50 protein-coding genes (2 of these 50 running past the window's edge) are annotated in these 57,671 nt (G+C 40.5%); 2 read left to right on the forward strand and 48 right to left on the reverse strand.

The window, feature by feature from the left end; translation table 11 throughout:
* Positions 1 to 830, forward strand: partial view of a YeiH family protein gene (locus tag ACFQWC_RS07260; RefSeq protein ID WP_299741009.1) — the 3' portion only. It extends 160 nt beyond the left edge of the window; the window shows 830 of its 990 coding nt (coding positions 161–990); its start codon lies off the left edge, out of view; its stop codon occupies positions 828 to 830.
* Positions 831 to 980: 150 nt separating this feature from the next.
* Here ACFQWC_RS07260 and ACFQWC_RS07265 read toward each other — a convergent pair whose 3' ends face one another.
* The 3 genes from ACFQWC_RS07265 to miaB form a co-directional block, all read right to left on the reverse strand.
* Complete coding sequence (locus ACFQWC_RS07265; protein ID WP_113968133.1) at positions 981 to 1,517, reverse strand: outer spore coat protein CotE; 537 nt, start codon at positions 1,515 to 1,517, stop codon at positions 981 to 983.
* Between the two features lie 286 nt (positions 1,518 to 1,803).
* Entirely contained in the window at positions 1,804 to 2,235 is a 432-nt protein-coding gene (locus ACFQWC_RS07270) for a YlbF/YmcA family competence regulator (RefSeq protein WP_044337324.1), read from the reverse strand.
* A 1-nt stretch (position 2,236) separates the two neighbouring features.
* Complete coding sequence (gene miaB, locus ACFQWC_RS07275) at positions 2,237 to 3,802, reverse strand: tRNA (N6-isopentenyl adenosine(37)-C2)-methylthiotransferase MiaB (RefSeq protein ID WP_377106733.1); 1,566 nt, start codon at positions 3,800 to 3,802, stop codon at positions 2,237 to 2,239.
* A gap of 264 nt (positions 3,803 to 4,066) precedes the next feature.
* Between miaB and ACFQWC_RS07280 the strand changes: the two genes are divergently transcribed.
* Positions 4,067 to 5,179 (forward strand): coiled-coil domain-containing protein, encoded by a 1,113-nt coding sequence (locus ACFQWC_RS07280; RefSeq protein ID WP_377106735.1) that lies wholly within the window; start codon positions 4,067 to 4,069, stop codon positions 5,177 to 5,179.
* A gap of 75 nt (positions 5,180 to 5,254) precedes the next feature.
* Here the strand turns inward: ACFQWC_RS07280 and ACFQWC_RS07285 are convergent, their stop codons facing one another.
* From ACFQWC_RS07285 to ACFQWC_RS07505, 45 genes are all read right to left on the reverse strand, one after another.
* Complete coding sequence (locus ACFQWC_RS07285) at positions 5,255 to 6,121, reverse strand: 2-oxoacid:ferredoxin oxidoreductase subunit beta (protein WP_299741003.1); 867 nt, start codon at positions 6,119 to 6,121, stop codon at positions 5,255 to 5,257.
* A gap of 3 nt (positions 6,122 to 6,124) precedes the next feature.
* Positions 6,125 to 7,867 carry a 2-oxoacid:acceptor oxidoreductase subunit alpha gene (locus ACFQWC_RS07290; RefSeq protein WP_377106737.1) on the reverse strand — a complete coding sequence of 581 codons (1,743 nt, stop codon included), beginning with the start codon at positions 7,865 to 7,867 and terminating at the stop codon, positions 6,125 to 6,127.
* Positions 7,868 to 8,100: 233 nt separating this feature from the next.
* The gene (locus ACFQWC_RS07295; protein ID WP_377106739.1) at positions 8,101 to 9,024 is read right to left on the reverse strand and encodes a dipeptidase; all 924 of its coding nucleotides are present in this window, start codon (positions 9,022 to 9,024) and stop codon (positions 8,101 to 8,103) included.
* Between the two features lie 101 nt (positions 9,025 to 9,125).
* Positions 9,126 to 9,386: a stage V sporulation protein SpoVS gene (spoVS, locus tag ACFQWC_RS07300; RefSeq protein WP_034760060.1), complete on the reverse strand. Its 261-nt coding sequence runs from the start codon at positions 9,384 to 9,386 to the stop codon at positions 9,126 to 9,128.
* A 137-nt stretch (positions 9,387 to 9,523) separates the two neighbouring features.
* Positions 9,524 to 10,327, reverse strand: a complete 804-nt coding sequence (locus ACFQWC_RS07305; RefSeq protein ID WP_299740994.1) for a TIGR00282 family metallophosphoesterase — start codon at positions 10,325 to 10,327, stop codon at positions 9,524 to 9,526.
* Between the two features lie 166 nt (positions 10,328 to 10,493).
* Positions 10,494 to 12,053, reverse strand: coding sequence for a ribonuclease Y (gene rny / locus ACFQWC_RS07310; protein ID WP_377106742.1), 1,560 nt, complete (start codon positions 12,051 to 12,053; stop codon positions 10,494 to 10,496).
* Positions 12,054 to 12,501: 448 nt separating this feature from the next.
* A complete protein-coding gene (gene recA / locus ACFQWC_RS07315; RefSeq protein ID WP_044337332.1) occupies positions 12,502 to 13,539 on the reverse strand; it encodes a recombinase RecA in 1,038 nt (345 codons plus the stop codon).
* A gap of 299 nt (positions 13,540 to 13,838) precedes the next feature.
* A complete protein-coding gene (locus ACFQWC_RS07320; RefSeq protein ID WP_299740990.1) occupies positions 13,839 to 15,074 on the reverse strand; it encodes a competence/damage-inducible protein A in 1,236 nt (411 codons plus the stop codon).
* 71 nt (positions 15,075 to 15,145) lie between these two features.
* On the reverse strand, positions 15,146 to 15,724 hold the full coding sequence (gene pgsA, locus ACFQWC_RS07325) for a CDP-diacylglycerol--glycerol-3-phosphate 3-phosphatidyltransferase (RefSeq protein ID WP_149155565.1): 579 nt from the start codon (positions 15,722 to 15,724) through the stop codon (positions 15,146 to 15,148).
* Between the two features lie 82 nt (positions 15,725 to 15,806).
* Complete coding sequence (locus ACFQWC_RS07330; RefSeq protein WP_299740986.1) at positions 15,807 to 16,703, reverse strand: helix-turn-helix domain-containing protein; 897 nt, start codon at positions 16,701 to 16,703, stop codon at positions 15,807 to 15,809.
* A gap of 16 nt (positions 16,704 to 16,719) precedes the next feature.
* Positions 16,720 to 17,511, reverse strand: coding sequence for a DUF3388 domain-containing protein (locus tag ACFQWC_RS07335; protein ID WP_113968160.1), 792 nt, complete (start codon positions 17,509 to 17,511; stop codon positions 16,720 to 16,722).
* Positions 17,512 to 17,774: 263 nt separating this feature from the next.
* A complete protein-coding gene (locus tag ACFQWC_RS07340; RefSeq protein WP_044337337.1) occupies positions 17,775 to 18,032 on the reverse strand; it encodes a DUF3243 domain-containing protein in 258 nt (85 codons plus the stop codon).
* Positions 18,033 to 18,121: 89 nt separating this feature from the next.
* Complete coding sequence (ymfI, locus tag ACFQWC_RS07345) at positions 18,122 to 18,838, reverse strand: elongation factor P 5-aminopentanone reductase (RefSeq protein ID WP_299740980.1); 717 nt, start codon at positions 18,836 to 18,838, stop codon at positions 18,122 to 18,124.
* A 61-nt stretch (positions 18,839 to 18,899) separates the two neighbouring features.
* Positions 18,900 to 20,189: an EF-P 5-aminopentanol modification-associated protein YfmH gene (gene yfmH, locus ACFQWC_RS07350; protein ID WP_299740978.1), complete on the reverse strand. Its 1,290-nt coding sequence runs from the start codon at positions 20,187 to 20,189 to the stop codon at positions 18,900 to 18,902.
* Between the two features lie 2 nt (positions 20,190 to 20,191).
* Positions 20,192 to 21,466 (reverse strand): EF-P 5-aminopentanol modification-associated protein YfmF, encoded by a 1,275-nt coding sequence (gene yfmF, locus ACFQWC_RS07355; protein WP_299740976.1) that lies wholly within the window; start codon positions 21,464 to 21,466, stop codon positions 20,192 to 20,194.
* 257 nt (positions 21,467 to 21,723) lie between these two features.
* Positions 21,724 to 22,683 carry an ABC transporter permease gene (locus ACFQWC_RS07360; protein ID WP_299740974.1) on the reverse strand — a complete coding sequence of 320 codons (960 nt, stop codon included), beginning with the start codon at positions 22,681 to 22,683 and terminating at the stop codon, positions 21,724 to 21,726.
* Positions 22,684 to 23,733 carry an ABC transporter permease gene (locus ACFQWC_RS07365; RefSeq protein ID WP_299740972.1) on the reverse strand — a complete coding sequence of 350 codons (1,050 nt, stop codon included), beginning with the start codon at positions 23,731 to 23,733 and terminating at the stop codon, positions 22,684 to 22,686. It abuts the gene before it with no gap.
* Entirely contained in the window at positions 23,726 to 25,261 is a 1,536-nt protein-coding gene (locus tag ACFQWC_RS07370; RefSeq protein ID WP_377106748.1) for an ABC transporter ATP-binding protein, read from the reverse strand. The genes ACFQWC_RS07365 and ACFQWC_RS07370 overlap by 8 nt, the downstream gene beginning before the upstream one ends.
* Positions 25,262 to 25,476: 215 nt before the next feature.
* Positions 25,477 to 26,574, reverse strand: a complete 1,098-nt coding sequence (locus ACFQWC_RS07375; protein ID WP_299740968.1) for a BMP family lipoprotein — start codon at positions 26,572 to 26,574, stop codon at positions 25,477 to 25,479.
* A 49-nt stretch (positions 26,575 to 26,623) separates the two neighbouring features.
* A complete protein-coding gene (locus tag ACFQWC_RS07380; RefSeq protein WP_299740966.1) occupies positions 26,624 to 27,349 on the reverse strand; it encodes a GntR family transcriptional regulator in 726 nt (241 codons plus the stop codon).
* A 424-nt stretch (positions 27,350 to 27,773) separates the two neighbouring features.
* Complete coding sequence (locus ACFQWC_RS07385) at positions 27,774 to 30,137, reverse strand: DNA translocase FtsK (protein ID WP_377106751.1); 2,364 nt, start codon at positions 30,135 to 30,137, stop codon at positions 27,774 to 27,776.
* 190 nt (positions 30,138 to 30,327) lie between these two features.
* Positions 30,328 to 30,534: a YlzJ-like family protein gene (locus tag ACFQWC_RS07390; protein ID WP_299740963.1), complete on the reverse strand. Its 207-nt coding sequence runs from the start codon at positions 30,532 to 30,534 to the stop codon at positions 30,328 to 30,330.
* On the reverse strand, positions 30,531 to 31,286 hold the full coding sequence (locus ACFQWC_RS07395) for a ClpP family protease (RefSeq protein ID WP_377106753.1): 756 nt from the start codon (positions 31,284 to 31,286) through the stop codon (positions 30,531 to 30,533). The genes ACFQWC_RS07390 and ACFQWC_RS07395 overlap by 4 nt, the downstream gene beginning before the upstream one ends.
* A 134-nt stretch (positions 31,287 to 31,420) precedes the next feature.
* Positions 31,421 to 33,088, reverse strand: a complete 1,668-nt coding sequence (locus ACFQWC_RS07400; RefSeq protein WP_299740961.1) for a ribonuclease J — start codon at positions 33,086 to 33,088, stop codon at positions 31,421 to 31,423.
* A 376-nt stretch (positions 33,089 to 33,464) separates the two neighbouring features.
* Complete coding sequence (gene dapA / locus ACFQWC_RS07405) at positions 33,465 to 34,337, reverse strand: 4-hydroxy-tetrahydrodipicolinate synthase (RefSeq protein ID WP_299740959.1); 873 nt, start codon at positions 34,335 to 34,337, stop codon at positions 33,465 to 33,467.
* A gap of 22 nt (positions 34,338 to 34,359) precedes the next feature.
* The gene (gene dapG, locus ACFQWC_RS07410; RefSeq protein WP_299740957.1) at positions 34,360 to 35,598 is read right to left on the reverse strand and encodes an aspartate kinase; all 1,239 of its coding nucleotides are present in this window, start codon (positions 35,596 to 35,598) and stop codon (positions 34,360 to 34,362) included.
* 88 nt (positions 35,599 to 35,686) lie between these two features.
* Complete coding sequence (gene asd, locus ACFQWC_RS07415) at positions 35,687 to 36,733, reverse strand: aspartate-semialdehyde dehydrogenase (protein WP_299740955.1); 1,047 nt, start codon at positions 36,731 to 36,733, stop codon at positions 35,687 to 35,689.
* A gap of 215 nt (positions 36,734 to 36,948) precedes the next feature.
* Entirely contained in the window at positions 36,949 to 37,542 is a 594-nt protein-coding gene (gene dpaB, locus ACFQWC_RS07420; protein WP_299740953.1) for a dipicolinate synthase subunit B, read from the reverse strand.
* Positions 37,539 to 38,441 carry a dipicolinic acid synthetase subunit A gene (dpaA, locus tag ACFQWC_RS07425; RefSeq protein WP_299740951.1) on the reverse strand — a complete coding sequence of 301 codons (903 nt, stop codon included), beginning with the start codon at positions 38,439 to 38,441 and terminating at the stop codon, positions 37,539 to 37,541. The genes dpaB and dpaA overlap by 4 nt, the downstream gene beginning before the upstream one ends.
* A gap of 229 nt (positions 38,442 to 38,670) precedes the next feature.
* On the reverse strand, positions 38,671 to 38,904 hold the full coding sequence (locus ACFQWC_RS07430; protein ID WP_299740949.1) for a YlmC/YmxH family sporulation protein: 234 nt from the start codon (positions 38,902 to 38,904) through the stop codon (positions 38,671 to 38,673).
* Positions 38,905 to 39,040: 136 nt separating this feature from the next.
* Positions 39,041 to 40,282 (reverse strand): M16 family metallopeptidase, encoded by a 1,242-nt coding sequence (locus tag ACFQWC_RS07435; protein WP_299740947.1) that lies wholly within the window; start codon positions 40,280 to 40,282, stop codon positions 39,041 to 39,043.
* A 45-nt stretch (positions 40,283 to 40,327) separates the two neighbouring features.
* Positions 40,328 to 41,317 (reverse strand): polysaccharide deacetylase family protein, encoded by a 990-nt coding sequence (locus ACFQWC_RS07440; protein WP_299740945.1) that lies wholly within the window; start codon positions 41,315 to 41,317, stop codon positions 40,328 to 40,330.
* A 262-nt stretch (positions 41,318 to 41,579) separates the two neighbouring features.
* Positions 41,580 to 43,703 (reverse strand): polyribonucleotide nucleotidyltransferase, encoded by a 2,124-nt coding sequence (pnp, locus tag ACFQWC_RS07445; protein WP_299740943.1) that lies wholly within the window; start codon positions 43,701 to 43,703, stop codon positions 41,580 to 41,582.
* A gap of 339 nt (positions 43,704 to 44,042) precedes the next feature.
* Entirely contained in the window at positions 44,043 to 44,312 is a 270-nt protein-coding gene (rpsO, locus tag ACFQWC_RS07450) for a 30S ribosomal protein S15 (protein WP_034760125.1), read from the reverse strand.
* A 135-nt stretch (positions 44,313 to 44,447) separates the two neighbouring features.
* The gene (ribF, locus tag ACFQWC_RS07455; RefSeq protein ID WP_299740938.1) at positions 44,448 to 45,392 is read right to left on the reverse strand and encodes a bifunctional riboflavin kinase/FAD synthetase; all 945 of its coding nucleotides are present in this window, start codon (positions 45,390 to 45,392) and stop codon (positions 44,448 to 44,450) included.
* An 18-nt stretch (positions 45,393 to 45,410) separates the two neighbouring features.
* On the reverse strand, positions 45,411 to 46,319 hold the full coding sequence (truB, locus tag ACFQWC_RS07460) for a tRNA pseudouridine(55) synthase TruB (RefSeq protein WP_341357872.1): 909 nt from the start codon (positions 46,317 to 46,319) through the stop codon (positions 45,411 to 45,413).
* Positions 46,320 to 46,418: 99 nt separating this feature from the next.
* Positions 46,419 to 46,787 carry a 30S ribosome-binding factor RbfA gene (gene rbfA / locus ACFQWC_RS07465; protein ID WP_044337361.1) on the reverse strand — a complete coding sequence of 123 codons (369 nt, stop codon included), beginning with the start codon at positions 46,785 to 46,787 and terminating at the stop codon, positions 46,419 to 46,421.
* A gap of 55 nt (positions 46,788 to 46,842) precedes the next feature.
* A complete protein-coding gene (locus tag ACFQWC_RS07470; RefSeq protein ID WP_299740933.1) occupies positions 46,843 to 47,121 on the reverse strand; it encodes a DUF503 domain-containing protein in 279 nt (92 codons plus the stop codon).
* A complete protein-coding gene (infB, locus tag ACFQWC_RS07475; protein WP_299740931.1) occupies positions 47,118 to 49,289 on the reverse strand; it encodes a translation initiation factor IF-2 in 2,172 nt (723 codons plus the stop codon). Before infB ends, ACFQWC_RS07470 begins: the two co-directional genes overlap by 4 nt.
* Before the next feature lie 4 nt (positions 49,290 to 49,293).
* Entirely contained in the window at positions 49,294 to 49,611 is a 318-nt protein-coding gene (locus tag ACFQWC_RS07480; RefSeq protein ID WP_299740929.1) for a YlxQ family RNA-binding protein, read from the reverse strand.
* A gap of 10 nt (positions 49,612 to 49,621) precedes the next feature.
* Positions 49,622 to 49,891 (reverse strand): RNase P modulator RnpM, encoded by a 270-nt coding sequence (gene rnpM, locus ACFQWC_RS07485; protein ID WP_299740927.1) that lies wholly within the window; start codon positions 49,889 to 49,891, stop codon positions 49,622 to 49,624.
* A 12-nt stretch (positions 49,892 to 49,903) separates the two neighbouring features.
* Complete coding sequence (gene nusA, locus ACFQWC_RS07490) at positions 49,904 to 51,037, reverse strand: transcription termination factor NusA (protein WP_299740924.1); 1,134 nt, start codon at positions 51,035 to 51,037, stop codon at positions 49,904 to 49,906.
* A gap of 35 nt (positions 51,038 to 51,072) precedes the next feature.
* A complete protein-coding gene (gene rimP, locus ACFQWC_RS07495) occupies positions 51,073 to 51,543 on the reverse strand; it encodes a ribosome maturation factor RimP (protein ID WP_113968189.1) in 471 nt (156 codons plus the stop codon).
* A 186-nt stretch (positions 51,544 to 51,729) separates the two neighbouring features.
* Positions 51,730 to 56,049, reverse strand: coding sequence for a PolC-type DNA polymerase III (locus ACFQWC_RS07500; protein WP_299740919.1), 4,320 nt, complete (start codon positions 56,047 to 56,049; stop codon positions 51,730 to 51,732).
* 93 nt (positions 56,050 to 56,142) lie between these two features.
* Positions 56,143 to 57,671, reverse strand: the 3' portion of a protein-coding gene (locus tag ACFQWC_RS07505; RefSeq protein ID WP_299740917.1) for a proline--tRNA ligase. 181 nt of this gene lie beyond the right edge of the window; only the last 1,529 of its 1,710 coding nucleotides appear in the window; its start codon lies off the right edge, out of view; its stop codon occupies positions 56,143 to 56,145.

Below are 57,671 nucleotides of genomic sequence, written 5' to 3' on the forward strand. Positions count from 1 at the left end.
CAACCAGGCTTCCTTCATCATTCGATTCAGGTATACAATTTACCCTGAAGACAGTATTGAAAGTGGCCATCGTATTTCTTGGTGTCGGCTTGAGCCTGTACGATATCCTTGATATTGGACAGAGAGCTTTATGGGTTATATTTCTTTCGGTTTCCATTGGTATTACTGTGACATATTTCATTGGCAAATGGCTTCGTATCGACAAACGGTTAAGCTTGTTAATAGGAATCGGTACAAGTATTTGCGGGGCAACGGCCATTTCAGCCGTAAAAGGAATTATCGGCGCGAAAGAAAATGAAACCGCCTATGCTTTATCGACGATTGTATTCTTTAATTTAATTGCTTTTATTACCTATCCTATCATTGGCTACCTCCTTCATATGTCCGAATTATCGTTTGGCATTTGGGCAGGAACCGCTGTACATGACACATCTTCAGCAATTGCTGTGGGATATGCATTTGGGGATGAAGCGGGAGAGGTTGCAACAACAGTAAAGCTTGCCCGTACATTATTCTTGATTCCCGTCATGTTTTGCTTACCTTTTATTTTGAGAAAGAAAAATGAAGGTGAACCTTCATACAATAAGGTATTCCCTTGGTTTGTTTTCTTATTTTTGGGGGTATCTTTACTTCATACATTTGGTTTAATTCCAGTAACCATCGAATCATACCTTGAGATTTCGTCAAAATTCATGATTATCATGGTAATGGCAGCGGTGGGTCTTCAAGTCAGAATAAAGGATATCACCCAATTAGGATTCAAACCCCTCCTTACTGGTTTCATTGCTTCTATTACATGCGCTGTCATCAGTTTATTCCTTATTCTATAACCAATCACTCTTACATGTGATTGGTTTTCTCATGAAAAAAAGAGCATCTAGTGAGATGCCCCCTGTACTGTTTTACCATCCCTTATGCGATAAATTCCTTTAAACTCTGAAGAAGAAAAAACTAGGAAGAGGCCGTCTTCCTAGTAAATGCTATTCTTCGTCTCCTTCTAAGAAGTCTGGATCTAACTCTTCAAATTCTTCATCATCTAAGTCACAATCCCAGTCTTCATCGTCACAACCTTCAGGATTTACAAGGACACATACTTTCGTTTCTCCTATAACTTCCACTAAGAATTCACGTTCGACGTGAACAATGATTTTGTTTCCATTTGGTGAAATAACCGCTTCGCAGCAATTCGGCTGTTGCAGTACTCGAGCACATACTTCAATATCATCTAAGCAATCAGGATCACGGTATTTCAGCTTAATGCAATCTGTATACTGTACTCTCTCTGTTACAACGGATGTCTTTGTGTTGTCACTGTGGGAGTACCATACGTTGATATCGTATGAACCGTGAATTTCAACCTTCTTGCCTACTTTGTGTGCTTCATACTGATGATTAATGATCCAGCAGCCTAAAATGCTCGATGGATTATGCGGCGGGCTAATCGTATGATGAGACTGTGTGAATTTACGTCCCTTCGCTACGACCGCTTTAGTAATAATCTCTCTATATTCTGCCATTCGAGCGAACCTCCTCATTCATTTTCAATTCATCTTATGCGACTATCTAGGTGTTTGTGCGAGTAAATTTAATTACATAATGGGATTGTTGCGAGATAATGTATTGTATGCGAATACCCATTGAATGTTCCGGAATGCACTTTCTCCCTCATAGAAAAAACGATGAACTCAACGAATACGAAAAAGGAAGCATTATCAAAAAGAGCATGCAAAAAAAACGATCTCTGCATGAAAGGGAAATTCCCTTAAGCAGAGATCGTTTTTTATAATGTCATTGTTTTTTCTATTAAGAACAGCTGCCAGGCGTTGAGTTTTTCACTTGTGATCCAGTTTCTCCACGAAGTAAGTCTCCCCCGGTGGTTTCGATGATATGATCTGTCACATTATTTGAAATAACGGACGCAACAATTTGAAGTAAATCATTTACATCTGTTTGTGACTCTTTGAATTGTTGTACTACTGGAATGGCATCGATTTCCTTTTCCAGGTTTTCGATTTTTGCTTCAACCATTTTTAGAGCTTCTATTTTTCCATAATGCTGAAAGTTCACAGCCTGTTTTTGTAAACTCTTAATACTTGCGATCATTTCTCGTACTTTTTGATTTTCATGAATCTGTGCCTCTGCTCGTTTAAAGAAATCCACTTCTTCTGTTTCAGCAATCATTGTTGCAAGCTCTTCCGCTCGTTTCATGATATCGTCTTTAGTATACTTTGCCATATTAATTCACCTCTACCGGTTCTTGAAATTCTGATCCAATTAGGCCTTCTTCGACCATTTCCCCATCCAGTGACCAAGATTTAGCATCTGTGATCTTAACTTTCACGATTTTTCCAATGGCTGTTTTAGGAGCCTTGAAGTTCACAAGCTTACTGCGTCGAGTATAACCGGCAAGAATGTCAGGATTTTTCTTACTCTCCCCGTCTACCAGCACCTCAACGATCTGTCCTTTATAGTTCTTCATCGCTTCAGCCGAGTACTCTTTCACAAGTGCATTTAATCGTTGAAGTCGCTCTTTTTTCACTTCCATCGGTACATTGTCATTCATCTTCGCCGCAGGGGTACCTTCCCTTGGAGAATAGATGTACGTGAAAGCAGATTCAAACCCGACTTCTCTGTATAGTGAAAGTGTTTCTTCAAACTGTTCGTTGGTCTCATTCGGATATCCAACGATGATGTCAGTTGTAAGAGCCACGTCTGGCATCGCTGTTTTTATTTTCCGTACTAATTCTAAGAATTGCTCCCTCGAATATTTACGGGCCATAATCTTCAGAACATCTGTCGAACCGGATTGAACCGGTAAATGAATATGCTCAACCAGATTCCCTTTTTTCGCAAGTACTTCGATTAAATGATCATCAAAATCTCTAGGGTGACTAGTCGTAAAACGAATACGTGGAATGTCCACTTTACGAAGGTCATCCATTAAATCACCTAGGCCATATTCAAGATCCTCAATATCTTTACCATATGCATTTACGTTCTGACCAAGAAGAGTGATCTCTTGGTAACCCTGGGCGGCCAGATGACGTACCTCGTGAATGATTTCTTCAGGACGGCGGCTCCGTTCCTTACCACGTGTGTATGGAACAATACAGTAGGTACAGAACTTGTCACAGCCGTACATGATGTTAACCCATGCTTTTATGTTGCCACGACGAACCTTCGGAAGGTTCTCTATGACGTCCCCTTCTTTAGACCAAACTTCTACGACCATCGCTTTAGACATATAAGCATCAGAAAGGATTTTAGGAAGGCGATGGATATTATGCGTTCCAAAAATCATATCAACTTGTTGATATGTTTTCAGGATTTTATTTACAACTGATTCTTCCTGGGACATACATCCGCAGACACCTATTAAAAGCTCTGGCTTTTCACGTTTTAGATGTTTCAAGTGTCCTAATTCGCCGAACACCTTATTCTCAGCATTTTCACGAATGGCACATGTATTTAAAAGGATAACATCTGCGTCATCTGTCGAATTCGTCGCTTCATAGCCTAGTGCCATGAAAATCCCTGCCATTACTTCCGTATCATGTTCATTCATTTGACAACCATACGTACGGATATAGAACTTCTTGCCTTCCCCGAGTCCCCTGTATTGATCATCAATCGTAAAATCGTTATGATATTTAATTTCTTCTTTCCCACGCTTTTTTGCATCTTTCAACGAAGGCGGGATATAGACACTTTCGAAGTATTTACTGTAATCCTTTACGGATTTTTGGTCCGATGGAGTAACAGACTTCGATTGTTGTCCATGTTTTCGTTGTTCTTCGTTCATGAAAAATCCCCTTTCTACCTCTAAAACCAAACCGCTTATCTTCTATAATAAGATCTAACAAGAGATACATTCTTGCACATTATAATAGTATAAAGGTTTTCTGGTCTACATACAATAGAGGCGCTTAAGTGTTGAAAAATGGATACATCTTTCTTTCAGCAGCCTTATAAGTCTAAATGGGTGCTTGTAACAATCGTCGATACTTATACATAGACTAATGTATCAGAAACTGACCAGGAGGAGATTACAATCAATGAGGAAAAAGTGGTTTACCCACTATATAACATTTCTAATCAAGAAAGCTTCTTTTTACTATCGGAGATTAATAACCTAAAACAGACTATAAAAAAGTTAAAAGACGGATACCTTTACGCTGAGAATGAACATTTAAGAGAAGAGATAAGTCATAAGAATCATGAATTAGAGCTTGCGTATGAACAAATTAAAGTAAATGATTTGCACGAAATAGAACTGTTGAAGGATAGAAACACATTAACAGAAGCTAATGAAAAAGTAGAATCCGAGTTAAAAAATGCAAACCAGATAATCATCAATAATGGGGCTCATATTCAAACACTTGAATCTGAAAAAAAAGAATTAGAGCAATCTCTTTTAAAAGAAAAATATAAATTCAATGAAGTTAGAAAACAGCTGGAGGAAATACAAGCAGAAAGAATTTCATTAAAAGAGTCTAATAATGTTTTACTACGCGAAATAGATACTTTACATTCTGGTTTAGTTGAAAGAGATAGGATGATCTATTCCTTTGAAAATGAAATAGCTATTAAGGATACTCATCTACAAGAATTAAACCAAGCACTCTCACAATCGGAAGAAACAAAAAAAGACCTCTTCCAGGAGTTATTGACAAAAGCCGAGAAATTAGAAGGGCTTTCAGTTGAAAGAGATCAATTAATGCTTCGATTTGAAGAATCCAAACAAAAATTAATGGAGTCTGAAAAAATGAAAGTGGATTATTTCGAAAAAATGATTGTAACCGTTCAACAGCAGATCGAGGAGAATGAATGGTGGCTGACAAATCAATTCGCTGACATTGATCGGTCATCTAAGAAGCAGGAAGAAAAAATGGACTCACTTGAATCTGTTATGAATGATTCATTTGAAAGAGTGCTAAGTAAAAAAGACAATATGTTGAACGAACTTGAAAAATTCGATTCCCAGCTTTCACATATTATCCAGCAGATGAACACACTTTATCAAACCGAGTCGTCTATATTCCACGGAATTGATTCTCTAAGAACAATGATCGATTCTAGTAAAACTCAAGACTTGAATAAACTTGTGACGACCAAAAAAGGCGTTTATAGAATTGAAGCAAGAGAAAGCACGCCTATAATCAGCGATAAAACAAGATAGAAAATTGCGATGCAAATACAACAAAGATAGAAAGGACTTCCAAATTGGAAGTCCTTTCTACAATCAGAATTACAATTACATGAATTCTTTCACTAATTCATCAAATTTACTTTCATCCAACCTTAAATCATGAGTGCTTAGAGGTTCATCAGAATAACCTGCTACAAGCTCTTGGTACGATGGCTGTTCTTTGTTTTGATAAATCAAACCAGTAACCAGTCCATCCTTTTCCATGAGCATATTCATTGCTTGTTCGCGATTTGATGGATCATAGTCTTCAAGATCTGAAAGCTTTGTCAGGTTCTCTTTAAACCAGTCGTACGTATTAATCTTGTTATATGTTACGCAAGGACTAAATACGTTGATCAATGAGAAGCCTTTATGATTAAGGCCTGCTTCAATTATCGCCGTCAGCTCTTTCAAGTCAGAAGAGAAGCTTTGGGCAACGAATGTTGCACCGGCTGTCAATGCCATTTCCATAGGTGCCAGTGCCGGTTCGATACTTCCCTGAGGCGTAGACTTTGTCTTAAAACCAGATGATGAGCGGGGTGAAGTTTGGCCCTTTGTCAGCCCATAAATCTGGTTATCCATAACGATGTAAGTGACATCAACATTGCGACGGATAGCATGGATCGTATGGCCAAGTCCGATGGCAAATCCATCTCCATCCCCACCTGAAGCGATAACGGTTAAGTCCTTATTCGCCATTTTTAATCCTTGAGCGATAGGAAGGGAACGCCCATGAATGCCATGAAAACCGTATGAGTTAATGTAACCTGAAATACGTCCGGAACAACCGATTCCGGAAACGACAGCTAATTGTTCAGGGTCCAGTCCCACATTCGCCGATGCCCGTTGAATCGCTGCTTGTACAGAGAAGTCGCCACACCCAGGACACCAGTTGGGTTTAACATTATTTCTGAAATCTTTAAAGGTAGCCATGGATCAGATCAACTCCTTACATCTAGAATGAATTTCATTTGGTAAATATGGTGTTCCATCATACTTTGTCATTTTCGTGATTTTATTCCCATACCCTACATTCATTTTTATTATATTTGCCAGTTGTCCAGTAGCATTATGTTCAATCACGACCACTTTCTTCGCTGATTGCATAAGTGGTTCCAGTTCATCTGCCGGGAACGGATGGATTAAGCGAACATGCGCGTGGTTCACTTTCAGCCCATCGGCATCAAGTCGTTCCATTGCTTCTTCAATTACTCCACGCGTCGAGTTAAAACCAATTAATAGTAAATCGGCTTCTTCATGTGGTGCATGAGTGTGGATTGGATTAGTAAAGCGGATACTTTCCACCTTTCGCATACGTTTATCCATCTGCGCCTGCCTGTTTACTGGGGATTCAGAAGGCTTCCCTGTTTCATCATGTTCTACTCCTGTTACATGATGAATCCCATTCTTCATTCCAGGAATGACACGTGGTGATACCCCATCTTCAGTCACTTCAAAACGTTTAAAGTATTTTTTCGGTTCTAATTCATTTAGTTCTGATTCATTTCCAACAAGCTTTCCTCTACGAATTTCCACTTTGCTGTAATCAAGAGGTTCAACAGTTTGTTTCCCTAATGAAAGTTGGAGATCTGAAAGAATGATGACTGGACATTGATACTCTTCGGCCAAGTTAAATGCCTCGACTGTGTCATAGAATGCTTCCTGTACTGTACTTGGAGCCAGGACGATTTTTGGAATCTCACCGTGCGTACCATAAATCATGGCCATTAAATCAGACTGCTCCTGTTTTGTTGGAAGTCCTGTGGACGGCCCTCCACGTTGAGTATCTACTACAACTAATGGCTGTTCAGTCATTCCAGATAAACCGATTGCTTCCATCATAAGTGAAAGACCTGGTCCGGCCGATGCAGTAAATGAACGGATTCCTCCGTAGTTAGCTCCGATTGCCATCGTTGCGGCTGCAATTTCATCCTCTGTTTGAATAACGGTTCCTCCAACCATCGGGAGCTTTTTAATAAGGTATTCCATAATTTCAGAGGCTGGAGTGATTGGGTATGCGGCCATTAAACGAACGCCACCTGCTAGTGCGCCAAGAGCAATTGCGTCATTTCCGATCATAAACATACGTTTATTCCCGTCAGCTTCTTTCAGCTGTAAGGAACCAACATTGCTTCCAAGTTCTTCTTTCATCGTTTGGAATCCCTGTTTAACCGCTTCCATGTTTTTCTCTACTACCGTTTCACCTTTACGGCCGAAGATTTCTTCCACAACTTCCTTAAAAACTTCTGGATCAAGATTAAGAACGGCACATGTGGCACCTACCGCTACCATGTTCTTCATTAATGACGTTCCAAGTTCCGTGGCTAACTGAGTGAATGGAATGATATAGAGAGAAGCATCTGTATCTTCAGGCTTCTCAGGCTTAAACTTCGCATCAGCTATAATGACACCATTGCTATGTAATTCTTTATAATTCACATCAATCGTTTCTTGGTCAAATGCAACTAAAATATCTAAGTCATCAGCAATCGCACGCACTTGTGTAGTGCTTACCCGAATTTTGTTATTTGTATGGCCTCCCTTAATACGAGAGGAGAAATGACGGTAACCGTATAAGTAATATCCAAGGCGATTGAGAGCCATAGAAAAGATTTCACCCGTACTCTCTATTCCTTCACCTTGCTGGCCACCAACTTTCCATGAAAGTTGTTCCTTCATTTATTACACCCCTTCAATCAATTTTTTGTAACATCTATTAGAGAAGCACATTCTCTTCATTTCGTTCAAACAATCTATTATTACATAGGATTGTTGCAACTTGCGTTCACTCTATCAGTTTATCACTTTTCTATTTAATTCACTACTGTATTGAAGAAATTATGAATGTAAACACGTTCATACTAGCCAAAAAAAACCACTAAAGGTTATACCTTTAATGGCTGGTTTAATGATCAATCTGGTAATCTGACAAAAAAGTTTTCATATAAGAATTTCTTCACTTGCTTTTCACTATAGTATCGTTGAAGCGTATTGATTAAGTTATCATATTGTTCGAATGAGGATAATCCTTGTACCGTTTCAGATATACCATCAAAATCGGATCCAAAGCCAATATGACTCTCACCACCCAAACTGCATATATGCTCGATATGTCTTATCACATCTGAAATTATCGCTGATCCTTTTTTATTTAAAAAAGGAGGAACAAAAGTGATTCCCATGACACTATCTCTTTTTATCAGCGCTTCAATTTGATCGTTTTTTAAATTACGGGGGTTGGGACATATAGAATAAGCGTTTGAGTGAGAAGCAATCGGGTGATCAGCCATTTCGATTGTATCCCAGAATGCTTTCTCGCATAGATGGGAGACATCCGTCCAAAGTCTTTTCTCGTTTAAGAATGATACTAGCTCACGTCCAAAATTGGTTAATCCCCCACCCCTCGGCTCCAGTGCACCATCCGCTGCAGCATTGGCCCAATTCCACGTCAATCCTACAGAACGTACCCCAAGCCGGTAAAGAATTTCAAGCTTCGTGATGTCCTCTTCTATAGCCTCAGCACCTTCCAGTGTCAGCATCGCACCAATTTCATCATCGGCCAGTCTTTCTACTTCCTGCTTTGAAGTCACAAATTTAAGTTTTGGGTTGGGTTTTAAAATTTCATTATGAAACAAGTTGACCATTTCTAACGCAGCTTGGAATCTTTGACCAGGTTTCAAGTATGAAGGAATGTAGATCGCAAACAATTGTACCTTACTTCTGCTTTCAAGAAGCTGGGGGTAGGTAATATGCAATGTATGTTTGGATTGAAATGCTCCCTTCCCTGGTTCCAGGTATAACTTCATTAACACATCACAGTGTGCATCAAATAACATAATACTTCATCCTTTCAGGGCATCTATCTTATATGTATTTCGATTAATAGTATAAAGGCTGTCCACTAAAGAATCCTCTTTAATGAACAGCCTATTGATTATTATCTTGGTTCTACGATTAACTTTATCGCCGTACGTTCTTCTCCATCAATCAAAATATCTGTAAATGCCGGGATACATATTAAATCTAAACCACTAGGAGCCACAAAGCCTCTGGCAATGGCTACTGCTTTAACTGCTTGATTTAAAGCTCCTGCACCAATTGCTTGAATCTCAGCTCCTCCTCTCTCACGAAGAACACCGGCGAGTGCACCAGCTACAGAATTAGGATTAGATTTTGCTGAAACTTTTAATATTTCCATTCCTTTTCCTCCTTGTCATTTCCCCCATACCGTATGTCCGTGGTAAAGAACAAACTTGGTATAAATGATTCCACTGATACTATATTCAGGAAATGGACAAATCATTCCGGTAACACCGAAAAAAGGAAAGAAAACATTTAATATTCTGCCATAAATGGATGGTCTTCGTTGATTAAAATACGATCGATTTTTTTCGCTTTACCAGTTCTTTGATCAACTTCAATTAAACAGGCACTCAAAATTTTGCGTCCTGTCTTCGGGACTTCAAAACGAACTGGTAAACTAGTCTGGAATCTCTTGAGAACAGAATCCTTGCTCATTCCCAATACTTCATCATATGGTCCCGTCATACCGACATCGCACATAAATGCGGTTCCATTAGGAAGGATGCGATTATCTGCCGTTTGAACATGTGTATGGGTTCCTATTACGGCAGACACACGGCCATCTAAAAACCAGCCAACCGCCTGCTTTTCACTTGTTGCTTCTGCGTGAAAGTCTACGAAGATAATGGACGTTCTTTTCTTTGCTTCGTATACGAGTTCATCAAGTGCCTTAAACGGATCATCAAGGGGAGGCATAAAGGTTCTTCCTTGAGCATTGATGACGGCAACTTCTTTTCCGTACACTTCAGCGAACACTAGACCGCTTCCCGGTGTCCCTTCCGGGAAATTCGCCGGTCTAACCATTTGTTTAGATGAGTCGATAAAATTGAAGATATCTTTATTATCCCATGTATGATTTCCTAAGGTCACCATATTGGCGCCATCCTGTAAGAATTGTTTATAAATCTTCTCCGTTATCCCTCTGCCTGATGCAGCATTCTCCCCATTAACGATCGTAAAATCCGGTGAATGCTTCTTCTTTAACTTCGGCAGGTATTCTGTGATCATTTCCCGGCCCATTGAACCGACAACGTCTCCAACAAATAATATTTTCATGAAAAATCCCTTCTCTATATGTATTGAGTCCTGTAGTTATTGTATCACAAAATCCTTTGGGTCTATTCATCAATGAGGGTTCTCCCGAATGATTCCATGGCACTGATGGGAGAAATGATAAAAAAAGCTGACTCAAAAAGGGGATATCCCTTTTCGAGTCAACCTCTTATTTAGCGTATTCGACAGCCCTTGTTTCACGGATGACCGTTACTTTAATATGGCCTGGATAATCAAGTTCATCTTCGATTCGTTTACGGATATCTCTAGCCAAACGGTGAGATTCCAAATCGTCAATGGCTTCCGGTCTTACCATAATACGTACTTCACGTCCCGCTTGAATGGCAAAGGATTTCTCAACGCCTTCATAAGACTCTGAGATTTCTTCCAGCTTCTCCAATCGACGGATATAGTTCTCTAACGTCTCGCTTCTTGCTCCGGGTCTTGCAGCAGATAAAGCATCAGCTGCAGCTACCAGAACAGCAATGATTGACGTAGGCTCTGTATCTCCGTGGTGTGAAGCAATACTGTTAATGACCACAGGGTGTTCTTTATACTTCGTTGCAAGTTCTACACCAATTTCTACGTGACTTCCTTCTACTTCATGGTCAATCGCTTTTCCGATATCGTGAAGTAATCCGGCACGTTTAGCGAGTCTTTCGTCTTCACCAAGCTCAGCTGCCAGTAGTCCAGAAAGATACGCCACTTCCATTGAGTGTTTTAAAACGTTTTGACCATAACTAGTACGATACTTCAAACGTCCCAGGATTTTAATTAAATCCGGGTGAAGTCCGTGAACGCCAACTTCAAACGTTGTTTGTTCACCAATTTCACGAATGTATTCGTCCACTTCACGTCGAGATTTATCTACCATCTCTTCAATTCGTGCAGGGTGGATACGTCCATCCTGTACTAATTTCTCTAATGCAATTCGAGCCGTTTCTCTACGAATCGGATCAAAACCAGAAAGAATAACTGCTTCAGGAGTATCATCAATAATCAGATCAATTCCTGTTAAAGTTTCCAGCGTACGAATGTTACGTCCTTCTCGCCCAATAATTCGACCTTTCATCTCATCATTCGGTAGGTTCACAACACTAACCGTTGTTTCAGCCACATGTTCTGCAGCACAACGTTGTATAGCCAGTGAAAGGACTTCTTTCGCTTTCTTATCTGCCTCTTCTTTCGCACGTGTTTCATGCTCTCTGACCATAATGGCGATATCATGGGAGAGTTCATTCTCAACGCGGTCAAGAATAATTCCTTTCGCTTCGTCACGAGTCAAGCTCGAGATACGTTCTAGCTCAGTTTGCTGTGATCGTACCATCTCGTCCACTTTGCTTTCCATCTCTTCAATATGTTGTTGTCTCTCGTTAAGAGTTCCCTCTTTTCTTTCAAGTAAAGCTTCACGCTTATCAAGCGTTTCATCTTTCCGATCGAGGTTTTCCTCTTTTTGCATCAAACGATTTTCTTGTTTTTGCAATTCATTTCTTCGTTCACGAAGGTCATTTTCCATTTCAGTGCGAAGTTTATGATTTTCATCCTTTGCTTCCAAAAGTGCTTCTTTCTTCAGAGCATCTGCCTCGCGCTTCGCATCTTCTAAAATCTGCTCCGCTGAACCTTTAGCACCAGCAATCTTTGCTTCAGCAATGGACTTACGAATTAGGTATCCAACAACTACACCGACGATTAGGCCAAGCAAAATGAAGATGATTGTAATAGGTTGCATTATTTCACCTCCTCTTGCTATGAACTGTCATCATGTCTTTTACATGTCGGCTTGTACATTGCTCACTAGAACAAAATATACAGCGCTAGGCTTTCAAATATTCATTCGAAAAATTTGTAAAATATACATGTTAATTTTAAATCTCTGAAAATTTATTGTCAAGGGGTAGAGCCCTCTATCACTAGATTTCTCAAGGGATTTTTTCCAATCGACATGAATTGACACTGTCGCTCTGGGGTTATGAATGATTTTCAAGCAAAACCATCTTTTTCAATTTTTTTGTTTGGTTGTAAGTACTACTCCAAAAACCTGGATTCGCATTGGTTCATTAATACCAATCAAAAATAGTCTTTGTGAAAAGGGATAGTCACTATTTTCTACAAATAAGTTGTTTGACATACATAATAAAGAGAAGCAAACCAAAGTGGCTGCTTCTCTTATTTGTGGATCAGTCCTCTAAAAGACTTAATTCACTTTGATCATCCGTTTCGGCACGACCTGTGTCCAAACCGTAATGTTCACGGATTTTCAACATGATTTCACTGCGGATCTCAGGATTTTCTTTAAGGAAAATCTTCGCGTTCTCGCGACCTTGACCCAGACGCTCTTCGTTATAAGAGTACCAGGCACCACTCTTTTGAACAATGTCCAGCTCAGACCCAAGATCGACGATTTCACCTTCTTTAGAAATCCCCTCTCCGTACATGATATCTACTTCAGCTACACGGAATGGTGGAGCTACTTTATTTTTAACGACTTTGATCTTCGTTTTATTCCCTACCATTTCATTCCCTTGCTTAAGTGTTTCAGCGCGACGGACTTCTAAACGTACAGATGAATAGAATTTCAGTGCGCGTCCACCAGGAGTCGTCTCAGGATTTCCAAACATGACTCCAACCTTTTCACGAATTTGGTTAATGAAAATCGCGATGGTTTTCGATTTGTTAATTGCACCTGAAAGCTTACGAAGAGCCTGTGACATTAAACGGGCTTGAAGACCTACGTGAGCATCTCCCATCTCTCCTTCAATTTCTGCTTTCGGTACAAGCGCCGCAACCGAGTCAATAACGATTGCGTCTACCGCTCCACTACGTACTAAAGCTTCAGCAATTTCCAGTGCCTGCTCACCTGTATCCGGTTGAGAAAGTAATAATTCATCTATGTTTACCCCAAGCTTTTGAGCATATTCAGGATCAAGTGCGTGCTCTGCATCGATAAATGCAGCCTGACCGCCTTGAGCTTGAACTTCTGCAATGGCATGAAGTGCTACTGTTGTTTTACCAGACGATTCCGGACCATATACCTCTATAATTCTTCCTCGAGGATATCCGCCAACTCCCAAAGCTGCGTCCAACGCTAATGAACCACTTGGGCATGTTACTACTTTTCTATCAGTTTGCTCCCCCAGTTTCATTATAGAGCCTTTACCAAACTGTTTTTCTATTTGTTTTAACGCCATATCTAAGGCTGCTTTACGATCGCTCACAAATCTTCCTCCTTTGAATATATAACTTGAGATAGACAACTTATCAGCTTGTCTCAAATCCAACCTATCTATACTATAAACGTTTTTTTAATAGAAAACAAGAAAAAAATCGAACATTCATTCGGTTTTTTTCAAGGGTCTATTCAATTGAATTGAGAGTGATTTCACTAGAGTAATTGAAGGTGAATGGAGGTGGTCGGTATATGTTAAGCTTTGATATCCTATCCCGGGATATCAAAACTTTTCTCCACCCATAAAAAAACTGCCTTCCCTATGCTTGAAGACAGCCTGTCTTGCACCTAACTCAATTCCTTGATCAAATAATGCCACCCGTATTTCGCCGTTCTCTTTCGATTAGCATTCCTTCCACCGCCGAGATTTAATAGAAACGCTTTAGTTGGTTGATCTTTTATAGACAATCCAATCCACACGGTTCCTGCAGGCTGACCTTCGTGTGGTCCCGGGCCGGCTACTCCTGTAAAGCTGATTCCAATATCTGATGAGAATAGCGCCCTTACATTTTCAGCAAGTTCACGTGCACACTGTTCACTTACTGTTGTATGTTCGTTCAATGTACTCTCTTTCACGGATAAAATCGTCGTCTTAACTTCATCCTGGTAACAAACCACCCCTCCATTCAGGATAGAGGAAGCTCCAGGTAACGATGCTAATTGAGCTTGAAAGAGTCCACCGGTTAAGCTTTCTGCACAGGATAAGGTGAGACCTTTCTCTTTTAGCAACTTGAATCCTACCTCAACGAGAGAATCCTGATTATAGCCGTAGAAGTAATCTCCTGCAATAACCATAATTTTTTTTTCTACTGTATCCAAAAGGGAGGTGGCAATATCCTTTGACTCGTGCTTCGCCGTCAACCTCAGGGTCACTTCCCCATCGGCCGCCAATGGCGCGATGGTCGGATTGGTTTGTTTGTCAATCAAGTCTTCCAGTTCTGTTTCCAACTGAGCTTCCCCAATGCCGAAAAAGCGCAGTACCCGGGAATGGATGATTTCTCTCTTCTTTAATAAAGTAAAAATCGCTTGCTTGCCGTATTTACTAAACATAGGTTTCATTTCAGATGGGGGACCGGGTAAAAGCATGTATGCTTTACCATCCTTTTTCAATAACATGCCAGGAGCCATACCGTGTTCGTTCTTCAATACTCTGGAACCCGCTAAAATGAGAGCCTGCTTTTCATTGTTGGGGGTCATCTCCCGATTTACTTTGTTAAAGTAGCTTTTTATTGATTCCAACGCATCTTCGTCCATGGTCAATGTTGTACCTAATGACTTCGCTATTGTTTCTTTCGTTAAATCATCCTTCGTCGGTCCAAGTCCACCCGTGAAAATTAACAGGTCTGCTCTTTCTTGAGCTACTGTAATCGCATGATGCAACCGCTCTGGGTTGTCTCCCACACTAGTGTGGTAATAGACATTCACACCCATTTCAGCTAGTTGCTCTGATATGTATTGAGCATTAGAATTGACGATTTGACCTAATAGTAGTTCAGATCCGACCGCTATGATTTCTGCATTCATCCTTATTCCCCCTGTTGGTGATGTGAAGAAGGGAATGATTCTAGTTGAATCATTCCCCTTGTTAAAACGCCTTATTTCGAATTTACAAATGCTTTTTTGTTATGTTTGAAATAATCCCAGCCTGACCAAATAGTAAAGAACATGGCTACCCATAGGGCAATGGTCGCAAATGGGAGGTTGATCAGTTCAAAAATGGCATTATGCAGAAGCAATGCTGAAATAGCGATAATCTGTGCCCATGTTTTGATTTTCCCTAGTTGGCCCGCAGCAACCACTTCCCCTTCACCGGCTAATACAAGGCGAAGGCCGGTTACAGCAAACTCCCGGCTGATAATGATAATAACAATCCATGAAGGAGCAAGACCGAGCTCAACAAGCACAATCAAGGCAGCGGATACAAGCAATTTGTCCGCTAATGGATCTAAGAATTTCCCAAGGTTAGTCACAAGGTCAAGCTTTCGGGCATAATAACCGTCGATCCAATCAGTTGTTGCTGCAATAATGAATATTAAAGCTCCTACAAAATGTTTGACTGGCATTTCTGCCCCAAGAAACATCATGTCACCCCAATTTAATGGAGCAAGCATAATGATTAAAAACAATGGAATTAAAAATATCCTTGAAACTGTAATCTTATTAGGTAAGTTCACCTTTCTACCTCCAATACTTAAAAAACACGTTCTACCTATAGTATGTAAGAAAAAGGAGTTATTAAAACTCCCTCCATCTTAATTATTGTGTTGCTTGCGGTTCATAGTTAATGACAATATCCTGCCTTACAACATCAGTGGCTGATACTTTATACTCAAGCTGTTTGCCGTTTACCAAAATGTCTGTGTTCGCAGCATTTCCAATTACAAGATAAGCAAGTTTATCCGATGAAAAATCAAAGTCCTTTTTATTTCCCTCTTTTAGTAAACCTTCGAACAATAATTCATCCTTGGTGTTATAAACCCCAATCCATGTATCGCCCTTAGCCGATAATTGCAACTTGAATTCATCAGCATTTTTAAGGTCATAGGTTGTTTTCTTACCAGCTGTATTAACTGCCTCCAGAGATTGTTCAGGCTTTTGCTCTTGTTCTTCATCAGCTTTTTCATCATCTGAAGGTTTGCTTTCTTCTTTATCTTCGGTTTCTTCTTCAGGCTTATCGCCTTCAGCGGTTTTATTTTCATCTACCGCTACTTGCTCTTGATTTTCAGACCCTTGTGTTTCCGGAGCTTTATCTCCTACTTTCCCTTGCCAAAACACCCATACTGCAATCAACGCACCAATGACGAATAATGCTATAAGGAGCTTAGGAAGGAAGTCAAACACCTTGGTAGAGCTTTCTGAAACAGACTTTCTCGATTGGACCCTGGAAAGTGAAACCGGTATTTCATCTTCATAAGTTGTCGGAATTTCATCTTTATGCTCCTCAAAAATCACTTCAGGAGGAAGACCGACCGCTTCACAATACTGTTTAATAAATGCACGCACATAGAACTTCCCAGGCATCGCATCATACGAGCCTTCTTCGATTCCAATCAAATAGCGTTTTTGAATCTTTGTTATCTTTTGCAAATCATCGAGGCTATAACCTTTAGATTCACGAGCTTCCTTTAAACGATTTCCTAATTCCGTCACCACTTAACACCTTCCAATATTAAAAATCAAAACCTCCAAAATCGGAATTTTGAAATAGATTATTTTGTTCTACTAGTTCGTATGTAATTTCTTCATCAGGATCGTTTCTAAGTTCAATGATATAATCAAAATCTTCAAGTGAATATTCAGAGTTTTGAACGAATACATCAGGATGTTCAATTACTTTCACTGCTGGTAATCTCATGATTTCCCTTACAAGCTGCCAGTGCTTCTCACTTGCACGGCGTGTTGAAACGATACCGTCGATAATAAATAAATTCTCGGATGAGTACTCGTCTTCAATCAGCTTACTTCTTATTGTTTGCTTCAATAATGTAGAGGAGACAAAGAGCCATTTCTTATTTGCACATACACTTGATGCCACGATGGATTCGGTCTTCCCTACCCGGGGCATCCCTCTGATCCCAACAAGCTTATGTCCCTCTTGCTTAAATAGCTCAGCCATAAAGTCTACTAATAAACCCAGTTCATCACGAACAAACCGAAACGTTTTCTTGTCATCGGCATCACGCTGAATATAACGGCCGTGACGAACGGCAAGACGATCCCTTAATTTCGGTTCTCTGAGCTTTGTCACATTAATTGTATCCATCGTTTGTAAAATGGACTCTAACCTTGTGATCTGTTCATCATTATTCGCAAGAAGAAGCATTCCCCTTCTTCCTTCATCTACTCCATTTATCGTCACTATATTTATAGAAAGCATTCCTAATAATGAGGAAATATCACCTAAGAGGCCAGGACGATTTTTTTGAATTTCATATTCTAAATACCATTCTTTGCGTTCCATTGGTTACCTCCTGAAAGATCCGTGACATTTCAATTCGATAAAAATTGACATAATTCGAAAAATCTTTTAAACATCTAGGTATTATAATAAATGATTTTCCGGTAATAGAAAAGCAAAACCTACATAAATATGTACAATTTCTCATTTTATGCCTTATAAGCTGATTATAGTTATGATGTATAAGTCTTCACGCGAAAAAATGACTCCAAGTGATTTTTTTGAAAGAGTATATATAAGAAAAAGGAGAGGAAAAATCCCTCTCCTTAACGAGTACCATTGTTATTTACAAGTTTAACCATCATGTTCGCAATGGCATGTTGTTCTTCAGGAGAAGCGACAGACCATAAATCCGCTAACACTTTTTCCTGATCGTTCTTAGCTTCGACTTGATTCGCTAAGTAGTCACCAATTTGGTAAGCTAAATCAGATACCGTTTCATTTTCCATCCCACCATGTTGAGCTTGGTGAAGACGATCGCCTAAGAAGTTTTTCCAATCAGACCAATTATCTAATACAGACATGTGTCATGACCTCCTTTATTGAAATACAACCTTAGTTTGTATCCCGGAAAGAAAATTATGCGCCCTAATCTTATGACTGAAAAAACTTTTTAAGTATGCCAACCACCATTGATGGAAAGTGTTTGACCTGTAATATAGGAAGCTTTAGGTGAAATAAGAAACTGGATTGAGTCAGCGATTTCTTCCGCTTGGGCGAGACGTCCCATTGGTATCTCTTCGGTCAGCGCTTTTAAATCTCCTTCAGAAAAAATGCTCATCATTGATGTATCGACGGCTCCTGGAGCAATTGCATTAATCCTTACCCCACTTAAGGCAAGCTCTTTACTTAATGATTTCACAAATGCCAATTGAGCACCCTTTACGGTTGAATATATAACCTCACAGGCTCCACCTATTTGTCCCCAAATGGAACTTATCATTACAATATTCCCCTTACGCTCAATAAGCTTAGGCAATAATTTTTGAACGAGAAGCAAAGGACTTTTCACATGCACGTTAATCATATAGTCCATCTCTTCTTCAGTCTGATCTTGAAACATCCCCCAGTTTGAATTTCCGCTGCAATAAATAATTGCATCAAGTTGAAAGATATTGTCTACAACATTCCCCACTTCTTCTGGGAGGGCAAGATTTGCTCGAATGGGGGTTGCCTCAACCCCATACTTTTCAATTTTATGTAGTAATTCTTTCATAGCTTCTTCATTCGAATAGTAATGTAAATATAAATTCCATCCCTCTTCTGCCAAGCTTAATGCCGTACTGCTTCCAATTCCCCCTGAAGCCCCCGTTATTAAAGCATATTTCATCTATTTCCACCTCAATGTCCACATAAAGAGAGGAACTACCCTAAAGCAGCTCCCTCCGATATTATGATTTTGGTACTACCTGACACACGGTAAAGCGCTCTTCACTGATAATGGTACTTGCAACGGTTTGAATATCATCATACTTCAATGATTCAAGTGTAGGTACAACTTCAAATAGATCCATTTCATTAAAAGCATAGCGTGTGAATTGATTTGCAATAAACTCTGGAGAATTAATGGCACGTAAAAACGCACCAATTTTCTTTTTCTTTGTTCTTTCTAATCCTTCTTCTGTAAAGAGTGATTCTTTCTTGGCTTTAAGTAACAGCGATTGTACCTTCTCGGCCAACTCATCCGGCTTTTCCGTATCCCCTCCGACGGTTAAGAACCCAAAGCCATTTTCTTGTGTATAGTCATAGTGGAATGTCTCATCGATCAATCCATCATTGTATAAGTCAGAATAATACGTTGAGCTTTTCCCAAATAACATATCCAGGAAAACGTTCATCGAAAGCTCTTGTCTAAGCATTTCCTTGCCTTGCTGATGCGGTTCAGGTGCTTTAAGACCTACCAGGCACTTAGGGCTTTGCACATTCATCTTAAGGACCTGCTTCTTCTCAGCAACCGTTTCTGGTTCATCATCAAATCTCCGCTTGATCTCAGGCATTTTTTCATAATCCTTCTTTTCTTGATTCGAACGAATTTGTTTCATGATTTGATCCGGGTCTACAGATCCCACTACAAAGAGAAGCATGTTGCTTGGATGGTAGAATGTGTTGTAGCACTGATACAACATGTCCTTCGTGATTGGTGTGATGGAATCAATCGTTCCTGCAATATCAATCTTCACAGGGTGATTTTTGTACATATTCTGGATCACACCAAAGTATAATCGCCAGTCAGGGTTATCATCATACATTGTGATTTCCTGTCCTATGATGCCTTTTTCTTTTTCGACTGTCTTTTCTGTAAAATATGGGTCTTGAACAAAATCTATAAGCGTTTCTAGATTTCGTTCTACATTGGTAGTACTTGAAAATAGATAGGCGGTTCGTGTAAATGATGTGAACGCATTAGCCGACGCTCCCTGGCGGCTGAATTGCTGGAATACATCACCGTCTTCCTTTTCAAACAATTTATGCTCCAAGAAGTGGGCGATTCCATCTGGTACCTTAACGAATTCTTCTTCGTTCAGAGGGACAAAATGATTGTCAATGCTTCCGTACTTCGTCGTAAACGTGGCATATGTCTTATTGAACCCTTTTTTCGGGAGTATATAGACGTCCAATCCATTTGACATTTTTTCATAATATAAGTTTTCCTGTAGTTGATCGAAGGAAATTTTCTTCATCTTTATCCCTCCATTCCTGTTAAAAAGTAGATGGTATCAAGCTCAACTTTATTTGCTGCTTTCACGATGTCTTCTTTCGTCGTCTTCTCTATTTCATCAAGCCAGTGTTTTAAATCTATTTCTTCATGGGCGACTGCATTATGATAGAGGACCTCAACCAAACCACGGGACGTATCAATGGTTTCAAGCAGTTGATTGCGGATGACCGCTTTCGTTTGTTCGATTTCACCATCCGTAAAGTCTCCATCCTTCATGGCTTGCAGCTGATCATTGATGATTCCGACTGCTTGATCATATTTCTCAAATTCTATTCCGGACATAACCATCAATAATCCTTTATGACTTTCCAGTCTACTTGCTGCATAGTAGGCTAAGCTCGCTTTTTCTCTCACATTTATGAACAATTTAGAATGAGAAAATCCACCGAATATGCCATTGAACACTTGGAGGGCAAAGTAATCATCATCGCCATATTGTGTATGAGTCCGGTATCCCATATTAAGCTTACCCTGCTTCACATCCTGCTTTTCTTTCACGACGTTTTCCCTTTCTTTTTGTTCCACTTCCGATGAATCGACTTCAAGAGGGGTACGTTCGTTTAATTGGAGGAGTTGATCACACAGAGTTTCAACTTCTGCAACATCTACATCGCCGATGACATAAAGATCAAATTGATCTTCATTCATGACTTTTTGATAATACTCATACAAACTCTTGGCCGTTATGGACTCTACTTCTTCACTAATTCCATTAACATGTAGGGCAAATCGCTCCCCCTTACACATTTCTTCTACAAGCCGTGAATTAGCATAGCGCATTTTATCGTCATAAACTGCCTGTATTCTTACCTTCTGGTTTCGTTTTTCTTTCTCGACTGTTTTCTGATCGAATTCGTTATTTTCAATATGTGGATTTTGAAGGACATCTGCTAAAAATTCTAATCCTTTTTGAAGTAAAGGATCTGAGTCCCTTAAAAATTTTTCGTTGGCGATTTCCACGGACATGCTGACCACGTGGTATTCACCTTTTTTACCTAAATCCGTAAAAAAGTTAGCACCATATAATTCATCCAGGTAGGACCTTAATTCCGTTGTACTCGGATAGGTCTTTGTACTGCTTTGCATCACATGAGGGAGTAATCCGCGTAAGGTCACTGTTTCTTGATCTAAAGGAGCTTTCATTTTCAAAATCAGACTGTTGGTTTTAAACTTATCCGTTTGAACGATATGTAGCGTGTACCCTTGTTTCTTTTTTACTATTTCATTTATGGCTGTCATCGTACCGTCCTCCTTAGTTCCACACTTCCGTCATTTTTGAAATCAATAAAAGATATAAACACCCTTATTGTGCGGTATTTATGTATAACTATACATGTACTGAGATGTTGATTTCAAGCATCTTCCTCTATTGGAAAAATACCCATAGAGTAAACTATTATATGTATGGAAAATATTCAATATGTCTCATTCTTTTGTTTCACCAAAAAAGGTACCTCGAATGCCGAGATACCTTTTTCGTGTATTGCTCATGAAAATTAACGATTTCCTTTGATGTATGGTGTGCCAAGCGCTTTTGGCGCATCTGCACGGCCGATGAAGCCGGTAAGTGCAAGGATTGTTAACACGTAAGGAGCGATTAACAGATATACACTTGGAATGTTCTCAAATAATGGAATGCTCGATCCGATGATACTTAAACTTTGAGCGAATCCAAAGAATAATGCTGCACCCATGGCACCTAATGGATGCCACTTACCGAAGATCAAAGCGGCTAAGGCCATGAAACCTTGTCCACTGATCGTGGCGTGACTAAAATCTGAAGAAATCGATTGAGCATATACTCCCCCGCCAATTCCTGCAAAAGCCCCAGAAATGATGACACCGATATAGCGCATTTTCGTAACGTTGATTCCCATTGTGTCTGCTGCCATTGGATGCTCACCGACTGAACGAAGTCTCAGCCCGAATGGTGTCTTAAACATAATGAACCAAACAATGATGGATACTAGAATGGCTACAAATGGTGGCCAGTATGTGTTAGAGAAGAAAATATTTCCAATCACCGGAATTTTATTCAGTAATGGCACATCCACTTTCCCGAATCCTTCAGAAATAATATCAGTTTGACCTTTCCCGTAAATACGTTTCACTAAGAAAAGGGTTAATCCAATAGCAAGCAGGTTGATTGCCACACCTGATACTACTTGATCAGCTCTAAAGGTGATAGAAGCAACTGCATGTAAGACAGCTAGTAACGCTCCCATTGCCATGGCTATAAGCAGTGCTACCCAAGGAGTTGCATCACCGAATACATCTGCGAAAGCAAGGTTGAAAACGATACTTGCGAAAGCGCCTATGACCATTAAACCTTCAAGTCCAATATTAACGACACCAGAACGTTCAGAGAATGCTCCGCCCAAAGCAGTGAAAATAAGTGGTGATGCCCACAATAATGTTGATGGAATAAGGATTGTCAAGATATCAATAAAGCCCACTTACTTCACCCCCTTTTTACTAAATCGTTGAATTAGATAACGAATCATATAACCAGATGCTACAAAGAAAATAATAAGGGCAATAATAATGTCTACTAGTTCATTTGGAATACCTGCTTCAAGAGGCATATTCAATGCACCGACTTTTAGCCCTCCAAATAATAGTGCTGCGAACACAACACCAATGGCAACATTTCCTCCCAATAGAGCTACAGCAATCCCGTCGAATCCGACCCCTGTAAATCCTCCTTTAATAGAAGCATAACCAAATGTCCCTAAGCCTTCCATAGCACCAGCCAGTCCAGCAAACGCTCCTGAGATGACCATGGAAAGAATAATGTTTCCGTTTACGTTCATCCCGGCATATTGAGAAGCGTGCTGGTTAAAACCAACAGAACGCAGTTCATATCCACGTGTTGTTTTCTCTAATAGGAACCACATGATGAATACACAAAGAAGGGCAATGAAAACTCCCCAATGCAGGCGAGAGTAATCCGTTAAGCTTTCGAAGAACGGAGACTTAAGTGATGCCGTTTCAGCGATATAATCCGTACGATCTTTACGCTCAGTTAGGACATCACGGATAATCGCATTGGTGACGTGAAGAGCAATATAGTTCATCATGATTGTTACAATTACTTCGTGCACACGAAATCTTGCTTTAAGCAACCCAGGAATAAAGCCCCATAACGCTCCAGCTAGTGCTGCTGCAATGATGGCAAGGGGCAAATGAATGATTTTTGGTAACTCATCGAAAGCAACCCCCACCCATACAGCAGCAAGCCAGCCTACAATCAATTGTCCTTCGACCCCGATATTGAATAAACCGGTTCTAAAGGCAAAGGCCACAGCCAATCCCGCTAAAATGTACGGTGTAACTTGACGTACCGTTTCCCCTACATAGTAGATTTCGCCGAAAATACCTTGCCATAATGCAGAATATCCGGCAATCGGATCATACCCGCTTACAAGCATGATAATGGTTCCGACAATAATACCCAAAAGGACTGAAATAATCGGGATTAATATATTTGTTAATCGATTAGACATGTTTGTTTTCCCCCGTTTCCTTCCTCTTTGATCCAGCCATCAGCAGTCCAAGCTCTTGTTCGGTCGTTTCTTTCGGATTCACAATCGCTACGATTTGGCCTTCATAAATAACGGCGATACGATCACTTACATTCATGATTTCATCTAGTTCAAATGAAAGTAATAGCACGGCTTTCCCGTTATCCCGCTGCTCGATCAGACGTTTGTGGATGAACTCAATGGCCCCTACATCCAAACCACGAGTCGGTTGAGCTGCAATCAACAAGTCCGGGTCACGATCGACTTCCCTGCCGATAATCGCCTTTTGTTGATTACCACCGGACAATGCCCGGGCAAGAGTATATTCCGAAGGTGTTCTTACATCAAACTCTGAGATTAGCTTTCTCGCTTGATTGTAGATGTTTTTATAGCTTAATATCCCTTTATTTGAATAAGGCTTTTTGTAATAGGTTTGTAGAACCATATTTTCACCTATTGGAAAATCTAATACTAATCCGTGCTTGTGACGATCCTGAGGAATATGACCTACACCTGTTTCGTATATCTTACGCGGCTTCATATTGACTATATCTTTTCCATTCAGCTTAATCGAGCCACCATCGGTTTTGTGTAACCCTGTAATGGCTTCTATCAGTTCACTTTGCCCGTTGCCGTCGACCCCTGCAATACCCAGTATTTCCCCGGCCTTCACTTCAAGGTTCAATCCTTTTACTACTGGTACATTCCGATGATCTTTCACGTTTAAATCACGTATCTCAAGTACATTGCCTGCAGGATTTGCTTCTATTTTCTCAGTTTTGAAGGTTACTTCACGCCCTACCATCAGACTCGCAAGATGGTTCGGGTCAGTCTCTGATACTTTCACTGTCCCAATCCCTTTACCTTTTCTGATAACGGTTACATTATCACACACTTCCATAATCTCTTTAAGCTTATGGGTGATAAGAATAATAGATTTACCTTCTTGAATGAGAGTTTTCATAATTTGAATAAGTTCTTTGATTTCTTGAGGGGTCAGTACCGCCGTTGGCTCATCAAAGATCAAAATTTCCGCCCCGCGATAAAGTGTTTTCAAGATTTCCACACGCTGCTGCATACCTACTGAAATTTCAGAAATTTTAGCCGTCGGATCCACTTTTAAACCATATCTTTCTGATATTTCCAAAATATCCTTCTCTGCCTTTTTAATATCCACCGTTGCACCGGACTTAGGCTCTCTTCCGAGAATAATGTTTTCTGTTACTGTAAAAGTATCCACAAGCATAAAATGCTGATGGACCATTCCGATTCCCAAGTCGTTGGCGATATTGGGATTGGTGATGTTTACTTTCTGACCCTTTACACGAATTTCTCCTTGCTCAGGTTGGTAAAGTCCAAATAATACATTCATCAGTGTGGACTTACCTGCTCCATTTTCACCAAGAAGCGCATGAATTTCACCTTTTTTGAGCTGGAGGGTAATATTATCGTTTGCTACGATGCCTGGAAACTCTTTACGAATATTCAGCATCTCAATTACATAATCCATTGCTATTCACTCCTTGCGTAGGCTAGGGATATTTATCTAGTAGTTAGAGGTCAGACCTTAACTTGCTAGAAAAAAAGGGTTTCCCCGGATAAAAATCTAAATGAAAGATAGAAAAATATTTCTATACTTCAATTAGATTTTTAATTATTATGAATATTCCTTTTAAAAAAGGGATAAGAGACCGGCTATCCTTGGCCCGCTTATCCCATTTAAAATTAGTTAGCTGAGAAAGACTCCGCTTCTTTAACAGATTCTGGAACTGTCACATCTCCGCTATTAATTTTCTCTTTCCATTCATCAACTTTTTGCATTACTTCATCTTTGTTAGAAAGCTCTTCATTTAATTCAGCAAGTCCTACACCGTCTTCTTTAAGACCGTATAAGATTTGTTCTCCACCAGGGAAATTTCCGTCTTGAGCTTTTGTTGCAAGGTCTTTAACCGCGTTGTCAACGCGTTTCAATGCAGATGTCAGAACAATGTTATGGTCGCCAACTTTACCTTCTGCAGCTTGATCAGAGTCAACACCGATTGCCCAAAGCTCACGGGAAGGATCTTTTTCTTTTAAGTCACGCGCTTCTTTGAATAAGCCATTACCAGTACCACCAGCTGCATGGAAAATAACATCTACATCTTGAGAGTACATTTTAGAAGCGATCGTTTGACCAAGTTCAGCTTTATCAAAAGCTCCTGCATAGTCTGCAACGATTTCCGCATCCGGGTTAACTGATTTAACACCAGCGATGAAACCAGCATGGAAACGTTCGATTACCGGAATCTCCATACCACCGATGAATCCAATTTTATTCGTTTTTGTAGCTAATCCAGCTGCAACTCCAGCCAAGAAAGAAGCTTCTTGTTCTTTAAACATGATGCTTGCAACGTTTGGCTGATCTACAACAGCATCAACGATTGCAAAATGAGAATCTTTTTGTTGTTGTGCAATGTCATTGATTGCACCTTCCATAAGGAAGCCGATACCATATACTAAGTCAAAGTCTTGACGAGCTAATGTGTTTAAGTTAGTAGCATAGTCAGCATCAGATTGTGATTGAAGGTAGTCATATCCTTCTTTACCTTTTTCTAAATCATTTTCTTCACCGAAAGCTTTTAAACCTTCCCAAGCCGATTGGTTGAAAGATTTGTCATCTACTCCACCGACATCTGTAACCATTGCTACTGTAAATTGATCTTCTTTCTTGTTACCTTCACCACTAGATGCACCTTCTTTGTCCTCGCTTGTTCCACAAGCACCTAATAATGTACCTGCAGCTAGAACAAATGACAACGCTAAACCAAATTTACGTTTTTTCACCTAGAGTACCCCCTAATATTGTAATAATTAGTAGAAAGATTGATTGTTGTTATACACGCTTTCTTAATACGTGGAAGCTAAATTTGTCGGATCTGAAATAGTTTACTGAGTACAGAATCGGCTCATCGTTTTCATCAAAATGCATTTGCTTTAAAACGAGTAGTGCCGTTTCTGGTTCACAATTTAGTATAGGGGAGATTTTATCGTGATACCCCATAGGTTCAATTTGTGCAACGGCATGGGTAATTCTCTTATTCTCTCGTTTTTCTAAAACAGTGAAAATAGAGTTATCTTCATGGGTGAAATTACGTGGCATAACCTTTTCAGGAATTTTGTCCACACAATACACAACCGGTTCCCCGTTTGCCGTACGAACCCGTTCAATCAGAATCACGTCGTCCTCTTCATTGCAAGTAAACCTCTTCACATCATCCTCAGTAGCTTCTTGAGTTGTTGAGCTTAAGAAAATGGTCCCTGGCTCCATACCAGCCTGCTTAATCATGTTCGTTACACTGTTCAGTTGCTCAATACCAGAAGTAAAGAGCGGTTTAGCATTTACAAATGTACCTACCCCATGACGTCTTACGATGACACTTTCTTCCTCAAGAATCCTGAGAGCTTCACGGAGAGTAGCCCTACTCACACCTAGTTGTTTGGAGAGATCGAATTCAGATGGAAGTTTTTCTTTTTCTTTGTAAACTCCCGCCTCAATGTCTTTCTTCAAACGGTCAATCACTTGTAAGTATAAATGTCGATTGTCTGTTTTTATTGTCACTGGAACCACCACCAAATTTTCTCAAGACATCAGACCTCTGATGTATATCTTTCCTACTAATCGAAAATACTATAACACTTTTCTTTTCATAAATAAATAGCATTGTGTGATTTTGTCGAAAAAAATGATTAGAAAGACAATTTAAAATCCTTTTTTGTTAATAAGTAGTAATTTCATTGTGATGAATAGGTTTACATGGTGTATTTTTACAAATATTTTACAATAGAGAGTGTGTTCATTTTCATTCTTTACAATAGTTATACAATGACATTACATTTGTAAACGCTTTTAATAGTATAACACATTGGTGGATAAACTAGAATAAGATAAAATGAATCGCATTCATTTTAAGCTTTCCCCCTTAATTACTTACAAAAAAAGGTGTGTAACCCCATTTGTTTTTAATAGGGTAACACACCTTTTATTAAGAGCTTTGCTCTTCTGAAGGCTTACCGATTAAGACGGTTCTTGGCTTACTTCCTTCATAGGGTCCTACAACACCTCTTATTTCCATTTCATCAATCAACCTGGCAGCTCTCGTATAACCGATCCTAAATCTCCTTTGAAGCATGGATACGGATGCCGTCTGCATTTCAGCGATTAATTGAACTGCATCATTATATAGTTCGTCTTCTGCTTCGCCCGTTTTCTCATCTTCCTGAATTTCATCTGGAATCATTTCTTCCTGATACTGTGCCTTTTGTTGGGAGATAACAAAATCAACGATTTCTTCTACTTCTTCATCAGATAAGAAGGCGCCTTGAACCCTTGTTGGCTTTGAAGCCCCTACAGGCATGAAGAGCATGTCTCCTCTGCCCAATAGTTTTTCAGCACCCCCGGAATCCAGAATGGTTCTGGAGTCGGTCTGAGATGATACGGCAAACGCAATCCTTGATGGTATATTCGCTTTGATGACCCCTGTAATAACATCCACTGAAGGACGCTGTGTCGCAATGATCAAATGTATCCCTGCGGCACGGGCCATCTGTGCGAGTCTTGTGATGGCATCTTCAACATCGTTAGAAGCAACCATCATTAAGTCGGCTAATTCATCTACTATGACCACAATGTAAGGAAGCAGCGGCTGCTTTTCTTCGTTCTCGAGATTCTGTCTCTTGACGTAGTCGTTGTAGCCTTCAATATTTCTTGTTCCTGTGTGGGAGAACAATTCATATCTCCGTTCCATTTCGCTTACAACCTTTTTTAATGCCTGTGAAGCTTTCTTCGCATCCGTTACTACGGGAGCTAATAGGTGCGGCACCCCATTATATACATTTAGTTCCACCATTTTTGGATCAATCATCATGAGCTTGACTTCATGTGGTTTAGCTCTCATAAGTATACTGGTGATAATTCCATTAATACAGACACTCTTTCCACTTCCTGTGGCCCCGGCCACAAGTAAGTGAGGCATTTTATTCAGTTCTGCAAGTACGGCTTCACCCGTAATATCCCTTCCTAATCCAATTTGGAGCTTGGCATCCGGTTTATTATGTTCCTTGGCTTCAAGTACCTCTCGTAAAGAGACCATGGCAACCTCTGAGTTAGGAACTTCAATACCGATAGCCGATTTTCCTGGAATAGGAGCTTCGATTCGGATATCTTTAGCCGCAAGAGCCAAGGCTAAATCATCACTAAGATTCACGATGCGGCTTACTTTCACACCTACATCCGGGTGTACTTCATATTTGGTGACGGCTGGACCCAAGTGAACTTGTGTCACTTTCGCTTTTACTCCGAAGCTTTGGAAGGTTCTTTCAAGTTTGGCTGCGTTGGCATGAATCAGTTGATATTCATTACTCTGATCTGTTTTTCTAGGACTCTTTAATAACGAAATAGACGGTAGTTTATAATCCTTATTTTCTATTTCAGTAAATGTAATTGGTGGTGCAGAGTCCGCTTCCCCTTCTGAATCGGACTTTTCGTTAGCGGCAGCATCGTCTTTTTCACCATTCATTTCCGCTCCTGAAGAGGATGGTTCTTCTTTCGTCTGAGCCCCTCCGTATGCACGTTCCGCGAAGTTTGAGATAATCGGTTCACTTGTTTCCTCTTGCTGAGGCACCTGGGTTTCAACCGCTTTCTCCTGCTTCACTGGAGCTTCTTTCTTTTTCTTTTCTTTCACTTCTTTTTTCTTTAACTGATCTTCTCTCCAGTCATTCATATCCTGTTTGAATGCGGACCATTGTCCGCTTAAGAATGCACCAAAGCGCTTTCCTGCTCTTCCCAGCACATCCCCGATGGATTTACCTGTCACTAGTATGATTCCGATCAATATGAATGTTGCACTAACAATTCTTGCTCCTTGCGAGTCAAATAGAAAATAAGAAACGGCAAATAAAACGCTCCCTATCATTCCACCACCAAGATCAGATGTACTCGTTTCCCCGCCTACATCCATCCAATACAAATCCCACGTATTCATGATGACACTTGGATTATCGAAAGAACCATCATTTGAGAGCAAATCAAATAATTTCACATGACTCAATAGTAAGAAGCTCGCAATGATGATATAAATCCCAATAAGCCTGCGACTAAATAACATAGGAGTCTCTCGTTTAATCATGAGGTACCCGGCCACATACAGCATCCACAGGAGGGCAACCATATACCATTCACCCAGAAAGAATCGATAGAAATATACCACTGCTTTCCCTACAGCTCCAAGCTCTATGATTGAAATCAAACTGAGGGCAGCAAGGATCATTCCTGTAATTTCATACTTGATGGTTTGTTTTAAGGTTGAACTTGTTGCAGATCGTTTTTTTCTTCTTTTTCGTTTTGCCAATCCAATTCACCTAAATTCTATTGAAGTCTTTCTTCTTATGTACATAAAGATGAAGAAAGGGCTGATCCTTTGGGGCAATCTATGTGCCTAAGGTGTCAGACCCTTCCCGTTAACTTAAAGTATCATTATGATTATCTCTTCCAGTAATATTATAGCATATCCACTATTTCGGGAAAATCCTCTTTCTCTCTTAATTGTTGATAAATTCACCCGGGCAAATCTGATTATCGAGATAATGTGCAGGGTCACTACTCATGACCCTCACAATTCGATACCGGTTCTCCTCCTGCTGAACGAGGACCGGAACACCCTGATATTCCATCATCATTTGACCACTGAATTCACTTGCATCTGTTGGAAATACAACATCATTGGGAACAACTGTATAAAGGATCATTGTACTAACCCTTCTTGTTGATCCGATTGCTTTTTCATCTCAATTAACTCGTTAATCTTTTTAATGGCTGTCCCAATGCCACCTATCCCATCTATCAGGCCGTATTCAACGGCATCGTCACCGACCACATTCGTACCGATATCCCGTGTAAGGTTACCTTTTGCAAACATCAGGTCTTTAAAATCTTCTTCCGAAATATTACTATGCTTCGTTACGAAACTAACTACCCTATCCTGCATTTTATCTAAGTACTCAAATGTCTGCGGAACCCCGATCACTAATCCCGTCAAGCGAACCGGGTGAATGGTCATTGTTGCAGTGCTCGCAATGTAGGAGAAATCGCAAGAGACGGCAATCGGTACACCAATACTATGCCCTCCTCCTAATACAACGGAAACTGTAGGTTTAGAAAGGGAAGAGATCATTTCAGAAATGGCGAGTCCGGCTTCCACATCACCGCCTACCGTATTTAAAATCACTACCAAACCCTCTATTTTCGGGTTTTGTTCGATTGCTACAAGTTGAGGAATAACATGTTCATACTTCGTTGTTTTATTTTGAGGTGGAAGTTGCATATGCCCTTCTATTTGACCCACTATCGTTAAGCAATGGATATTGGAATCCTGAGAGAGTTGCGGGACATTGGTTTGCCCTAATTGCTGAATCTTTTCCATTAATCCTGATGGTTTATCTTTATTATCATCCTGGCCTTTATTTGGCTGATCCTGCATACGTTCATGATTTTCTTCCATGAAAACATCTCCTTTTCATTTCCATTCTCTTGTTATTATTTTAATAAGGGAGTGTTTTCATACTTTATAGTTTAGTCCAAATAATAAAAGTGAGGCTATTTGTTCAAACATACTCAAACAAATAGCCTCACGTATTATACTTCCATGATGATCGGTAAAATCATTGGTCTTCTCCGTGTTTTATTGAATAGATAGTAATTGAGTTGATCTCTGATATCTTGTTTGATGGTTGTCCATTCAAAAGAGCCTTTTTGTAAATAGGAATGTACCACATCAGTCACGATACCTCCTGCTCCTTCAATCAACTCTTCTGATTCCCTCACGTAAACGAAGCCGCGTGAAATGATTTCAGGACCGGACACAATCGATTTGGATCTGCGGTTGATCGTCACAACGACTGTAAATACACCGTCTTCTGATAATAGCTTACGGTCGCGAAGGACGATATTCCCTACGTCCCCTACACCAATTCCATCGATTAACACATTCCCTGCCTGTACCCGTCCGCTCATTCTCATCTTGCCGTCCTTGTATTGAAGCACATCTCCCTTATCCAAAATGAAAATTTGCTTATACGGAAGACCGATATCGTGTGCGATCTGGGTATGCGCCACCAGCATTTTATACTCACCTTGTATTGGAATGAAATACTTCGGCTTCATGATATTTAACATGAACTTTAGATCTTCCTGACTCCCATGCCCTGAAACATGAACCTTCTTATTAGCCGTCAAGACGTTTGCTCCTGCTCTGTAAAGCATGTCAATTGTCTTCCCTACAATGACTTCCATTCCAGGTGAAGGGGAGGCGGTAATAAGGACTGTATCACCTTCTTCGATATTCACAAGACGATGGGAGCGTTTTGACATCCGCTGCAGTGCTTCAAACGGTTCTCCTTGTGTCCCGGTTGCGATGATGACGACTTCATCTTTAGGATATTCACCAATCTCATCAATTCCGATGATCATCTCATCCCGTACGTGAAGATAGCCTAATTTTAATGCTACATCATATACTCTCTTCAAACTCTTACCCACTACCGCCACTTTACGATTATTTTGCTCTGCTGCATCAAAAACTTGCTGAAGCCGAATTAAATTAGATGCAAAGCAAGCTACAATCACTCTTCCGGATGCCTTCCGTAAAGCGTCTGTTATATGCTGTTCAATGACGGCCTCGGAAGTTGTGTAGCCGGGTCTCTCCGCTTCGGTGCTGTCAGACAATAAACAAAGTACACCTTTCTCACCGATTTGAGCCATTTTGCCTAAATCCGGGCGATAAAGGTGTTTAGCTGATTGATCAAATTTGAATTCCCCGGTATGGACGATGCCCCCTTCAGATGTATGTATACAAACACCAACAGAATCTGGAATACTATGTGTGGTTTTAAAGAACGTTACATTCACTCCATCAAAGGTGAGATGGCTATCAGAGTGAATCGTATAGAATTTCACATCTTCCCGGATATTATCATCCTTCAATCGTGCCTTTACGAGGGCATTGGTTAACCGTGTGCCATAAACAGGTGCCTTTATCTTATTAAGTACGTATGAAATTGCTCCAATGCTATCCTCATGCCCATGAGTCAAGAAGATTCCTTTCACACGTTCTTTATTTTCAATGAGGTATTGAATGTCAGGAATCACGATATCAATTCCGAGCATTTCATTTTCAGGGAACATCAGCCCGGCGTCAACCACGAAAATTTCATGATCCACTTCAATCACGTACATATTCTTACCAATTTCTCCCACTCCTCCGAGCGGAATGATCTTAATACTTTCATTCTTTGTCTTACTCACATTATGTCCTCCTATGCTGTGCCTTTCCCGATCTTCAATCAGTTACATTTATTATACTTGATAATATTTTGGGAGTACAACCAATTTTATCCTACCTATAACAAGATTAGGAAAAAGACTGCATTCATTTTTACTACATTACTATTTCGATACAATGTGACTAAATCCTTCTTCTTTAAAATAAATTAATCTATTACTGATTTTTGGGCATAATTTTCCTTTTTCATATGAAAAGACTGTGGGGGAATGGCCTCCACAGTCTTTTTCATTGGATATTTTGTAAACGGTGTTGATAAGCGAGCATTGGTTGATTTCGGCTCCAATCAACTTATACAAATTCACTTTCAGTAACAAAGGGCTTTCTGAAAAAAATTTTCTAAGATAATACGTTCAGCAGTTGAGACAGCTTTGCTCTTTCCACTTCAGTTAGTGGAATTAATGGTAAACGGACAGATCCAACGTCCATGCCCTTCATCTGCAGGGCTGTTTTTACTGGGGTAGGGTTTGGACTTGTGAATAACCCTTTCATGATCGGAAGAAGTTTTTGATGCAGACCGGCTGCCTGCATTGGATTTCCACCTATGAATGCAGTAACCATTTCCTGCATTTCGTTTCCGATGATATGTGAGGCAACAGACACGATACCAGTTCCACCTATAGACAATACAGGCAGGGTAAGACCGTCATCGCCACTATACAGCATAAAATCGTCTGGCGTATGTGAAATGATTTCAGTCATGCTATCTAAGTCACCGCTTGCTTCTTTAACAGCTACGATGTTTTCAATCTCTGACAATCGAATGATGGTTTCAGGAGAAACATTGACGCTTGAACGTCCAGGGATATTATACAGCATGACAGGTAAGCTTGTTGATTCGGCAATCGCCTTGAAATGCTGGAATAAGCCTTCCTGACTCGGCTTATTATAGTATGGAGTCACCAGCATGATGGCATCTACGCCTGCATCTACTGCCTTTTTGGTAAGCTCGATTGAGGCATGCGTGTTATTGCTTCCCGTCCCGGCAATCACAGGTACTCTTCCGTTTACTACTTTTACTACATGTCGAAATAAAGCAATCTTTTCTTCTTTTGTTAAAGTAGGAGACTCACCCGTCGTCCCGGCTACTACTAACGAATCTGATCCATTTTCAATCAAATACTGAATTAATTGGGTCGTCTTGATGAAATCAATATTTCCTTTACGGTCAAATGGGGTAACCATCGCCGTAGAAACGCGGCCAAAATTCAATCTTGTCACTCTCCTCTTATGTTTATCCTACCCTGAATGTAGCGGTTCTCTCTTGTAGTTGAAATGTATCATGAAGTGCATTAATCGCATTAATCAGGTCCATCTCTTTCACCAGAACCCAAATAGTCGTATGACTATCTGCTGACTGGAGGATTCGGATTCCTTCGTTGGAAAGCGACGATACAATGGCTGAAGTCACCCCAGGAACCCCTGTCATCCCCGCTCCCACTACTGAAATCTTAGCACATTCAGACTCTACAATCGGTTTATGACCTATATTTTTCAGAACGGTAATCGCTTCTTCTGCAACCGATGAGGCAACAGTGTAAACAACTCCCCGTGGTGAAATGTTAATGAAATCAACGCTTATTCCCTCTTTAGCCATCGCTTTAAAGACTTCGGCTTGAAGATTGTATTGATCTTCCTTAGCGAATACTTTAATTTGGGTAAGATTGGGAACATGAGCGATTCCTGTTACGGGATGACTCCGAAATTCTTTATGTGCTTTCGAATTTTCAAGTGTGGTCACAAGCGTGCCTTCACCATTTGAGTATGTGGAACGGATTCGAATTGGAACGTTCGAATTCATTGCAATTTCAACGGCTCTTGGATGAATCACCTTTGCTCCCTGATATGCCATATTACATACTTCATTATAGGAAACAACCGTTATCGGTCTTGCTTTCGATGAAATGCGGGGATCTGCAGTCATGACCCCTTCAACATCGGTAAAAATATCGATGAATTCAGCCTTTAATGCCACTCCTAAAGCAGAAGCGGAAGTATCACTCCCCCCTCTGCCTATCGTGGTGACATCACCATCTTTCGTTGCACCTTGAAACCCGGCAACGACCACTGCATCGTGAATTTCCAGCTCTTTTACCAAACGGCTGCATTTCATTTCCATAATCTTCGCATTGTTAAAATCATTATTTGTTCGGAACCCAGCTTGAGCACCCGTTAAAGCGGTAGATCGGATTCCATGTTCAAGCAGCATGTTAGAGAAGACCAGGCTAGAAATGATTTCTCCACAAGATAATAATAAGTCTTGCTCTCTCTTACTAATTGAAGTATTTCTGCCACCGATTAAGGATAACAGGGAGTCAGTAGCGTAAGGTTCGCCTTTTCTACCCATAGCTGAAACAACTACCACCACTTTATATCCCTTATCAATCGCTTGCTTTGTGTGGGCAAGTGCCTTTAAGCGACTTGCCTCATCACGTACAGACGTTCCACCAAATTTTTGAACGATCACTTTCATGACTACACCTCATTGTCATATGTTCAAGAGGTATGTGAGAACGAATAGTGGAAATATACAGATCAATTGCTGGCATGGTCCCTCTTAGTTACTTAATTAAACCAAGTTTCATTAAACTTTCTGCGATTTGAACAGAGTTCCAAGCCGCTCCCTTAAGTAAGTTGTCAGACACAACCCACATATGGAAACCCTTGTCTTCGTCAAGATCCTTACGCACTCTACCTACAAATACATCCGGTTTTCCTACAGCATGTGCAGGCATCGGATAAATTTGTTCATCCGGGGCGTCTTCCAAGGTTACCCCGGGAGCATCTTTTAACAGTGAGTGTATATCTTTCACTGAAACAGAATCCTTCTCAATTTCAATATATACACTTTCAGAGTGACCTGTTACAACAGGTAATCTAACACATGTTGCAGACACCTTTAAAGATGGCATGTGCATAATTTTTTTCGTTTCATTGATCATTTTCATTTCTTCAAATGTAAAGCCGTTCTCCTGGAATTTATCAATTTGTGGTATGGCATTATAAGCAATTTGATAATGCTTTTTATCCCCTTTTACAGGCAGGACACTTGGCTCAAATGATTCACCTGACAGTATGGCTTGTGATTGCGCGTGAAGCTCATCGATTGCCACTGCACCTGCCCCTGAAACTGCCTGATAAGTTGACACGATAACTTTCGATAAGCCATATTTTTTACGAATCGGTTCAAGTGCTGCCACCATCTGAATAGTAGAACAGTTAGGATTCGCAATGATTCCGTTATGAAGTTTGATATCTTCTTCATTCACTTCTGGAACAACTAGAGGAACATCTGGATCCATTCGGTATGCACTTGTGTTGTCGACGACAATCGCCCCACGTTTAACGGCTTCAGGAGCAAGAAGTTTGGATACACTCCCACCTGCACTAAATAAAGCAATGTCGACTCCTTCAAAACTTTCAGGCTTCGCTTCTTCAACCGTCCATTCTTTCCCTTTGAAGCTAACTGTAGACCCGGCAGAGCGTGCTGAAGATAATAATGTTAATTGTTTTATTGGAAAATCCCTTTTTTCTAATGTTTGTAGCATTTGCTGTCCCACTGCACCAGTAGCACCGACAACCGCTACATGAAATCCCGTTGTATTCAAATTCTTCTCTCCTTCCAACCATTCAGTATTCTCATAGTAGGTATAACCTTTTAGTCTATTACTATAATAAAGAATATTTTAACATAAACAATTATTCGACAATAGGGAATTCTTTATATAAGTTTTGATTATTTTAATTTAATGAGAGCCATATCCTTCTATATGCATGAAAAGAAGGCCATCTTAACAGTGCAAGGTGATAGCCTTCTAAAGTATTAATCTAAATATCTTTCGATTACGACAGGCTGAAGCTGTCTTCCTTCAATTGCCTCTTCAATGGTTTCCTGAATTAACGTCATTCTAGCTACCATCGATTTTGGTTTACTAACAGGCGCATCCTGACCGAATGGGATAAAGTAAATATCTTTCGTTGATATTAATCTCATTAGATTTACACCATTTAAACCAAGAGCATCATTTGTTGAAATCCCCAGTACTACCGGTCGGTGATTACGAAGAGTCGCTTTGGCAGCCATTAATACCGGAGAATCTGTCATTGCATTTGCGAATTTACTCATTGAATTTCCTGTAAGGGGAGCGATCACCATGCAATCCAATGGAATTTTAGGACCGAGTGGCTCCGCCTTTACGATTGAATCGATCACCTTATGACCCGTCACGTCCTCAATCCGCTTGATCCAGTCTTCTCCCTTACCAAATCTCGTTTCCGTATTCATAACGGTCGAAGTAACAATCGGCATCACTTCCGCACCGTTATTCACTAATCGTTCGATTTCGGGGAATACGGCATCGTACGTACAATGAGACCCTGTCAGACCAAACCCGATTCGTTTTCCTTTTACGCTCATGATGAACTCTCCTTTCCTAAATCAAAATCGTCCTCTAGCAATTGACAAAGAACATTCGCCAGAATCTGCCCGGCTGTCTTAGGTGCCACGATTCCAGGCAACCCTGGGGCTAACAATGCTTTAATGCCCCGCTTTTCTGCATAACGAAAATCTGTACCTCCAGGCTTTGAAGCCAAATCAATAATTAATGTATGAGCTGGCATTTTTGCTATCACAGCAGCCTTGACTATATGCACTGGAATTGTGTTTATACATATATCACAATTCTCAACCTCTTTTTCTAAGTTATCCAAGTGGAATGGCTCTAGACCCATTTCGGTCACCCTGGCCAGATGCTCACTTCTGCGAACACCTACCTTCACCTTTCCCCCTAAATGATGAAACGTTCTAGCTACACTCATACCTACCCTACCCAGACCTAATATGACAATGGTAGATCCGTGAATGGTAAAGTCTGTATGTTGAATAGCCATCATAATCGTTCCCTCTACTGTAGGGATGGAATTATAAATGGCAACATCATCTCTCTCAAACAACTGAACAAGTTTCCGGTGCGTTGAAGACATCACTTGATCCAAGTACTTATTACTAATTCCTGAATAGATCGTACAGTGCTCTGGCGTCTGTGACACGATTTCTTCTGTTAAAATGATTTTCTCGTTGGAAAAAATCGTATCAATTTCTCCTTGTAGATTCGTGCCGGGTACAGGTAAGATAATGGCATCAATCATCGAAAAGTCCACTTCACTCAGCTTTTCTTTCGTAGCCCCTGTAAAGGCATGATCTAGTTGTTCAAAACCTACGAGTGAGATCTTAGCATCCAACTCCGTAAGCTTCCGAATAATCTCAAGTTGACGAGCATCTCCGCCTAGAACTGCGATCTGCATTCCGGTCAGCATCACTGATTTCACCTACTTTTTACATAATCGCTATTCTAAATCCCTTTTCACTTCAACAGTGTATGTTGCTCATACCTAATGGGTGAGAACAAAAGCGATGGAAGGATGTTTAGGGTGTAGGATTGTTTTGAAGGGGGAATTTTGCGGGAGGGTGTGGGTTGTTCATAATTTAAATGAAAGTCCAATAAAAAAAACGGGGAAGCCCCGTTTCATCAAACTTCTTCTTCCGTTAATCATTCGATACTTCCAGAATGATCATATCAGCTCCGATGGTTCTTATTTGATGCCAGGGTACTCGAATTTCCCCGCCTTGCTTCCGCAGCCATTTTCCGGTTGGAATGATAAGCGCATTGATATTTCCTGACTTATCATTAAATTCAAGATCGGTTTGCCCAAGAATTCCTAGTCGTTCTGCTTTTTTATAATCGACGATTTCTTTTCCGCTTAACTCGCTTAATCTCATGAAGGTTTCCCCCTTAAAAAGCTCTGTATTACAATGTATACACTGTCCACTTTTTTTAGAAGGATTTCTTCGCTATTTCCTCCAATGTGATGAATCATTCAAAAAAAAGCAGACTAAAATAGTCTGCTTTCTCCTGTTATTTTCTCATATTTTGAGGAAGATTCCCATCGGGACTGATGAGGGATATTGCATAATCATCTTTAAAGATGTCCAGGGCCAACTGATTCACTTTATCCATCGTAACTCCGTCGATTTCTTCGACGATCTCATCAAGCGTCCGGTGTCGTTTTAGTAACAGCTCATTTTTACCATTACGACTCATGCGGCTATTGGTGCTTTCTAAGCTGAGCATAAGGTTACCCTTTAATTGCTCTTTGCTGTTAAGTAATTCTTTAGAGGTTATACCATCAGCTTTTAAGGCTTGCAGGGTACTGTCGATTGTATCGAATAACTGATCTAACTGATTTGCCCCTGTCCCTCCATAGATGGTTACCATTCCACTATCTTCATAAGCGGAGTGATATGAAAATACGGAGTAAGCAAGTCCTCTTTGCTCTCGAACCTCCTGAAACAGACGGGATGACATACTGCCACCTAACACGTTGTTTAATACAATCAGGTTATAGATGTCTGGATGCCCAATCTGCAGACCGTCAAATCCTAAGCATAAATGAGCTTGTTCTGTATCTTTTTTACGGGCAAGCTTATTGTTGTGAAAGGCAGGCTTAACACGGTCCTCAGGTCCTTTACCGCCTTCATAAGATCCGAATAGCTTCTCTACTTCTTTGATAAAAGTTTCATCTACATTTCCTGCCACAGAGACCACTACTTGCTCTGGTGTGTACATGTCATGCATATATTCCTTTAATTTAGCTTGATTGAATGAGTTCAGGGTTTCTTCCGTTCCCAGAATCGGATAGCCAAGGGGATGCTCTTCATAGACTGCCTTGCTGAGCAGGTCATGAACGATATCGTCCGGCGTATCCTCATACATTTTAATTTCTTCATACACTACATTTTTTTCCTTATTCAATTCCTCTTCTACATAGGTAGAATTAAAGAACATGTCAGAAAGTGTATGTAGTGCATAATCTGCATGATTGTCCAAAACCTTTGCATAGTAGCAGGTGTATTCCTTTGAAGTAAATGCATTTACTTGTCCGCCAATGCTATCAAAGGACTCTGCAATTTCACGTGCTGTTTTTGTTTTAGTCCCTTTGAAAAACATATGCTCCAGAAAATGGGAAATACCATTATTTTGTTCCGTTTCATTTCGTGAGCCTGTTGCAATCCAGACCCCTATCGCTACTGAGCGAACATGCGGAATTTCTTCCAGCACGATTCGTAGTCCATTTTGGCAAGTATATTTCTTTATCAAAAAAACTTCCTCCTATTCATGATGCAAAGTTACTGCTTCTCCTTACTATTTCCTTGCCCGGGATGAATTATCGACGTCTTCTACGATTCGCTCTTCTTTAACCAGACTTGAAATCGTACCCAGTCTCAAATCTTTTTCTTTTACTAGAAGGATTAACGAATTTAATGAATTGGCTGTAGAAGCTGTAGGGTGCATGAGAACTATTGCTCCCTTATGCATCTTACCCATCACACGTTCCACTAACACATGAGGCTGTGGTTTTTGCCAGTCAATGGTATCCACACTCCACATTATTGTTCTCATGTGCATTTCGTCTGCAATATTTACAACTTCATCACGATAGCTTCCGCTAGGCGGTGCAAACCACTTCACTTTTTCACCAGTAGTGACCTCAATAATCTCATTCGTCTTTTTCAATTCTTCCCTTACTTTGGCTGACTCCAACGTTTTCATATCCGGGTGAGAATATGAATGATTACCTACTTCATGTCCCGCATCAACAATCATCTTTGCTAAGTCCGGGTTATTTTTAACCCATCTCCCCTCTAAAAAGAAGGTAGCATACACTTGATGCTTTTTCAAAGTTGCAAGCATATCTGGAATATATTCATTTCCCCATGCTACATTTATGATAAATGAAACCATGGGTTTATCTGGATTCCCTCTGTATACAGGAGATGCGGGCAAATCCGGTAAATGCTTTTCAGGAGGGATCTGTTTGTAGATCAGTTTATCTTCATCAAATGATTTCTCTTTTTTCATGTTTTGAAGGGACGCTTCTACATCCACTTTTAAACCGTTATAGCCTGGTGTAGCTTTCCAAACTGTATCTATTACAGCATCTTGAGCTGGGATTTCTCTCAATTTTGCTTCTTCTTTTATTTTGCGAGTTAGATCATTGGGTTCGCTAATTCCATTTACTTCTAGTGATTCTTGTTTTAGTCCTGTCACATACTGATCTGTTAACGGATTTTCAACAACTACTAAAGTCAGAATAGCAATGAGACTAATTCCAATCAAGTATCTTTTTTCCATACCTGTCCACCTTCCTTCTCCTAAAAACATATGTTAGGAAGGGAAAAGGTAGAACAAAAGCGGAGGGGCTTTGCTCGAGAGGCGACAAGCATAAGGCGAAGATATCGGAAAGGCGTTTTTTGCCTTTTTGATATCTTTGACTTATGACCTCGAGCCTCTAAGCCCCGGAGCTGGATGATACTCCTCCAGCCAACCAAAGATAAAAAAAGCCATCCCGGAGGAGAGTTTGCTCCTTACAGGACAGCCTGCCAATCTTAAAAGATTATGCCTGGTTTTGTTCTTCCTTTTCGCGCTGCTCTTTAAGAACGGCTTTTCTTGACAAGTTGACTCTTCCCTGGTTATCGATATCCAGAACCTTAACAAGGATCTCATCGCCGATCGCTACCACATCTTCAACTTTGCGAATACGCTCTTCTGCAAGTTCAGAAATGTGGACAAGTCCATCTTTACCACTGAAGATTTCTACAAATGCACCGAATTTTTCAATTCGTTTTACTTTACCAAGGTACATTTGTCCAGCTTCAACTTCTCTTACGATATCTTCGATTGTTTTCTTGGCCACTTTGTTCATCTCTTCATCAGTAGATGAGATAAAGATTGTGCCGTCCTGCTCAATATCAATCTTAACGCCTGTTTCGTCGATGATTTTATTGATTTGTTTACCACTTGGTCCAATAACATCACGGATCTTATCAGGATTAATATGCATGGTTAAGATTTTCGGAGCGTATTGAGAAAGGCTCGTTCTTGCTTCACCGATTGTTGCTAGCATGCTATCAAGAATCTGCATTCTTCCTTTTTTGGCTTGTTGAAGTGCTTCTTCAAGAATCTCTCGAGATAACCCATCAATTTTGATATCCATTTGAAGAGCGGTTACACCCTTAGAAGTCCCTGCTACTTTAAAGTCCATGTCACCAAGGTGATCTTCCATTCCTTGAATGTCCGTTAAGATGGAGTAGTTTTCACCAGACTTGATCAGACCCATTGCAATCCCGGCTACAGGTGCTTTAATAGGAACACCGGCATCCATCATCGCGAGGGTACTTGCACAAATGCTTGCTTGAGAAGTTGAACCGTTTGATTCAAGTACTTCCGATACAAGACGGATTGTATAAGGGAAGTCTTTTTCGTTTGGAATAATTGGATCCAGAGCTTTTTCTCCCAGTGCTCCATGTCCAATTTCACGACGGCCCGGTCCTCTGATTGGTCCTGTTTCCCCTACACTGAATTGAGGGAAATTATAATGATGCATGAATCGTTTTGATTCTTCAATTCCTAAACCATCAAGAACCTGAACATCTCCCAGAGCCCCTAATGTACAAATGCTTAGTGCTTGAGTTTGTCCACGTGTGAATAGTCCCGAACCATGTGTTCTAGGCAGTAATCCAACCTCTGAAGAAAGTGGACGGATTTCGTCAACTTTACGGCCATCAGGACGGACTTTATCTTCAGTAATCAAGCGACGGACTTCATTTTTCACAAGCTTGTCTAACACTTTCTTCACTTGCTTCAGGGTAGCTTCATCGGCTTCCTTCTCTTCTTCATATACAGCCATCACTTTATTCTTTACTGCTTTAATTGCTTCTTCACGAGCATGTTTTTCTTGAACTTGAATCGCTGGAATCAGTTCACTTTCACATAATGAACGAACCTCTGCTTCGATGTCTTGATCCAATTCCACAAGTTGAATTTCTGATTTTTCTTTACCGACTTTAGCGACGATTTCCTCTTGGAAAGCAACTAAACGCTTAATTTCTTCATGACCAAACATGATTGCCTCAAGCATTGTCTCTTCCGGTACTTCGTCTGCACCTGCTTCAACCATGTTGATAGCATCTTTAGTACCAGCTACAGATAAATGGATTTCGCTCTTTTCAAGTTGCTCTACTGAAGGGTTAATGATGAATTCTCCATCAATCAAACCAACAATGACCCCAGCAATTGGGCCCTCAAACGGGATATCAGAAACAGATAGTGCTAGTGAAGATCCAAACATAGCTGCCATTTCAGATGAACAGTTTTGGTCTACACTCATCACTATACTGATTACTTGTACTTCATTACGGAATCCATCAGCGAACAGTGGACGAATAGGACGGTCGATCAAACGGCTCGCAAGGATCGCTTTCTCACTAGGGCGTCCTTCACGTTTAATAAATCCTCCGGGAATTTTACCCACCGCATATAATCTTTCTTCATAATTTACAGTTAACGGAAAGAAATCCAAAGGTTTTGGTTCTTTAGAAGCTGTGGCACTGCTCAGTACCGCAGTATCTCCATAGCGTACCATTACCGCTCCATTCGCTTGTTTGGCAAATTGACCAACTTCGACCGTTAATTCTCTTCCGGCCCATTCAATGGAAAAGGTTTGTTTAGTTTGTTCCATAAAGTGTACCCCTCTCTTTATATATCACTAAAGGGTTCGGTCTGTACCCAACCCGGATAAAACTTAAATAATCTATATCATGCACATTTGCGCTGTTATATTCGTTTGAATGAATCACATAAGTGACTATGTAAATATAGGACGTTCGGCAGATCCTTAATCTTCGCAAGTAGGCCTGGCCTCAACATTTATGTACATATTATGTATTTTAGACAAAAACGATAAAATTGAATACTTAAAATGAAGAAAATGTTTAAAAAGAAGTGGCGAATCATACAAAGATTTCCACTTATGAAAGCTAAAGAAAAAGCGGGAAATAATCCCGCTTCCTTTGTCTGTTTATCGACGTAAACCTAATTTGTTAATTAACTCACGGTAGCGTTGTACATCTTTCTTACGTAGGTAAGATAGAAGATTACGACGGTGACCTACCATTTTTAGAAGACCGCGACGAGAGTGGTGGTCTTTCTTGTGAACGCGTAAGTGATCGTTCAGGTTGTTAATTTCTTCAGTTAGGACAGCAATTTGAACTTCTGGAGATCCAGTATCGTTCTCATGTACTTTGTATTCACTGATAAGTTCGTTTTTACGCTCTTTAGTGATAGCCATCCTTTTCACCTCCTAATAATTTCTTTCAAATCCCCTGTTACTGAGCAGCCGTTGGTGAATCGTGATGCCAAGCAAAGGTTCATTTCATACGCTATTTAGAATACTACTATTTTCAACAAAAATCAAGTATAATCCTCAAATTTCCGAAAAGTAGTGAATCGCTTTGTCTTTATCTTTTTGAATTTGGGAGATTAATTCCTCTATCCCGGAAAATTTCTGTTCATCTCTAATTCTTTCATACCATTCGATATACACTTCTTCGCCATATATTGAAGCATGAAAATCAAAAATATGAACTTCAATTGATAGAGAGTATTCATCAGGATTTTTAAAAGTGGGCTTGTATCCAATATTACATACACCATCAAACCATTTATCATGAATTTTCATTTTAACAGCATACACTCCCACTTTAGGAGTCAGATAGTCGTCGGCTAATTCAATATTGGCAGTAGGAAAGCCTATTTTTCTGCCTCTCTTATCTCCGTGTATGACTGTCCCTTTCATTTTAAACGGTCTCCCCAGGAGTTGATGAACCTTCTTTACGTCCCCATCTTTGAGGCTTCCTCTTATTAAGGTTGAACTTACTTTCAAATCATCGTCTGTCAATTTCGAAATTGTAGTGGATGTAAACATATCCCTGGAGTGGAATGGAAGAGTTTCCATCGTCCCTTTTCCCAACCTTCCATATGAGTAATCGAATCCTGCTACTACATGCAGTGCATTGAGTCCAATAATATATTGATCAACAAAGTCCTGGGGAATCAGACTTGCAAATTCTGATGTAAAACGAACAATAAATAAATAATCTACTCCCAGCTCCTCTATGATTTCTTTCTTATCTTCCAGAGGAGTTATGTAGTGAATATGTTTGTGTTTATGACCCAGTACAACTGAAGGATGGGGATCAAATGTCATGACCGCACTACTCACATTGAGTTCCTTCGCTTTTTTTACTGCTGTCGTGATGACCCTTTGATGTCCTCTATGTACTCCATCGAAGTATCCAAGAGCCATTACAAGGGGAGGAAAATCATTCTTACTAATTGAATGGGGATGATGTACAGTTATTACTTTCACAGTATTTCACCTTTTTCACTAGTCGTTGAAAAGCACCTTAACAGGCTTGATAATCCCAGGTTTGTCCGGATGACGCTGATAGATGGCAATGACCTTGCCATGGTACTCCATCACTACCTCTTTGCTTTCTGGCCAATCCTCAGGCTCTTCTAAGCGTGCTCCGTTCTTCACTTTCTCTGCTAATGTATCACTAATTGCCATTTTCGGCAAATGAGAAAGTCCCATTTCCAACGGGAGAAGAAGTCCCTTTGGGTTTTCATTTTCAACAAACTCTTTTACATCTTCTAAGGTATAACAGTCCTCTTTTCTAAAACTAGCTGATTGCGTACGGGTAAGGGCGGACATATGAGCTGGATATCCAAGTCTTTTTCCAATTTCAACTGCAAGGGTTCTCACATAGGTCCCTTTGCCACAAACTACTTCAAAAGTAAAAGATGGATCATCACTGTCTAATTCATTCCAATTCTCCAGTAATTGAAGATTATGGATATGAACAGTTCTTGATGGTCTGTCTACTTCTATCCCAAGCCTTGCATATTCATATAACCGTTTGCCATTTACCTTTACCGCCGAAAACATTGGAGGCGTTTGAACAATGTCGCCTGTTAAACTTCGGAGTATCTCCTCAACCTCTGCCCTAGTAATCGTGCGGTCCACCTTCTTTTCTTCCACGAGCTCACCCCAGGCATCTTCCGTAGTAGTCGAAAAACCGAGAGTGACTTCCCCTTCATAGGTTTTTCCTGATGCTGTAATGTATTCAGCTATCTTCGTTGCCCTTCCAATACAAATAGGCAGTACGCCAGAAACCTCTGGATCAAGGGTACCTGTATGGCCAACCTTTTTCGTTCTAAGGAGCTTTCTTAATTTAAATACACAATCATGGGACGTCATGCCGCGAGGCTTCCATAAGGGCAGGATTCCATTCATCTTACTACCTCCACTGATATACATTCTGTATTTCACAAATAGAAAACAAAAGGACCGATCCATTGGAATTGTACTTCCGTCCGGATCAGCCCTTTCTAGTTACTCTTCTGTATCTTTAGACTCTTCTGGTTCATCTTGAACTTTTCTTAATAAAGATTCAATATGATTACCATAATCAATCGATTCATCAAACTCAAAAATAATTTCAGGTGTTTTGCGGAGACGGATTCGCTGTCCTACTTCAGAACGGATGAACCCTTTTGCCTTCGCCAGACCTTTAAGCGTGTTTTCTCTTTGGTCTTCTCCACCCAGAACGGTAATATACACTTTTGCCTGTTGTAAATCTCCAGTTACCTGCACATCTGTAACCGTTACAAAGCCAATGCGTGGATCCTTTATTTTTCGTCCGATAATATCGCTGAGCTCTTTCTTCATTTGCTCGCCAACACGATTCGCACGATGGCTCATCAATATCACCTCTTATATATCGTTAATAGTTATATGTTGGAACATAAGCAACTCTCTATAACGACTCGATTTGGGTCTCCAGTCTCTCCCACTCTGGAAAAGAATCAATGAATTTCAATGCATGCTCAATTTCTCTTTCACTGGCTCCTTTAGAAGAAGCGACGGTGACCATGGCAATCCTGGTTCGTTGCCATACATCCTGATGGCCGATTTCAGAGACAGATACATTAAATTTTTGTTTGAGGCGTGACAAGACCCTCTGCAGGACCGCCCGCTTTTCTTTTAAAGAGTGAGAATCATAAATCATACACTCACATTCAACATACGTGATCATTTACGTGTAATTTCCTCCATGATGAAGGCTTCGATAACGTCGCCTTCTTTCACATCATTAAAGTTCTTAATCGTAATACCACATTCGTAGCCTTTGGCTACGTCTTTCGCATCATCCTTAAAGCGTTTAAGGGCATCGAGTTCACCTTCAAAGATAACAATTCCATCACGAATCAGACGAACGCCGCTGTCGCGAGAAATTTTACCTTCTGTTACATAGCTTCCCGCAATCGTACCAACTTTAGACACTTTAAATGTTTGACGAACTTCTGCTTGACCAATGATTTTTTCTTCGAATTCAGGGTCCAGCATCCCTTGCATAGCAGCTTCAATTTCCTCCATTACCTTATAGATAATACGGTGTAATCGAATTTCTACTCCCTCGGTATCAGCCGTACGTTTCGCATTTACATCAGGACGAACATTAAAACCTATAACAATGGCGTTGGACGCTGCTGCCAGTGTAATATCTGATTCGTTAATCGCTCCCACACCAGTATGGATGATACGAATATTTACACCTTCAACTTCAATTTTCAGCAATGAAGCTGCAAGAGCTTCTACTGAACCTTGAACGTCTGCTTTAAGAACAAGGTTCAGGTCCTTCATTTCACCTTGTTTCATTTGTTCAAACAGGTTTTCAAGACTTACTTTAGACTTCTCTCCACGCTGTGCTTGCAGAGCTTGAGATGCACGAGCTTCACCAACAGAACGAGCCGTCTTCTCGTCTTCAAATACAACGAATCGATCTCCTGCTTGAGGAACATCATTTAAACCTGTGATTTCAACAGGGGCAGATGGACCTGCTTCTTTCACACGGCGACCAAGATCATTGACCATTGCACGCACACGACCGAACGTGTTTCCTACAACGATTGGATCTCCAACTTTTAAAGTACCGTTTTGAACAAGTAAAGTCGCTACAGATCCTCGGCCTTTGTCTAATTGTGCCTCAATCACTGTACCTTGTGCAAGACGATTTGGATTCGCTTGAAGCTCTTCCACTTCACTTACAAGGACGATCATTTCAAGTAAATTATCGATACCTTCACCAGATAATGCAGATAGCGGAACGAAGATTGTGTCCCCACCCCACGCTTCAGGAACCAATTCGTATTCAGTCAGTTCTTGCATTACACGATCTGGATTTGCAGCTTCCTTATCCATTTTATTAACGGCAATGATAATCGGAACTTCAGCAGCTTTCGCATGGTTGATTGCTTCAACTGTTTGAGGCATGACACCATCATCAGCAGCTACAACGATGATCGCAATATCCGTTACTTGAGCACCGCGGGCACGCATTGTTGTGAAGGCAGCATGTCCAGGAGTATCAAGGAATGTGATTTTCTTTCCATCTACTTCTACTTGATAAGCACCGATATGCTGAGTGATCCCTCCAGCTTCTCCTGCCGTTACTTTCGTGTTACGGATAGAATCAAGCAGCGTCGTTTTACCATGGTCAACGTGACCCATGATTGTCACAACTGAAGGACGCTCTTCTACTTGCTCTTGTGTATCTTCAGTGAAGTATACTTCAAGATCAGTAGCATCTACTTTGATCTCTTCCTCTACTTCCACTCCATATTCTCCTGCAATCAGCTCAATCGAGTCTTTATCCAACTCTTGGTTGATTGTTGCCATTACACCAAGCATGAATAGTTTTTTAATGATTTCAGATGGCTCTTTGTGAAGCTTTTTCGCAAGCTCTGAAACCGTTAATGACTCAGAGAAAGTGATTTTTGAAGGTAGTTCCTTTTTCTTGGCAGGCTGCTGTTGCTGTGGAGCCTGTTTGAAATTTTTATTTTGCTTATTTTGTTTGTTATTTTTGTTTTTGTTGTTGTTATTATTGAAGACCTTCTTCTCCTTTGACTGGTGCTGTTGTTCGTGTTTTTTTCCTTCACGACTTTTCGGTGCTGATTTTACTTTTTCCTTGTTAGGAGCTTCTTCTGACTTTGATGCACTTGCCTTTGAATCCTTTTGGCCAGGTTTATTCCCTTGACTGCCGGAATTCCCTTTGTACATCGCGTCTAATTTTGTTACTGCGTCGTCTTCTATAGTTGCCATATGGTTTGATACCTCAATATTCAGTTGCTTTAATTTCCCGATAACATCTTTGCTTGAAACATTGTATTTTTTTGCATATTCATAAACACGCGTCTTGCTCATATGTTCACCCCCACTGAGATTCATCGAGCAGTTCGGATAATTTCCCGGCAAAGCCTGCATCCATTATAGCCACCACTACCCTGGCTTCTTTTCCAATGGCCTGACCTAAATCATTTCTGCTATCCACCAAACTAACCGGGACATTGTAGGAATTACATTTGTCCGTGATTTTCTTGTACGTATTAGCAGAAGCATCTTTGGAAAGAATGACAAGTTTTGCTCGTCCATTACGAACTTCTTTAATAACAAGCTCTTCACCTGAAATAATCTTACGTGCCCGATTCGCCAATCCTAAAAGTGACATCCAACGATTTTGGTTCATACGCTAAACGTTACTCCTTCTCCACAAGGCTAATCAATTCATCGTAAAGAGATTCATCTATTTTCGCTTGTAATTGATTGGCTAAAGTATTTTTCTTTTTAGCTTGTAAAATGACGTCTTTATCCTTTGAAAGATAAGCTCCCCGTCCTGATTTCTTACCGGTAGGATCGATGGAAACCTCCCCTTCTTTCGAGCGGACAATCCGGATCATTTCTTTCTTAGGTTTCATTTCACCCGTTGCTACACATTTACGCAATGGTACCTTCTTATTTACACCCATCTTGGTCACCTCTTAATCTTGATTTTCGAAATCAATATTTAAAGGTTCGTTATCATACTCTTCCTCTTCATCCTGAGGCAGGAAGGCATCTTCACGAGGATATAATCCCAGTTCACGTGCATCTGTTTCACTCTTGATATCAATCTTCCAGTTTGTCAATTTCGCTGCAAGGCGAGCGTTTTGACCACGTTTACCGATTGCAAGTGAAAGTTGATAATCCGGAACAACTACCCTTGTTGCTTTATCTTCTTCATTTACCTGTACATCCAGCACTTTAGATGGACTCAGTGCATTGGCTACGAATGTTACAGGATCTTCTGACCATTGAACGATGTCAATTTTTTCACCTTTTAATTCGTTTACAATTGCTTGCACACGCGCACCCTTGGTTCCTACACAAGCACCAACGGGGTCTACCTCTGAATTTTCTGCATGAACAGAGATTTTAGATCGGTCACCGGCTTCACGTGCAACAGATTTGATTTCTACCGTTCCATCAAAGATTTCAGGAACTTCGATTTCAAATAAACGTTTCAGTAATCCGGGGTGTGTTCTTGAAACAAAGATTTGAGGACCTTTTGTCGTCTTCTCAACCTTTGTGATAAACACTTTAATGCGATCATGAGGTTTATAAGTTTCATTGGGCATCTGCTCACTCACAGGTAAAAGTGCCTCAATCTTACCTAATGCCACATAGATAAAGCGATTGTCCTGACGTTGAACGATACCTGTCATGATATCTTCTTCGCGATCCACGAATTCGGAATAGATAATTCCTCTTTCAGCTTCTCTTACTCGTTGAGTCACAACCTGTTTAGCCGTTTGGGCAGCGATTCGGCCAAAGTCCTTTGGTGTAACCTCCAACTCAACAACGTCTCCAACCTCATAGCTGGGGTTGATTTCCCCGGCGTCCTCGACAGAAATCTCAAGGCGGGAATCGAATACTTCGTCTACAACTTCTTTACGAGCGAAGACTCTCATCGTACCCGTTTCAAGGTTAAGGTCTACACGGACATTTTGTGCTTGGTTAAAATTTCGTTTATAAGCCGACACAAGTGCAGCTTCAATTGCTTCAATGATGACATCTCTTGCAATGCCTTTCTCTTTCTCTAAAACAGTAAGAGCATCTAATAACTGAGTGCTCATGGTGGTTTCATCCCCCTTTATAGTGCGGTTAGTTCCTATGAAAATGTAACAGCTAATCGTGCGATGGCTATCTTATCTGTTGGAATTTCAACCTTCTTTTTTCGAGTCTTAATGGTTACTTCCAATGCTAATTGGTCTGAAGTATAGGAAAGAAGTGTGCCTTCGAAGGCCTTTTCACCGTTCAACGGCTCATATGTTTTCACATAAACGTTTTTGCCGATGGCCTTCTCAAAGTCCTTTTCTTTCTTTAAAGGACGTTCAGCGCCCGGTGAAGAAACTTCTAAAAAGTAATTATGAGGAATTGGGTCAATTTCATCCAACTTTTCACTAAGTCTTTCACTTACTATTCCGCATTCTTCAATGTCCACACCTGAATCCTTGTCAATAAATACGCGAAGAAACCAATTGGAACCTTCTTTCACATATTCCATGTCAATGAGTTCTAAAGACATGTCGTCTAAGATTGGTGTAACAAGTTCTTCTACAAGTGTTGTTATTTTGCTCATACTTACCTCCTGGTCTATATGAAAATCTTGCACCAAGACTAGAAATGATAGTTCAAAAAATCTCCATGTAATAACGAAAGAGTGGGGTGCGACCCCACTCTTCTACCTTTAGAGCTATCTTTAGTATTTCCAATAAAAATATACCATAATCAACATTTTTATGCAAACAATTCCCATGGTATCAGCTTAGAATAGAGATAGTTGGTTCTTATCCGGCAAGGCTTCCAAGCAGCCGTGATTATCCAGGTACTCGATAATTGTCTTGGAGACGCGACCTCTTTGTTGAAGATCCTCTTTAGAGAGAAACTCGCCATCTTGTCTTGCATTCACAATATTGATGGCCGCATTCGTCCCGAGCCCGGGAATCGAGTTGAACGGCGGGATCAATGAATCTCCATCTATAACAAATTCAGCCGCTTGTGAACGATACAGATCTACCTTTTGGAATTTGTATCCCCGTTCACACATTTCAAGGGCCAACTCCAATACTGTTAACGTGTTCTTTTCTTTCGGAGATGCATCCAGGCCTTTGCTGTTGATTTCTTCTATCTTAGCTCTGACGGCTTGTGATCCCCTCACCATGGCTTCAATATCGAAATCCTCTGCACGAACGGTGAAGTAAGCAGCATAGTACAAGAGAGCATGATGCACTTTAAAGTAAGCAATACGAACAGCCATTAATACATAGGCAGCTGCATGTGCTTTAGGGAACATATATTTGATCTTCAAACAAGAATCAATATACCAGTCCGGTACCCCATTCTTCTTCATCTCTTCTACCCATTCATCCTGGAGTCCCTTCCCTTTACGTACAAATTCCATGATTTTAAAGGCAAGTGAAGGCTCGAGTCCTTGATAGATGAGATAGACCATAATATCATCACGACAACCGATTACTTCGCTCAGATTACAAATATTATTATGGATAAGCTCTTGCGCATTGCCAAGCCATACATCAGTACCATGCGAAAGACCTGATATTTGAACAAGCTCAGAAAATGTAGTCGGTTTCGTATCCTCAAGCATTTGACGAACAAATCGTGTACCAAATTCCGGGATTCCGAGCGTCCCGGTCTTACACATGATTTGTTCTTCTGTCACTCCGAGCGATTCCGTCCCACTGAAGATTTTCATTACTTCAGGATCATCTGTTGGAATGGTTTTAGGGTCTACACCAGATAAATCTTGAAGCATGCGAATCACGGTTGGATCATCGTGCCCCAGGATATCAAGCTTTAAGAGATTATCATGAATAGAATGGAAATCAAAATGTGTTGTTTTCCATTCCGAGCTTGAATCGTCAGCAGGAAATTGGATAGGGGAGAAATCGTAGATATCCATATAGTCAGGGACTACAATGATACCTCCAGGATGCTGACCAGTTGTCCTTTTTACTCCGGTACACCCGCTTACCAATCGATCGATTTCCGCTCCGCGGATTTGCAGCTGATGGTCATTCGCGTACCCTTTTACATACCCGTAGGCGGTCTTTTCTGCCACTGTACCGATTGTACCCGCTCGATAAACATTGTCTTCACCGAACAAAACCTTCGTATAGTTATGGGCATTAGGCTGATATTCACCTGAAAAGTTCAAATCGATATCAGGGACTTTGTCTCCTTTAAATCCAAGGAATGTTTCAAAGGGAATATCATGACCATCCTTTTTATAAGGAATTCCACATTCAGGACAATCTTTATTAGGCAAATCAAACCCGGACCCTACCGATCCATCATCAAAGAACTCAGATTTCTTGCAAGATGGACATACATAGTGGGGAGGTAAAGGATTTACTTCCGTTATTTCTGTCATCGTGGCTACAAAAGAAGATCCTACTGATCCACGGGATCCTACAAGGTACCCATCATCCAATGACTTTTTCACGAGCTTATGTGAAATTAAATAGATGACTGCGAATCCATGCCCTATAATACTCTTTAATTCCTTTTCCAGCCTCGCTTCTACAATTTCAGGAAGCTCTTCTCCGTAAATGTTTTTTGCCATGGAATAACTCATGCGCCGCATTTCTTCATCTGCCCCTTCAATTTTAGGCGTATAAAGATCATCTCTGATTGGTTTAATTACGTCTACGAGATCGGCTATTTTATTGGAGTTATCCACAACAATTTCTTTCGCTTTTTCTTTCCCTAAGAAAGAGAATGCATCCAGCATCTCATTCGTTGTTCTAAAATGAACATCAGGAAGTTCATGTCGGTTTAACGGATTCGCACCGCCTTGAGAACCGACGAGAATCTTCCGGTAAATCTTGTCGTTCTCATTTAAGTAATGTACGTTACCGGTAGCCACTACAGGCTTATTCAATTTCTTACCAAGATCCACAATGTTTTTTATGATATCTTCTAGGTTCTTCTGACTTTGCACCAAATCCAACTCTATTAAATGCTGATATACTTCTTTTGGATGAACTTCCAGGTAATCATAGAATTGAGCCGTTTCCTCAACTTCTTCTTTCCCTTTTTGCATCATCCCTTCGAACACTTCGCCCTTATCACAGCCTGAACCAACAAGAATTCCCGTGCGATATTTTTGAAGCTGAGATCGGGGAATGCGCGGGACACGGAAAAAATAATTCATGTGAGATATGGATACTAGTTTATAAAGGTTCTTTAAACCTTCTTCCGTTTGAGCAATCAGTGTACAGTGATATGGTCTTGACCGCTTGTACGCATCGCCTTTCCCCATATAATCATTGAATTGATTATGATTGGTGATTCCTTTTTCGACGGCATCTTTCAGCATTTTCAATAACAGGTATCCAGTTGTTTCCGCATCATATATGGCTCGGTGATGCTGGGTCAGTTCAATATCAAATTTCTTGGCTAACGTATTTAAACGATGGTTTTTGAATTGAGGATACAATAGTCTGGCAAGCTCCAGCGTATCGATGACAGGGTTAGTCGCTTTAGGGAGTCCTGCTTTCTGATACCCTGCATTCAAGAACCCCATATCAAAGGAAGCATTATGAGCAACTAATATATCTTCTCCTACCCATTTATGATAGTCGTGAAGAACATCGTTTATTTCAGGTGCCGTTTGCACCATATCATCTGTGATCCCCGTTAATTCAATGGTAGTAGCGGATAATGGATGATGAGGGTTGGCAAACGATTCAAATTTATCAATGACCTCACCATTCTTGATTTTCACCGCGGCAAGTTCAATGACGGTATCGTAAACTGCCGAAAGTCCAGTCGTCTCAACGTCAAAGACAATAAATGTACTATCTTCTAAAGGAAGATCCCGGTCGTTATAGGCAATTGGTACTCCATCATCTACAAGATTAGCCTCTACTCCATATAGCAGTTTAATATCGTTCTTCTTGCTTGCGCTATACGCCTCAGGGAACGATTGTGCAACGGCATGATCTGTGATGGCAACCGCTTTATGACCCCATTTTTTTGCTTGAGACACTAAACTTGATACGGAAGATACAGCATCCATCTGACTCATGGGTGTGTGCATGTGAAGCTCTACCCTTTTCTCATCGGCAGGGGCTGTATCAAGTCTCAGAACAGGTTTGATTTCGTTTACATCATTGGCAATCATCACAAGGTCACGCACGAACGTATCATTTTGAATACTTCCACGGCATCGAACCCACATACCTTTTTTCATAATGTTCATAATTGCAGCGTCCTCTTTATCCCTCGAGAACATTTTGACCAGGATCGAACTGGAGTAATCCGTTACTTTAAACGTTAGTAATGTACGACCGCTTCGTAATTCACGTGTTTCACAATCAAAGACATATCCTTCGATAGCGATTCTTCGTTCCTCATCGTAAATTTCTTCAATCTTCCGGAAGTCAGCATCATCTTTAATTGTAAGACCAAGCATGAATGGACCACTAGGTGCATCACTTGCTTCCTCTTTTTCAGCCTTTTCCATTTCAATAAGAGCCTGTTTCGCTCTTTCTTGATCTTCTTTAAGCTTTTCTTCTAAAAATTTCTCATACTCATTGCTCTGTTCCTCGACCTGACTAACTTCTGCATCCAGAACCAGTTTAGGGAAGCCGAAGTTCTCGAAGGTAGAGGTGATCATGTCACCATATTTTCTCTTTAACTGAGTTGCTTCTGTATCATTGGATGCCTGAACAATGATTTTGTTTCCATTGATTTTTGGCTTTTGAGTATTTAATAATTTTAATAATGGCGGTGATATCCCTTGGATTTCTTTCACACAGTCCTGCCAATAATCTAAAATATGCTGTTCTGTGATTTGGGTATTCAACACTTTAATGGTAAATCCCACGTTTGCAATATGTTTAAAGGATGTTTGCAGTGAAATTGAGAATTTACTCCACACGTTACACGGAATGATCTCCTCAAAAGTAAAGTAAAAATGCCACTTCTTCTCCTTGCGAAACACCGCTAGTTTTTCAATTTCAGCGTTTTGAAAGTACTTTACAAAGGCATCCTCTGTTAACCCTAATTGCTTTAGCAACAGTTGGAACCTTTCTCTTTTGCCCAGGGGCTTTTCTTCCATGATTCTTTTCCCCCATTTCTAATCGTGTTATTTACAGTAGAAAAAGGGCTGACAGCTAAGGATTGCCTCCTTCAAAGTCGAGCCCTTTTATGTTTAAGAAAGAGTCTTGAATAGTTCTTGGAGCTTTGGTAGAAGCTCGTCTTTGTGCACTTCCAGCATATCTCCTGATTTTCTTACTTTTATTTCAACGATGCCTTCCCCTGCTTTCTTCCCGACTGTTATACGAATAGGGAGTCCTATCAGGTCTGAATCGGCGAATTTAACACCTGGACGCTCAGCCCGGTCATCCATTAATACATCATAACGATTTTCCTTTAATGAGTCATATAATTCGTTTGCGAGTTTTGACTGTGCGTCATCCTTCATATTAATTGGAATTAAGTGAAGGTCATAAGGTGAAAGGTTCGTTGGCCAAACCAGACCATTACCATCATTAAATTGCTCTGCAACCGCTGCAAGGGTACGTGATACACCTATGCCATAGCAGCCCATGATGATTGATTGAGATCGGCCATTTTCATCTAAGAATGAGCTACCTAAAGCATCTGAATATCTTGTCCCCAATTTGAATACATGTCCCACTTCAATTCCTTTTGCGAAAACGATCTTACCATTTCCGTCTGGTGAAGGGTCACCTTCTTGAATAAAGCGAAGATCAGCATATTGAGAAACCTCAAAATCACGTTCAGGATTCACGTTTATGAAATGGTATCCTCCTTCGTTTGCTCCGGTAACGCTGTTGCGGAGGTATTTAACTGCGTGATCGGCAACAACTCTTACCTCTTTATCCAATGAGCAAGGTCCAATCGATCCGATTTCACATCCGATGAACTCTTTCGTTTCTTCTGCAGTCGCTAATTCAACCACACTTGCATTCAAAAGGTTCTTCACTTTAATATCATTAATTTCGTGATCACCACGAGATAATACCAGTACGTAATCATCATCTACTTTAAATAGCAGCGACTTAATGCACTGAGCTTTCTCCATGGATAGGAAAGAGGATACTTCATCAATCGATTTACTATCTGGTGTTGAAACCTTTTCCAGATCAAGCATATCTTCATCCGATTTCTGATAGGAGTCAACCACTTCTGCCATTTCTATATTCGCTGCATAATCGGATGTATCGGAGTATGCAATCGTATCTTCTCCGACTTCAGATAACACCATAAATTCATGCGTATCCTTGCCACCCATCGCTCCAGAGTCGGCGATAACTGCTCTGAAATTAAGCCCGCATCGGCTGAATATATTTGAATACGCTTGAAATAACGCATCGTATGTCTCGTCCAGGCTTTCAAAGGAAGAATGAAATGAGTAGGCATCCTTCATAATGAACTCTCTTCCTCTAAGAAGACCAAAACGTGGACGCTTTTCATCACGGAATTTAGTCTGAATTTGATACATCGTAAGGGGCAGACGCTTATACGATTTAATTTCGTCCCTGACTAAACTTGTAATCACTTCCTCATGTGTGGCTCCAAGGGCAAATTCGCGATCATGGCGATCATTCATTCGCATTAATTCTGGACCATACGTTCCCCAACGTCCTGATTCTTTCCAGAGCTCAGAAGGTTGAAGAGCAGGCATAAGCATTTCGACAGCCCCCGCTGCATCCA

It is taken from the genome of Rossellomorea sp. GCM10028870, from assembly GCF_042666755.1.
Taxonomy (GTDB): Bacteria; Bacillota; Bacilli; order Bacillales; family Bacillaceae_B; genus Rossellomorea.

Coding starts and splice junctions, on each gene's coding strand:
- ACFQWC_RS07265 (WP_113968133.1), bottom strand. CDS start 1,517: ATGGCAGAATATAGAGAGATTATTACTAAAGCGGTCGTAGCGAAGGGA.
- ACFQWC_RS07270 (WP_044337324.1), bottom strand. CDS start 2,235: ATGGCAAAGTATACTAAAGACGATATCATGAAACGAGCGGAAGAGCTT.
- miaB (WP_377106733.1), bottom strand. CDS start 3,802: ATGAACGAAGAACAACGAAAACATGGACAACAATCGAAGTCTGTTACT.
- ACFQWC_RS07285 (WP_299741003.1), bottom strand. CDS start 6,121: ATGGCTACCTTTAAAGATTTCAGAAATAATGTTAAACCCAACTGGTGT.
- ACFQWC_RS07290 (WP_377106737.1), bottom strand. CDS start 7,867: ATGAAGGAACAACTTTCATGGAAAGTTGGTGGCCAGCAAGGTGAAGGA.
- ACFQWC_RS07295 (WP_377106739.1), bottom strand. CDS start 9,024: ATGTTATTTGATGCACACTGTGATGTGTTAATGAAGTTATACCTGGAA.
- spoVS (WP_034760060.1), bottom strand. CDS start 9,386: ATGGAAATATTAAAAGTTTCAGCAAAATCTAATCCTAATTCTGTAGCT.
- ACFQWC_RS07305 (WP_299740994.1), bottom strand. CDS start 10,327: ATGAAAATATTATTTGTTGGAGACGTTGTCGGTTCAATGGGCCGGGAA.
- rny (WP_377106742.1), bottom strand. CDS start 12,053: ATGCAACCTATTACAATCATCTTCATTTTGCTTGGCCTAATCGTCGGT.
- ACFQWC_RS07320 (WP_299740990.1), bottom strand. CDS start 15,074: ATGAATGCAGAAATCATAGCGGTCGGATCTGAACTACTATTAGGTCAA.
- ACFQWC_RS07335 (WP_113968160.1), bottom strand. CDS start 17,511: ATGGAACGCAAAGAATGGTATTTAGAATATGAAATTCAAAAAAATCGT.
- ACFQWC_RS07340 (WP_044337337.1), bottom strand. CDS start 18,032: ATGTCTGTATTAGATAATTGGTCTGATTGGAAAAACTTCTTAGGCGAT.
- ymfI (WP_299740980.1), bottom strand. CDS start 18,838: ATGAAATATGCTTTAATAACGGGGGCTTCAGGGGGAATTGGAAGCAGT.
- yfmH (WP_299740978.1), bottom strand. CDS start 20,189: ATGAAGAAAATTTCCTTCGATCAACTACAGGAAAACTTATATTATGAA.
- yfmF (WP_299740976.1), bottom strand. CDS start 21,466: ATGACAGCCATAAATGAAATAGTAAAAAAGAAACAAGGGTACACGCTA.
- ACFQWC_RS07365 (WP_299740972.1), bottom strand. CDS start 23,733: ATGTCTAATCGATTAACAAATATATTAATCCCGATTATTTCAGTCCTT.
- ACFQWC_RS07370 (WP_377106748.1), bottom strand. CDS start 25,261: ATGGATTATGTAATTGAGATGCTGAATATTCGTAAAGAGTTTCCAGGC.
- ACFQWC_RS07390 (WP_299740963.1), bottom strand. CDS start 30,534: ATGATCCTTTATACAGTTGTTCCCAATGATGTTGTATTTCCAACAGAT.
- ACFQWC_RS07395 (WP_377106753.1), bottom strand. CDS start 31,286: ATGGAAGAAAATCATGAACGTATGCAGGATCAGCCAAATAAAGGCCAG.
- dapG (WP_299740957.1), bottom strand. CDS start 35,598: ATGAAAGTGATCGTTCAAAAATTTGGTGGAACGTCTGTACGTGATGAG.
- dpaB (WP_299740953.1), bottom strand. CDS start 37,542: ATGAGCGTAAAAGGAAAACGAATCGGGTTTGGTCTGACAGGGTCTCAT.
- dpaA (WP_299740951.1), bottom strand. CDS start 38,441: ATGCTGACCGGAATGCAGATCGCAGTTCTAGGCGGAGATGCTCGTCAA.
- ACFQWC_RS07430 (WP_299740949.1), bottom strand. CDS start 38,904: ATGAGATTAAGCGAGTTAAGCGGAAAAGAAATCGTCGATTATAAAAAA.
- ACFQWC_RS07440 (WP_299740945.1), bottom strand. CDS start 41,317: ATGGAAAAAAGATACTTGATTGGAATTAGTCTCATTGCTATTCTGACT.
- pnp (WP_299740943.1), bottom strand. CDS start 43,703: ATGGAACAAACTAAACAAACCTTTTCCATTGAATGGGCCGGAAGAGAA.
- rpsO (WP_034760125.1), bottom strand. CDS start 44,312: ATGGCTATCACTAAAGAGCGTAAAAACGAACTTATCAGTGAATACAAA.
- truB (WP_341357872.1), bottom strand. CDS start 46,319: ATGAATGGAATCCTGCCCTTATGGAAGCCTCGCGGCATGACGTCCCAT.
- rbfA (WP_044337361.1), bottom strand. CDS start 46,787: ATGAGCCATCGTGCGAATCGTGTTGGCGAGCAAATGAAGAAAGAGCTC.
- ACFQWC_RS07470 (WP_299740933.1), bottom strand. CDS start 47,121: ATGATCACGTATGTTGAATGTGAGTGTATGATTTATGATTCTCACTCT.
- infB (WP_299740931.1), bottom strand. CDS start 49,289: ATGAGCAAGACGCGTGTTTATGAATATGCAAAAAAATACAATGTTTCA.
- ACFQWC_RS07480 (WP_299740929.1), bottom strand. CDS start 49,611: ATGAACCAAAATCGTTGGATGTCACTTTTAGGATTGGCGAATCGGGCA.
- rnpM (WP_299740927.1), bottom strand. CDS start 49,891: ATGGGTGTAAATAAGAAGGTACCATTGCGTAAATGTGTAGCAACGGGT.
- nusA (WP_299740924.1), bottom strand. CDS start 51,037: ATGAGCACTCAGTTATTAGATGCTCTTACTGTTTTAGAGAAAGAGAAA.
- rimP (WP_113968189.1), bottom strand. CDS start 51,543: ATGAGCAAAATAACAACACTTGTAGAAGAACTTGTTACACCAATCTTA.
- ACFQWC_RS07500 (WP_299740919.1), bottom strand. CDS start 56,049: ATGGAAGAAAAGCCCCTGGGCAAAAGAGAAAGGTTCCAACTGTTGCTA.